Annotated in this window: 46 protein-coding genes (2 of these 46 only partly in view); 34 read left to right on the top strand and 12 right to left on the bottom strand. The window is 62.1% G+C overall.

Going from position 1 to position 57,671, the window contains the following annotated elements; genetic code table 11:
* From V1290_RS30530 to V1290_RS30565, 8 genes are all read left to right on the top strand, one after another.
* A protein-coding gene (locus tag V1290_RS30530; protein ID WP_334367804.1) for a malate/lactate/ureidoglycolate dehydrogenase crosses the window boundary here: on the top strand, nucleotides 1-209 show its 3' end. It extends 877 nt beyond the left edge of the window; the window shows 209 of its 1,086 coding nt (coding positions 878-1,086); its start codon lies beyond the left edge, outside the window; its stop codon occupies nucleotides 207-209.
* 52 nt (nucleotides 210-261) lie between these two features.
* Nucleotides 262-1,041 carry an HpcH/HpaI aldolase family protein gene (locus V1290_RS30535; RefSeq protein WP_334367805.1) on the top strand — a complete coding sequence of 260 codons (780 nt, stop codon included), beginning with the start codon at nucleotides 262-264 and terminating at the stop codon, nucleotides 1,039-1,041.
* A gap of 185 nt (nucleotides 1,042-1,226) precedes the next feature.
* Nucleotides 1,227-2,753, top strand: coding sequence for a UxaA family hydrolase (locus tag V1290_RS30540; RefSeq protein ID WP_334367806.1), 1,527 nt, complete (start codon nucleotides 1,227-1,229; stop codon nucleotides 2,751-2,753).
* 383 nt (nucleotides 2,754-3,136) lie between these two features.
* Nucleotides 3,137-6,415: a transglutaminase family protein gene (locus tag V1290_RS30545; protein ID WP_334367807.1), complete on the top strand. Its 3,279-nt coding sequence runs from the start codon at nucleotides 3,137-3,139 to the stop codon at nucleotides 6,413-6,415.
* Nucleotides 6,416-6,443: 28 nt separating this feature from the next.
* Nucleotides 6,444-8,954, top strand: coding sequence for a circularly permuted type 2 ATP-grasp protein (locus V1290_RS30550; RefSeq protein WP_334367808.1), 2,511 nt, complete (start codon nucleotides 6,444-6,446; stop codon nucleotides 8,952-8,954).
* Nucleotides 8,951-9,829, top strand: a complete 879-nt coding sequence (locus V1290_RS30555; RefSeq protein WP_334367809.1) for a transglutaminase family protein — start codon at nucleotides 8,951-8,953, stop codon at nucleotides 9,827-9,829. The genes V1290_RS30550 and V1290_RS30555 overlap by 4 nt, the downstream gene beginning before the upstream one ends.
* A gap of 226 nt (nucleotides 9,830-10,055) precedes the next feature.
* Nucleotides 10,056-10,478 carry a cache domain-containing protein gene (locus V1290_RS30560; protein ID WP_334369222.1) on the top strand — a complete coding sequence of 141 codons (423 nt, stop codon included), beginning with the start codon at nucleotides 10,056-10,058 and terminating at the stop codon, nucleotides 10,476-10,478.
* 54 nt (nucleotides 10,479-10,532) lie between these two features.
* Nucleotides 10,533-12,233, top strand: coding sequence for a methyl-accepting chemotaxis protein (locus V1290_RS30565; RefSeq protein WP_334367810.1), 1,701 nt, complete (start codon nucleotides 10,533-10,535; stop codon nucleotides 12,231-12,233).
* Nucleotides 12,234-12,326: 93 nt separating this feature from the next.
* Here V1290_RS30565 and V1290_RS30570 read toward each other — a convergent pair whose 3' ends face one another.
* Together V1290_RS30570 and V1290_RS30575 are read right to left on the bottom strand one after the other, a co-directional pair.
* Nucleotides 12,327-13,214 carry an alpha/beta fold hydrolase gene (locus V1290_RS30570; RefSeq protein WP_334367811.1) on the bottom strand — a complete coding sequence of 296 codons (888 nt, stop codon included), beginning with the start codon at nucleotides 13,212-13,214 and terminating at the stop codon, nucleotides 12,327-12,329.
* A gap of 129 nt (nucleotides 13,215-13,343) precedes the next feature.
* The gene (locus V1290_RS30575; protein WP_334367812.1) at nucleotides 13,344-15,050 is read right to left on the bottom strand and encodes a methyl-accepting chemotaxis protein; all 1,707 of its coding nucleotides are present in this window, start codon (nucleotides 15,048-15,050) and stop codon (nucleotides 13,344-13,346) included.
* 452 nt (nucleotides 15,051-15,502) lie between these two features.
* On the opposite strand from V1290_RS30575, the gene V1290_RS30580 reads away from it, so the two are divergent.
* The 6 genes from V1290_RS30580 to V1290_RS30605 all read left to right on the top strand — a co-directional run bounded on the left by V1290_RS30580 (nucleotide 15,503) and on the right by V1290_RS30605 (nucleotide 23,877).
* On the top strand, nucleotides 15,503-16,093 hold the full coding sequence (locus V1290_RS30580; protein ID WP_334367813.1) for a hypothetical protein: 591 nt from the start codon (nucleotides 15,503-15,505) through the stop codon (nucleotides 16,091-16,093).
* Between the two features lie 164 nt (nucleotides 16,094-16,257).
* A complete protein-coding gene (locus tag V1290_RS30585; RefSeq protein WP_334367814.1) occupies nucleotides 16,258-17,640 on the top strand; it encodes an ethanolamine ammonia-lyase subunit EutB in 1,383 nt (460 codons plus the stop codon).
* A gap of 132 nt (nucleotides 17,641-17,772) precedes the next feature.
* On the top strand, nucleotides 17,773-19,359 hold the full coding sequence (locus tag V1290_RS30590; protein ID WP_334367815.1) for a B12-binding domain-containing radical SAM protein: 1,587 nt from the start codon (nucleotides 17,773-17,775) through the stop codon (nucleotides 19,357-19,359).
* 5 nt (nucleotides 19,360-19,364) lie between these two features.
* Complete coding sequence (eutC, locus tag V1290_RS30595; RefSeq protein WP_334367816.1) at nucleotides 19,365-20,159, top strand: ethanolamine ammonia-lyase subunit EutC; 795 nt, start codon at nucleotides 19,365-19,367, stop codon at nucleotides 20,157-20,159.
* A 210-nt stretch (nucleotides 20,160-20,369) separates the two neighbouring features.
* Nucleotides 20,370-22,760: an efflux RND transporter permease subunit gene (locus V1290_RS30600; protein ID WP_334367817.1), complete on the top strand. Its 2,391-nt coding sequence runs from the start codon at nucleotides 20,370-20,372 to the stop codon at nucleotides 22,758-22,760.
* Nucleotides 22,761-22,818: 58 nt separating this feature from the next.
* Nucleotides 22,819-23,877 carry a hypothetical protein gene (locus V1290_RS30605; protein WP_334367818.1) on the top strand — a complete coding sequence of 353 codons (1,059 nt, stop codon included), beginning with the start codon at nucleotides 22,819-22,821 and terminating at the stop codon, nucleotides 23,875-23,877.
* Between the two features lie 68 nt (nucleotides 23,878-23,945).
* Here V1290_RS30605 and V1290_RS30610 read toward each other — a convergent pair whose 3' ends face one another.
* Nucleotides 23,946-24,449: a hypothetical protein gene (locus V1290_RS30610; RefSeq protein ID WP_334367819.1), complete on the bottom strand. Its 504-nt coding sequence runs from the start codon at nucleotides 24,447-24,449 to the stop codon at nucleotides 23,946-23,948.
* Between the two features lie 426 nt (nucleotides 24,450-24,875).
* On the opposite strand from V1290_RS30610, the gene V1290_RS30615 reads away from it, so the two are divergent.
* The 6 genes from V1290_RS30615 (at nucleotide 24,876) to V1290_RS30640 (ending at nucleotide 31,042) form a co-directional block, all read left to right on the top strand.
* Nucleotides 24,876-25,118, top strand: a complete 243-nt coding sequence (locus V1290_RS30615; protein WP_334367820.1) for a hypothetical protein — start codon at nucleotides 24,876-24,878, stop codon at nucleotides 25,116-25,118.
* A 186-nt stretch (nucleotides 25,119-25,304) separates the two neighbouring features.
* A complete protein-coding gene (gene hpnC / locus V1290_RS30620) occupies nucleotides 25,305-26,183 on the top strand; it encodes a squalene synthase HpnC (RefSeq protein WP_334367821.1) in 879 nt (292 codons plus the stop codon).
* Nucleotides 26,180-27,019 (top strand): presqualene diphosphate synthase HpnD, encoded by an 840-nt coding sequence (gene hpnD / locus V1290_RS30625; RefSeq protein ID WP_334367822.1) that lies wholly within the window; start codon nucleotides 26,180-26,182, stop codon nucleotides 27,017-27,019. Before hpnC ends, hpnD begins: the two co-directional genes overlap by 4 nt.
* Entirely contained in the window at nucleotides 27,019-28,272 is a 1,254-nt protein-coding gene (hpnE, locus tag V1290_RS30630) for a hydroxysqualene dehydroxylase HpnE (RefSeq protein WP_334367823.1), read from the top strand. The genes hpnD and hpnE overlap by 1 nt, the downstream gene beginning before the upstream one ends.
* A 65-nt stretch (nucleotides 28,273-28,337) precedes the next feature.
* Nucleotides 28,338-30,299 carry a squalene--hopene cyclase gene (gene shc, locus V1290_RS30635; RefSeq protein WP_334367824.1) on the top strand — a complete coding sequence of 654 codons (1,962 nt, stop codon included), beginning with the start codon at nucleotides 28,338-28,340 and terminating at the stop codon, nucleotides 30,297-30,299.
* 26 nt (nucleotides 30,300-30,325) lie between these two features.
* Nucleotides 30,326-31,042: a phosphorylase gene (locus V1290_RS30640; protein WP_334369224.1), complete on the top strand. Its 717-nt coding sequence runs from the start codon at nucleotides 30,326-30,328 to the stop codon at nucleotides 31,040-31,042.
* Nucleotides 31,043-31,133: 91 nt separating this feature from the next.
* Here V1290_RS30640 and hpnH read toward each other — a convergent pair whose 3' ends face one another.
* Nucleotides 31,134-32,294, bottom strand: a complete 1,161-nt coding sequence (hpnH, locus tag V1290_RS30645; protein WP_334367825.1) for an adenosyl-hopene transferase HpnH — start codon at nucleotides 32,292-32,294, stop codon at nucleotides 31,134-31,136.
* Between the two features lie 41 nt (nucleotides 32,295-32,335).
* Complete coding sequence (gene ispH, locus V1290_RS30650) at nucleotides 32,336-33,262, bottom strand: 4-hydroxy-3-methylbut-2-enyl diphosphate reductase (RefSeq protein WP_057848041.1); 927 nt, start codon at nucleotides 33,260-33,262, stop codon at nucleotides 32,336-32,338.
* A gap of 448 nt (nucleotides 33,263-33,710) precedes the next feature.
* Here ispH and V1290_RS30655 point away from each other — a divergent pair, with 448 nt between their 5' ends.
* Nucleotides 33,711-36,299 carry an MMPL family transporter gene (locus tag V1290_RS30655; RefSeq protein ID WP_334367826.1) on the top strand — a complete coding sequence of 863 codons (2,589 nt, stop codon included), beginning with the start codon at nucleotides 33,711-33,713 and terminating at the stop codon, nucleotides 36,297-36,299.
* Here the strand turns inward: V1290_RS30655 and V1290_RS30660 are convergent.
* Nucleotides 36,267-36,932 carry a DUF2147 domain-containing protein gene (locus V1290_RS30660; RefSeq protein ID WP_334367827.1) on the bottom strand — a complete coding sequence of 222 codons (666 nt, stop codon included), beginning with the start codon at nucleotides 36,930-36,932 and terminating at the stop codon, nucleotides 36,267-36,269. The two genes, V1290_RS30655 and V1290_RS30660, sit on opposite strands and share 33 nt — an antisense overlap.
* A 102-nt stretch (nucleotides 36,933-37,034) precedes the next feature.
* Here V1290_RS30660 and hpnO point away from each other — a divergent pair, with 102 nt between their 5' ends.
* The 4 genes from hpnO (at nucleotide 37,035) to V1290_RS30680 (ending at nucleotide 43,693) form a co-directional block, all read left to right on the top strand.
* Nucleotides 37,035-38,426: an aminobacteriohopanetriol synthase HpnO gene (gene hpnO, locus V1290_RS30665; RefSeq protein ID WP_334367828.1), complete on the top strand. Its 1,392-nt coding sequence runs from the start codon at nucleotides 37,035-37,037 to the stop codon at nucleotides 38,424-38,426.
* Between the two features lie 69 nt (nucleotides 38,427-38,495).
* On the top strand, nucleotides 38,496-38,903 hold the full coding sequence (locus V1290_RS30670) for a GFA family protein (protein WP_334367829.1): 408 nt from the start codon (nucleotides 38,496-38,498) through the stop codon (nucleotides 38,901-38,903).
* A 205-nt stretch (nucleotides 38,904-39,108) separates the two neighbouring features.
* Nucleotides 39,109-40,086, top strand: coding sequence for a Bug family tripartite tricarboxylate transporter substrate binding protein (locus tag V1290_RS30675; protein WP_442895087.1), 978 nt, complete (start codon nucleotides 39,109-39,111; stop codon nucleotides 40,084-40,086).
* 256 nt (nucleotides 40,087-40,342) lie between these two features.
* Entirely contained in the window at nucleotides 40,343-43,693 is a 3,351-nt protein-coding gene (locus tag V1290_RS30680; RefSeq protein ID WP_334367831.1) for an adenylate/guanylate cyclase domain-containing protein, read from the top strand.
* Nucleotides 43,694-43,749: 56 nt separating this feature from the next.
* Here V1290_RS30680 and V1290_RS30685 read toward each other — a convergent pair whose 3' ends face one another.
* From V1290_RS30685 to V1290_RS30705, 5 genes are all read right to left on the bottom strand, one after another.
* Entirely contained in the window at nucleotides 43,750-45,027 is a 1,278-nt protein-coding gene (locus V1290_RS30685; RefSeq protein ID WP_334367832.1) for a patatin-like phospholipase family protein, read from the bottom strand.
* 101 nt (nucleotides 45,028-45,128) lie between these two features.
* On the bottom strand, nucleotides 45,129-46,031 hold the full coding sequence (locus tag V1290_RS30690) for an encapsulin (RefSeq protein WP_334367833.1): 903 nt from the start codon (nucleotides 46,029-46,031) through the stop codon (nucleotides 45,129-45,131).
* 37 nt (nucleotides 46,032-46,068) lie between these two features.
* Nucleotides 46,069-46,323, bottom strand: coding sequence for a hypothetical protein (locus tag V1290_RS30695; RefSeq protein ID WP_334367834.1), 255 nt, complete (start codon nucleotides 46,321-46,323; stop codon nucleotides 46,069-46,071).
* 378 nt (nucleotides 46,324-46,701) lie between these two features.
* The gene (locus tag V1290_RS30700) at nucleotides 46,702-46,917 is read right to left on the bottom strand and encodes a patatin-like phospholipase family protein (protein WP_334367835.1); all 216 of its coding nucleotides are present in this window, start codon (nucleotides 46,915-46,917) and stop codon (nucleotides 46,702-46,704) included.
* A 383-nt stretch (nucleotides 46,918-47,300) separates the two neighbouring features.
* Entirely contained in the window at nucleotides 47,301-48,146 is an 846-nt protein-coding gene (locus V1290_RS30705) for a uroporphyrinogen-III synthase (protein ID WP_334367836.1), read from the bottom strand.
* 144 nt (nucleotides 48,147-48,290) lie between these two features.
* Here V1290_RS30705 and purU point away from each other — a divergent pair, with 144 nt between their 5' ends.
* Nucleotides 48,291-49,154, top strand: a complete 864-nt coding sequence (gene purU, locus V1290_RS30710) for a formyltetrahydrofolate deformylase (protein WP_334367837.1) — start codon at nucleotides 48,291-48,293, stop codon at nucleotides 49,152-49,154.
* On the opposite strand, the gene V1290_RS30715 is transcribed toward purU, so the two are convergent.
* A complete protein-coding gene (locus tag V1290_RS30715; RefSeq protein WP_334367838.1) occupies nucleotides 49,151-49,429 on the bottom strand; it encodes a hypothetical protein in 279 nt (92 codons plus the stop codon). The genes purU and V1290_RS30715 overlap by 4 nt on opposite strands.
* 352 nt (nucleotides 49,430-49,781) lie before the next feature.
* Here V1290_RS30715 and V1290_RS30720 point away from each other — a divergent pair, with 352 nt between their 5' ends.
* The 8 genes from V1290_RS30720 to metK form a co-directional block, all read left to right on the top strand.
* A complete protein-coding gene (locus V1290_RS30720) occupies nucleotides 49,782-50,954 on the top strand; it encodes an ABC transporter substrate-binding protein (RefSeq protein ID WP_334367839.1) in 1,173 nt (390 codons plus the stop codon).
* Between the two features lie 168 nt (nucleotides 50,955-51,122).
* Nucleotides 51,123-51,992 (top strand): branched-chain amino acid ABC transporter permease, encoded by an 870-nt coding sequence (locus V1290_RS30725; protein WP_213290901.1) that lies wholly within the window; start codon nucleotides 51,123-51,125, stop codon nucleotides 51,990-51,992.
* A 7-nt stretch (nucleotides 51,993-51,999) separates the two neighbouring features.
* Entirely contained in the window at nucleotides 52,000-53,031 is a 1,032-nt protein-coding gene (locus V1290_RS30730; protein WP_334367840.1) for a branched-chain amino acid ABC transporter permease, read from the top strand.
* A complete protein-coding gene (locus V1290_RS30735) occupies nucleotides 53,028-53,780 on the top strand; it encodes an ABC transporter ATP-binding protein (RefSeq protein WP_334367841.1) in 753 nt (250 codons plus the stop codon). The genes V1290_RS30730 and V1290_RS30735 overlap by 4 nt, the downstream gene beginning before the upstream one ends.
* On the top strand, nucleotides 53,773-54,489 hold the full coding sequence (locus V1290_RS30740) for an ABC transporter ATP-binding protein (RefSeq protein ID WP_334367842.1): 717 nt from the start codon (nucleotides 53,773-53,775) through the stop codon (nucleotides 54,487-54,489). The genes V1290_RS30735 and V1290_RS30740 overlap by 8 nt, the downstream gene beginning before the upstream one ends.
* Nucleotides 54,490-54,508: 19 nt before the next feature.
* A complete protein-coding gene (locus V1290_RS30745; protein ID WP_334367843.1) occupies nucleotides 54,509-55,630 on the top strand; it encodes a cobalamin-independent methionine synthase II family protein in 1,122 nt (373 codons plus the stop codon).
* 159 nt (nucleotides 55,631-55,789) lie between these two features.
* Nucleotides 55,790-57,142, top strand: a complete 1,353-nt coding sequence (locus V1290_RS30750) for a hypothetical protein (RefSeq protein ID WP_334369225.1) — start codon at nucleotides 55,790-55,792, stop codon at nucleotides 57,140-57,142.
* A 60-nt stretch (nucleotides 57,143-57,202) separates the two neighbouring features.
* Nucleotides 57,203-57,671 carry the beginning of a methionine adenosyltransferase gene (gene metK, locus V1290_RS30755; protein ID WP_334367844.1) on the top strand. The gene runs 725 nt beyond the window's last position, so 469 of the gene's 1,194 nt are visible here — the first part of the coding sequence; it begins with the start codon at nucleotides 57,203-57,205; the stop codon falls past the right edge of the window.

Genomic DNA, 57,671 nt, shown 5'->3' on the forward strand with positions numbered 1-57,671 from the left:
AAATCTCGCGCTATACCGACTTCATCCGGGAGACCAAGCCGATCGCCGGCGTCGAGTCCGTGCTGGTCCCGGGTGACCCCGAACGCAAGATGCGCGCCGAACGCACCAGGAACGGCGTGCCGCTGCCTGATGATACCTGGGCTGCAATCGTCAACACCGCCCGCGAGGTCGGCGTCAGCGAAGCGAGCATTCAGCGCGCGACCAGCTAATCAAATCTGCGAACTCCAACAAATTGTAACGATCACAAAGGGAAAGCGATCAATGGCAACCAACAACGTCAAGAAAGTATGGGCCTCGGGCAAGGCCGTGGTGAACGCATGGCTCGCGATCCCGTCCGGCTTCTCGGCCGAAGTGATCGCGCAGTGCGGCTTCGACAGCGTTACCGTCGACATGCAGCACGGCGTGCAGGACTATCTTTCGATGGTGCAATGCTTTCAGGCGATGAACGGTCATCCGGTGACGCCGATGGTCCGCGTGCCCTGGAACGAGCCCGGCATCATCGGCAAGGTGCTCGACGGCGGCGCCTATGGCGTGATCTGCCCGATGATCAACACCAAGGAGGAGGCGAAGAACCTCGTCCAGTATTCCAAGTATCCGCCGAAGGGCACGCGCTCGAACGGCCCGATCCGCTCCGGCATGTATGGCTCGGCCGGTTCTTACCAGCAGACGGCGAACGACGAGATTGTGCTGCTGCCGATGATGGAGACCAGGACGGCGGTCGAAAACATGGAGTCGATCCTCGACGTCGAAGGCATCGACGGCGTCTATATCGGCCCCTCCGACCTCGGTTTCTCCTATGGCCTGGTGCCGAAGCTCGACCGCGACGAACCTGAAATTCTCAAGATCTACGAGAAGATCGTCAAGGAATGCGGCAAGCGCGGGCTCAATCCCGGCATCCACTGCTCGGGCGCCGAGGGCGCGGTGCGCGCCATCAACATGGGCTTCAAGCTCGTGACGCTGTCGAACGAGAGCGGCCTGATGATGACCTACGCCAAGATGCAGGTGAATCAGACCCGCAAGGATAGCGGCGGGAAGGCGTAAAAGATCTCGTGTCCCGGACGCGGTGCAGCGCTTCTTAGCGCTGCACCGCAGAGCCGGGACCTAGTAGCAGCAGCGGTGCGTGGGCCCCGGATCAGCAGCGCATCGTAGGAGTCGCGCGAAGCGCGATCCCGAACGCGCTGCGCAGCATCCGGGGCACGATAGCTAGATACCGAGGAGACACTCCCATGACCACCCCGGCACCCGTGATCCGCCTGCACCCTGACGATGGCGTGCTGATCGCGCGCGCGAGCTTGCCGCCGGGGATGGTGGTGGCCGAGGGCGTCACCACAACCCAACGGATTCCTGCCGGCCATAAGGTCGCGATCAGGCCGATCGCCGCAGGCGAGCCGGTCCGCCGCTACGGCCAGATCATCGGCTTTGCCACCGCGCCAATCGCGCCGGGCCAGCACGTGCACACGCAAAACTGCGGCATGGGCGATTTTGCCAAGGACTATGCCTATGGCGTCGACGTCAAGCCGGTGCCGAATTTCGATCTGCCCGCCAGCTTCGACGGCATTCGCCGCGCCGACGGCCGTGTGGCGACGCGCAACTATATCGGGATCCTCACCTCGGTGAATTGCAGCGCCCATGTCGCCGGCATCGTCGCCGACATGTTCAAGAAGAATCCCTTCACCGGCGACAATCCGCTGGCCGACTATCCGAACGTCGATGGCGTGGTGGCGCTGACCCACAAGACCGGCTGCGGCATGACGCAGAACGAACCGCTGGCGCTGTTGCGGCGGACACTCGGCGGCTACGCGCGGCACGCAAATTTCTCCCATGTGGTCGTGCTGGGGCTTGGCTGCGAGGTCAACCAGATCGGCGGGCTGATGGAGGAGCAAAAGCTCGCCGGACGTTTGCGCGCGATGGACATCCAGGAAGTCGGCGGCACCCGCAAGACGGTGGAGGCCGGCATCGCCTTCGTGAAGGAGGCGCTGACCGACGCCAATAAAGTAAAGCGCGAGAAGGTCGCAGCCAGCGAATTGACGGTGGCGCTGCAATGCGGCGGCTCGGACGGTTACTCCGGCGTATCGGCCAATCCGGCACTGGGCGCGGCGAGCGATCTGCTGGTGCGCCACGGCGGCACCGTGATCCTCTCGGAGACGCCGGAGACCTATGGCGCCGAACATCTGCTGACGCGGCGCGCCGTCAGCCGCGAGGTCGGCGAAAAACTCGTCGGCCTGATGCGCTGGTGGGAAGAATACACCAGGCGCGAAGGCGCCGAGATGAATGCCAATCCAAGCCCCGGCAACAAAGCCGGCGGCCTCACCACCATCCTGGAAAAATCATTGGGCGCGATGGCGAAGGCCGGCAGCACCAATCTGGTCGACGTGCTCAACTATGCTGAGCCGATCACCAAGAAGGGTTTTGTCTTTATGGACACGCCCGGCTACGACCCGGTTGCGGCGACAGGCCAGGTCGCGGGCGGCGCCAACATGGTCTGCTTCACCACGGGCCGCGGCAGCGTGTTCGGCTGCAAGCCCGCGCCCTCGATCAAGCTCGCGACCAACACGCCGATGTACAAGCGCATGGAAGATGACATGGACGTCAATTGCGGCACCATCCTCGACGGCGAGGAGACCGTGCAGCAATGCGGCCAGCGCATTTTCGAATTGATGCTGAAAACGGCATCCGGCCAGCCGACCAAAAGCGAGAGTTTTGATTTCGGTAGTGCCGAGTTCGCGCCGTGGGTGCTTGGGGCGACGATGTAGTTCTTGCACAGCTCGTCGCCCCTGCGAACGCAGGGGCCCATAACCACCGCTCGAAGTCGTTGAAGCAAAGCTGTCACCCCGCGTGCCCCTTACGCTGGCCGCGGCGTATGGGTCCCTGCGCTCGCAGGGACGACGTAATAGAGGCGAGAACCCCTCAACTTGTCGCCCCTGCGAACGCAGGGCCCATAACCACAGCCGTTCGTTGTTTCAGCAGGTGTCAGCGATTCCGCTTCACTTCATAAATCACGCGGTATGGGTCCCCTGCGTTCGCAGGGACGACAGTGGGAGCCGCACGTCCCATAGGCACCTCATGCCCGTTGTTAATGCTTGATCCCGCTCGGAACCGGTGTTCTGCTTAAAAAAGCCGCTGGAGTCTCCGGTCCGTGTCGATCTACGTCGCACTACACCACGTCACGCACTACAAATATGACCGACCGATCGATCTCGGCCCTCAGACCGTTCGCCTGCGTCCGGCGCCGCATACGCGGACGCCGATCCTGAGCTATTCGCTCAAGGTGACGCCCGCCAATCATTTCGTGAACTGGCAGCAGGATCCGCAGGGCAATTGGCTGGCGCGCTTCGTCTTTCCGGAGAAGGCGTCGGAGCTCAGAATAGAAGTCGACTTCACCGCGCAGATGACGGTCGTCAATCCCTTCGATTTCTTCGTCGAGCCCTATGCCAATTCCTTTCCGTTTCAGTACACCGCCGATCTCAAGACCGAGCTCGCGCCCTATCTCGCAACCTCCGAGCAGGGGCCGTTGTTCGCGGCTTACTTAAAGGAGATTCCGCGCGAGGCCGACAGCACGGTCAATTTCCTGGTCGAGCTCAACGCTCAGCTTCAGAAGAAGATCAAGTATGTCATCCGGATGGAGCCGGGCATTCAGACGCCGGAGGAGACGCTGGCGCGGGGTTCCGGCTCGTGCCGCGATTCGGCGTGGCTGTTGATCCAGGCATTGCGGCATCTCGGTCTCGCCGCGCGCTTCGTCTCCGGCTACCTCATGCAGTTGCGTCCCGATATCGATCCTATCGAAGGCCCGCGCGAGGTCGAAAGCGATTTCACCGATCTGCACGCATGGGCGGAGGTCTACCTTCCCGGCGCCGGCTGGATAGGGTTCGACGTCACCTCGGGCATGCTGACGGGAGAGGGGCATATCCCCGTCGCTGCCACGCCGCATTATCGCTCCGCGGCGCCGGTCTCGGGCAGCGCCGGCTTCGCCAACGTCGAATTCGGTTTCGAGATGAGCGTCAGGCGCATCCGCGAGGCGCCGCGGATCACGCGGCCGTTCTCCGATGAATCCTGGACACGGCTCGATCGGCTCGGCGAGCAGGTCGATGCCGATCTCAGGCGCGACGACGTGCGGCTGACCATGGGCGGCGAGCCGACCTTTGTCTCGATCGACGATCTCGAATCGCCGGAATGGAACATCGCTGCCATCGGCCCGACCAAGCAGGCGCTGGCGGATGAGCTGATCCGAAAGCTGCGGGCGCGTTTCGCGCCGGGTGGGTTACTGCATTACGGGCAAGGTAAATGGTATCCGGGCGAAAGCCTGCCGCGCTGGGCGTTCGGACTCTATTGGCGCAAGGACGGCGTGCCGATCTGGAAGAATGCCGACCTGATCGCAAAGATTGAGAACCCGCACAAAGCCGATGTCGCAGACGCCCGGCAACTGATGGAAGGCATCGCGAAGCGGCTCGGCCTCGACGCCAGCTACGTGATGCCGGCGCACGAAGACCCCGTGCATTGGTTGCAAAAGGAAGCCGCACTTCCGGTCAATGTCGATCCCGGCGACTCCAAGTTGTCCGATCCCGAAGAACGATCACGCATGGCGCGGGTGTTCGATGAAGGGCTCGACAAGCCGAAAGGGTTCGTGCTGCCGGTCCAGCATGCGGACGCCGATGGTCCTCGCTGGATGAGCGAGCGCTGGCAATTCCGGCGCAGCCATTTGTTTCTGATCCCAGGCGATTCCCCGCTCGGGCTCCGGCTGCCGATGGCGTCGCTGCCGCATGTTCCGCCGGAAGAATATCCTTATGTCGTCGAGCAGGATCCGATGGAAGCGCGGCTGGAGCTTGCGGCCGAAGACAAGGAGCCTGAAGCAGGGGACACGCAACGGCGAGCGCAAGAGCCGAAAGCAAAGTGCAAACTCAGGCCGGTGCGCACGGCAACCTCGGTCGAAATCCGCGACGGCGTGTTGTGCGCCTTCATGCCGCCGGTCGAGAAGCTCGAACACTATCTTCATCTGATCGCGGCGGTCGAGGCGACTGCCGAAGAGTTGCAGATACCGGTTTATGTCGAGGGCTACGGGCCGCCTTACGATCCGCGCGTCGAGGTCATCAAGGTGACGCCCGATCCCGGCGTGATCGAAATCAACGTACAGCCGGCGCAAAGCTGGCGCGAGGCGGTCGACATCACCTTCGGCCTGTATGAAGACGCCGCCAAGATCCGGCTCGGCGCCAACCGCTTCCTTGTCGATGGCCGCCACACCGGCACCGGCGGTGGAAATCATGTCGTTGTCGGCGGCTCTACACCGCAGGATTCGCCGTTCCTGCGCCGTCCGGATTTGCTGAAGAGCCTGGTGCTGTACTGGCAGCGCCATCCGTCGCTGTCCTATTTGTTCTCCGGCATGTTCATCGGCCCGACCAGCCAGGCGCCGCGTATCGACGAGGCACGGCACGACGGGCTCTATGAACTCGAAATCGCGCTCTCGCATGTGCCGCCGCCCGATATCGAAGCCCCGCTATGGCTGGTCGACCGGCTGTTCCGACATATCCTCGTCGACATAACCGGTAATACCCATCGCGCCGAAATCTGCATCGACAAGCTCTATTCGCCCGATGGCCCGACCGGCCGTCTCGGGCTGGTCGAATTCCGCGCGCTCGAAATGCCGCCCGACCCGCGGATGTCGCTGGCGCAGCAATTGTTGATCCGCGCGCTGATCGCAAAGCTCTGGCGCGAGCCGCAGCAGGGCAAGTTCGTACGCTGGGGAACCGCGCTGCATGATCGTTTCATGCTGCCGCATTTCCTCTGGGAGGATTTTCTCGGCGTGCTCGATGAGCTCAGGCAATCCGGCTATGAGTTTTCGCCGGAATGGTATTCGGCACAGCTCGAATTCCGTTTTCCCGTGTTCGGCCGTGTCCATCACGGCGGCGTCGCGCTGGAATTGCGTCAGGCGCTGGAGCCCTGGCATGTGCTGGGCGAGGAGGGCTCGGCCGGCGGTACCGTGCGCTATGTCGATTCTTCCGTGGAGCGCCTGCAGGTCAAGGCAACCGGCTTTGTCGAGGGACGCCACGTCGTGACCTGCAACGGCAGGCGGATGCCGATGACATCAACGGGACGCTCCGGCGAAGCCGTGGCCGCCGTCCGCTTCAAGGCCTGGCAGCCGGCCTCGGGGCTGCATCCGACCATCCCGGTCCACGCGCCCCTGACATTTGACTTGATCGATAGCTGGAACGGCCGTTCGCTCGGCGGCTGCGTCTACCACGTCGCCCATCCCGGCGGCCGCAATTACGATACCAAGCCGGTCAATTCCTATGAGGCGGAGGCGCGGCGGCTGGCCCGGTTTCAGGATCACGGCCACACCCCGGGGCGAATCGAGCCGCCGCCCGAGGAACGCACAATTGAATTCCCTTTGACGCTCGACTTGAGGACGCCGCTCCTGATCTAATCGGAAGCGACGGTCTCGGGGAATCGGAATGTCAGGCCTAGGCAGCAATCAGGAGAGCAAGGCCCGTCCGGGTCAGCGCCGGATGGCGCAATGGACGCGCGACTATGCGCGGCTGCCCGGCACTCCCGACGAATATATCGGGCCTGATGGCGCGCCGCGCGCGGCCTGGACCCGCTTTTTCGATGCCTTTTCAGCACTTTCGCCGCCAGATATCGAACGCCGCTTCGCCTCCGCGGACCGGCATCTGCGCGAGGCCGGCGTCACCTATCGCGCGCCTGGCGAAACCGCCGACCGGCTGTGGCCGCTCAGCCATCTGCCGCTGATCATCGACGAGGCCGATTGGCAGCAACTGACCACGGGTATCGCGCAGCGCGCCCAATTGTTTGAAATGATTCTGCGCGATCTCTATGGTGAGGCTCGGCTGGTCAGCGATGGTGCGGTGCCCGCGGCCGCGATTGCCGGCAGCAATGAATATCTCCGCGCCGTCTGCGGCGTCAAACCACCGGGCGGGCGTCATCTTCATTTCTATGCCGCCGATGTCGGCCGCGGCCCCGACGGGCGCTGGTGGGTGCTGAACGACCGCACCCAGGCGCCGTCGGGTGCCGGCTATGCGCTGGAAAACCGCTTGGTGCTGTCGCGCGCCTTTTCCAGTCTCTACAAGTCGATGAACGTCGAGCGCGTGGCGCCGTTCTTCGAGGCGTTCCGCGATTCGCTCCGCGCCAGCGCCGACCGGGACGAGCCGCGCATCGGCCTGTTGACGCCGGGCGCTTTCAGCGAAACCTATTTCGAACACGCCACGCTGGCGCGCTATCTCGGCTTTCTCCTGGTCGAGGGCGACGATCTCGCCGTTAGCGGCGACCGCATCCATATCCGCACCGTCGCGGGCCTGAAGCGGCTCGACGTGTTGTTGCGCAGAGTCGATTCCAATTTCCTCGATCCGCTGGAGCTCGATGCCTCGTCGCATCTCGGCGTGCCCGGCCTGATCGATGTGCTGCGCAAGGACGGCGTCGTCGTCGCCAACATGCCGGGCTCGGGCGTATTGGAGGCGAGGGCGCTGCTCGGATTCCTGCCTAGTCTGTGCCGCCGCCTACTTGGCGAGACTTTGGTCATGCCGCACATCGCGACGTGGTGGTGCGGCCAGAAATCGGCGCGTGAGGAAGTGCTGTCGCGGCTGGAGGATTTCGTCATCGAGGGCGCCTATGGCCGGGCCGTTCCCGGCTTTTCCAGCCATGCGCCCGTGCTTGCCGGCGAGTTGCCGCCAGCCGAGCGCGACCGGCTCCGGCAGGCGATCACCGAGCGCGGTATCGACTATGTCGGCCAGGAACTGGTGCGCCTGTCGACCACGCCGGTGTGGGAGCAAGGTCGGATCGCGCCGCGGCCGTTCGTGCTGAGGGTATTTGCCGCCGCTACCCCGCAAGGCTGGACCATCCTGCCCGGCGGCTTCTGCCGGATCGCCGAACAGGCGGATGCGCGTGCAGTATCGATGGGTGACGGGGCGCGGTCGGCGGATGTCTGGGTGGTGTCCGACAAGGCCGTATCGTCGGCGACGCTGTTGCCCGGCGCCGACACGGTGCGGATCAGGCGGATCGCCGGCGTGGTGCCGAGCCGTGCCGCGGATAATCTGTTCTGGCTCGGCCGCTATCTCGAACGCGCCGAGGCGACGCTGCGGCTGATCCGTGCGCTTGGCACCTCGACGCGCGACCCTGCCAAGGGAGCGTCAACCGCGTTGCATTCGGTCGAGCGTATCCAGCGGATTCTCGTGACCTGGGGCGCTACCTCGCAGGCGACGCGGACCAATCCGGCGCGGGTCATCGCGGAAGCGCTGCAGAGCGAGGAGAAGTTCGGTTCTGCACTTTCGCTGGTGCGATCCGTGCAGCGAACTGCGAGTTCGCTGCGCGAGCGGCTTTCGCCCGATGCCTGGCAGATCATCACCGAGATGGTGGAGCGCCTTGCGCTGCAGGTCGACGACGACGACAGCATCGTCAGCGCCGCTGAATTGACGCTGCAGGAGCTGGCGAGCCTTGCCGGCCTGGCGCAGGAGAACATGAACCGCGCCGCCGGATGGCGCTTCCTCGACATGGGCCGCCGCGCCGAGCGCGCCATCAACACCGCGCGGTTCGCGCGGCAGTTCGCCTATGACGAAGCGGGCGAAGATGACCTCGACGCGCTGTTGACGCTGGTGGATTGCCAGATCACCTACCGCTCGCGCTATCTGGTCGGGCCGGCGCTGGCGCCGGTTCGCGACCTCGCCGTGCTCGACCCTTATAATCCGCGCTCGGTCGCCTTTCAGGTCGCAGCGCTCAACGACCACATCGCGGCGCTGCCAAGCCTGAAGGAACATGGTTTGATCGAGCGGCCACAGCGGCTGGCGGTGGCGTTGCAGGCAACGCTGACGACGGCGGAGGCCGCGACGCTGGATGTGAAAACGCTGTTTGCGCTCGAACAGGATCTGCTCAATCTGGCCGACGCCATCGGCCTGCATTACTTCCCGCACGGGCCCAATGCGAGCCGGCCGGAGAAGCTCACGGGCCTCGCGTGATCTACGACATCCGTCACGTCACGACCTACGCTTACGAGAGCCCGGTGAGTTTTGCGCGCTGCTCGCTGCGGCTGGAGCCGCGAACCGGCGACGGGCAGCAATTGATCTCGCACGCGGTCGAGATCCGGCCGCGGCCGGCCGAACGCACGGTGCGACGGGACTTTTTCGGAACGCATACCGAGAGCGTGCTGATCGAGACCGCGCATCGCAATTTGCGGATCGATTCCCGCTCACGGGTTTCGGTCGCGCGTCTGGCGCCTGGTCGCGCGGCACCCAGCCCGCCCTGGGAGCGGATCCGCGACGTGGCCTTTGAGGCTACCAGCCTCGGTCCCGCTTCGCCGGTCGGATATGTCTTTGCGAGCTCACTGGTGCCGGTGCTGGCGCCGCTCACTGCCTATGCCGCGCCAAGCTTCGCGCCGGGCGGCGGCATCCTCACGGGCGCCGTCGACCTGATGCGCCGCATCCGCAGCGATTTCAGATACGACTCCAAGGCCACCGTGATTTCGACGCCGCTTAAGGAAGTGTTCGAGAAGCGCCACGGCGTCTGCCAGGACTTTGCCCATGTGATGATTGCGGGCCTGCGCGGGCTCGGCCTGCCGGCGGCCTATGTCAGCGGCTATCTGCGCACCGTTCCGCCCGCCGGCCAGCCGCGGCTGCAGGGCGCCGACGCCAGCCACGCCTGGGTCTCGGTCTGGTGCGGCGCCGAGCTCGGCTGGGTCGGCTTCGATCCGACCAACGACCTCCTGGTCGAGAACGATCATATCGTCCTGTCGATCGGCAGGGACTTCTCCGACGTCTCGCCGGTCGACGGCATCATCGTCGGATCGCCCAAGCAGAAGCTCAACGTCGCCGTGGACGTGCTGCTGGTGGAATGAGGCTGGAATGCCTCGATGCCGGACTTCTTAAGAATTGGTTGTCCTGCCGCAGCGGTTAAGCCGCGCTAATCTCCGCTGCACTACGGATAGGCACCTTAACGGAAGGTTTGCACTTTTGTTGCCAGCATGACGTGCGCGGAACCGCGCCTGCAAGTTGCGTCCACCTAGCCAGGAGATAATCGTGAACAATTGGTCGACAAAGCCTTTCGTTTCCGCCGTGGCAGCCATGCTTGTTTTCGGCGGTAGCGCCAGCGCGGGCGGCGGCGCAACCAAGGATGAAGCCGTTGCCATGGTCAAGCAGGCCGTTACCTTCATCAAGGAGCAGGGACCCGAAAAGGCGTATCCCGAGCTCACCAACAAGGCCAGCAAGTTCCGCGACCGCGATCTCTATGTCGTGGTCTACCAGCTCGACGGCAAAGTGCTGGCTCACGGCTCGAACGAGAAATTCGTCGGCAAGGATCTGATCGACGCCCAGGATGTCGACGGCAAGCTCTACGTCAAGGAGCGCGTCGAACTCGCCGCCAAGCAGGCCTCGTTCTGGCAGGATTACAAGTTCGTCAATCCGGTGAGCAAGAAGGTCGAGCCGAAGGAAATGTACTGCGAGAAGCTGGACAACACGGCCGTCTGCGCAGGCGTCTACAAGCTCTGACCCCGATCAAGCGTTTGCGTTGTTGTGCGGCGATCGCCGCACTGAAGGGGTGACATGCTCGGCTGGATCAAGAACATTGGCCTTTCATGGAAAGTCCAGCTCGCTCCCGCGTTCCTGATCGCCGTCCTGATCGGGCTCGGCGCCTACGCGTTGCAAACGTTGCGGTCGAATCAGGCCGCCGTTGACGCGTTGGTGTCCGGTCCGGTCCGGCAATCGGAGCTGGCCAACGATCTCACCACAACGGTGTGGACGGCGCACGCCAAGCTCTATCGTCTTGCTGCCACGGCAGCCAACGAAAAGGACGAGAAGAAAGTAGCTGCGGTCGCCAAGGAGGCTTCGGCTGCGGCCGGCAAGATTTCCGAGGCGATGAAGGCGGTCGAAGGCATCAAGGGCGGGCTCGGCCCGGAGACTTTCGACAAGCTGAAAGCTGCGGTCGCGGGCTATCTCAAGCAATCGAAAAACGCGATCGAGATGGCCGACGGCGACGCCGGTTCGGCGCTGATATTCATCAAGGGTGCAGAGCGCAATTTTGCCGTCATTGAAAAGCTGGTCGACGACCTGATCGCCCATAGCAGCGATAGCAAGGATCGCGAGATTACCCGTGCCGGGATCAAGCTCGAGCAACAACAGATGACGCTGACGGCCGCCCTTCTGGTGGTTGCACTTGCCGGTATCCTGGTTTCGTTTTTGATCGGTCGAAGTACGTCCCGTCCCGTCGTGGCGATGTCGAGGGCGATGCGCGAACTTGCCGCCGGGCATTTCGAGGTCCAACTGCCCGGCCTTGAGCGCCGCGATGAAGTCGGCCAGATGGCGCACGCGATCCAGGAATTCAAGGTGCAGGCGATCGCCAAGGCCGAACGCGAGACGGCGGAGCGCGAGGAAAAGAACCGCGAGCTGGCATCGGCCCGCCGTGCCGAGCTTCATAACCTGGCGGAGAGTTTCGAGATCGCGGTCGGCAATATCGTCGAGAACGTTGGCTCAGCCTCGGCCGAATTGGAAAATTCCGCCGCGATCCTGACCAACAGCAGCGTGGCCACCCAGGAGCTCTCCACCGTGGTCGCCGCGGCTTCCGAGGAGACTTCCAGCAACGTGCAGTCGGTGGCGTCCGCCACCGAGGAAATGGCCAGCTCCGTCAATGAAATCGGCAGGCAGGTTGCGAATTCCAACCGGATCGCCAACGAGGCCGTCGTTCAGGCGCAAAAGACCGACGCCCGGATCATCGAATTGTCGGAAGCGGCAAACCGCATCGGCGACGTAACCAGGTTGATCACCACGATCGCCGAGCAGACCAATCTACTGGCACTCAACGCAACCATCGAAGCCGCCCGCGCCGGTGACGCCGGCCGCGGCTTTGCGGTGGTTGCCCAGGAGGTCAAGGCGCTCGCCACCCAGACCGCCAAGGCAACCAGCGAAATCTCGACCCAGATCGCCGAGATGCAATCGGCGACGCAGGAATCGGTGCACGCCATCAAGGAAATCAGCGGCACCATCGGCCGGGTTTCCGAAATCGCCGCGGCGATCGCTGCTGCCATCGAGGAGCAGGGCGCTGCCACCCAGGAAATTGCGCGCAACGTGCAGCAGGCGGCAGTGGGCTCGACCCAGGTCGCGACCAGCATCGCCGACGTCAACCGTGGCGCCGGCGAAATCGGCACGGCATCGTCACAGGTGCTGGCCAACGCGCAACTGCTCTCCAACGAAAACAAGCGCCTCAAGGCCGAGGTGGGCAAGTTTCTCGCAACCGTGCGGTCGGCTTAAGCCGTAGGGCCCACGTTCGCGCCTTGCAGGAGCGGCCATCAGCGGATCATCGATCGAGTGATTGTTGCGAATCCTCGACGTCACAAGGAACAATTAGTGCCTACTGAAAAATGCCAGCACGGCTTGGTCGAACGCATCCGGTTTCTCGGAGGGCACGGTATGCGAACTGCCGGCGATAGTTGTCCGCTCCTGGTTAGGCAGGCAGCTCGCGAGCTGATCGATAATCCTGTGAAAGAACTTCGGGCTCGACTCACCATTTGACAGCAACGTCGGCGCATTGATGGTCTTGGCCATATCGCAGGTGAAGACGGGTCTCGGGCGTTTCGTCATCGCGTCAGCCCGGTAGGTCGCAAAATTATCCAAATTCATTTGCTTATCGACATCGGAACGGCGCTCATAGGCCCCGGCGCCACCTACTCCATTTACGAAAAGCGGAATACCAATTTCGGCATTCCCAGCCCTAATGGCTTCTCTCGCCGCGGCCAGTTTGCCGCCGAACTCTTTAAGTACATCAGCTCCATCGGAGGTACCAGCCAACATGCCTGCCGCGGGCGGTTCGTTTAGAGCGAGACTGGTTACCATTTCCGGGTGCGACGCGGCAAAAAAAAGAGCCGCGTGCGCCCCAGAAGAATGCGCCACCACCCGAACCTTTGACAGTCCGAGCGCGCGCACCAAGGCTGCGAGGTCTTCGCCGTGGGCATCGGCGGCTCCGTCTGGCATCCCTTCCGGGCTGCTCTCGTTCGGGAAATTGTTGCGGCGACTGTACGCGATGGCGCGATAGCGGTCGGCGAATTTCGGAAGATGACCGGCCCACATTCGGTGGTCTTGCAGGCCACCATGAACAAATATGACCGGATCGCCTCGCCCCAATTCGACATAGGCAAGCTCAGTACCGTTTACTGAAATTCGCTTCACATCTTGAGCGGTGGCTGTTGCCGCTAGAAATATCGATGTTGCAGCCCCCAAGACGCCTCGGAACATGCTCGTCTCCATCTGTGTATCTGGAGGTTTGCCCTTCGACGAATGGGAGGATTATGATCCGAAAACGGTCATCTGTCTGTTGTATGCTTCACACGCCACCACTATTGCCCAGCCTCAGATGCCGCCGGCTTACGTGCCGGTCTTGCGCGCCGGCTCTGACGAATCCGCACGCAGGTTGCGGAAGAATTTTTCGACCTCGCGCGACAGCGTTTCGGCCGTGGCCGTCAGTTCGCTGGATGCCGTAAGGACCGAAGTCGCCGCCGTGCTCGTCGTGCCGATGGCGTCGCTGAGCGATCCGATATTGACGACCAGCGTTCCATTGCCCTGCGCCGCCAATTGCGCGTTCGCCGAGATTTCACGGGTCGCCGCATCCTGCTGCTCGATCGCGCTGGCAATGATGGAAGTCACCTCGTTGATGTCGCGCACGGCGGCGCCGATCTCGCGGACCGCTTCGACGGAGGTTTTGGTCGACGTCTGGATCAGGCCGACGTTCTGGCCGATTTCGGCGGTCGCCTTGGCGGTCTGCTCGGCCAGCGCCTTGACCTCGTGGGCGACCACGGCGAAGCCGCGGCCGGCGTCGCCGGCGCGCGCGGCTTCGATCGTTGCGTTGAGCGCGAGAAGGTTGGTTTGCTCGGCGATCGCCTGGATCAGGTTGAGCACGCCGTCGATGCGCTGGGTCGCAGCCGCAAGCCCCTCGATTTCGGAGACCGATTTCTCGGTGCGCTGGCCCGCCTGCTCGACGGCGTTGGCCGACTGGCGCACCTGGCGGCCGATTTCCTCGACGGAAGCGGAAAGCTCTTCGGCAGCGCTCGCGACCGCGGAGACGTTGCTGGAGGCCTGTTCGGTCGCACCGTTGGCGGCCACCGCGCGTCCGCTTGCTTCCGATGAGACGCTGGCGATGGTCTGGGCGGTACCGCGCATCGCGGTCGCATTGTCGGTGACCGCGCGCAGTACCCCGCCGATCGCTTCCCGGAACGCATCGACCGAGGCTTCGATGTGGCGGGTGCGCTCGTCACGAGCCCTGGAATCCTCCAGCACCTGCGAATTGAGGTTGCGGTTGCGATCCATCGCTTCCTGGAAGATCTTGATGGCACGGGCGAGCGCTCCGATTTCGTCGGCGCGTTCAGCATGCGGAACCTCGACGCCTTCGGCGCCGTCGGCAACCTGCTTGATGGTGGCGGTGATCACCGAGAGCGGGCGCGCGATCGAACGGGAAATGATCAGCACGCCGAGGACGACTACCACCAGCGCCAACAAGCCGAGGCAAGTCAGGATAAATGCCATCGTATGGTTGGTGTCGGTCTGTTGGGCCAGCCTCCTGCTGCGTTCGGCATAGACTTTGGAGAGCGCCTCGAGATCCTTATTCAGCGCGGTGCGCACTTGGCGGTTGGCGTCGTTGTCGCCCCATTCACGCCCCGCAGCCCCGTTGATCTCGACGCCGCGGCGAACCAGCTCCTTGCGGAAGTCGACGAACTGTTCGATGCGCTTCTTGAAGGTGGCGAACTGCTGGGCGTCGTCGGCCTGGACCAGCGTTTCCCAGTTCTTGACCACATCGAGAATACGCTCGTTGAACTTGAGCAGCCCGTCGCCGTACTTCTTCACCACGGCGGGTTCCGTCGACATGTAGATGCCGCGGGATTCCATCACGACCGCATAGACCAGCGAATTGATGCGCTCGACGTTGAGCGCGGCGCGGCTCGCGATCGAGACCTCTTCGGTAAGGGCCGCATTCTGACGGGTGTTGTAATCGGATAAGGCCGTGATGGCTGCGACGAGCAACGCGAACAGCGCGAAGATCGAATACAATTTGGCTGCAAGCGAAAATCGGGATGCCATGGCGCCACCAAAATAAGTAGGGGAAATTCAGCCGTATCGGCACGCCGGATGAGATCCAGTGAATGCCGTCAGCGTAGGCAATGTGCTGAATTTTGGTGGAGAATGTCTTAACGCGCGAAGTTCGCAGAACCGCAACTAACGGCAAATCATCGAGTAACTTCAAACGATTACTTGGATGTCGCGGGATGCCTCGCCGGGAAAATTCGGCATGTCGGTGCGACTGCAACGGGCCTTGGTATATCCGCGCAATTGGAGGTGGCTGGCGCGGCGGAAGAAGCCCGGGTCCCACGACTGCCCGACAAGACGGTACCGCCATGACGGCGCAGCGCGCCTAATCCTCCGAAGGACGGTTCGCATTGGCAAGCAGCCGTGGCGCGAATCAAGCTAGTTAGACAGCGAGCGCGGCGAAGGTGGCGCCGCGCTGCTCCGATTATGCGTGAGAATTGGGACTCATGACTCAAAGTGCCGCCTTGCCGGGCAATCTCGATCTCTATCTCCACGTGCGCGTGCTGATCGCCCTGATCCTCGGGCTCAGCGTCACGCGTCTGGTCAGTGGTATCGCGGCATTGGTCCAGCACCCCGGTCGCTACCCGATTTGGCCTGTACATCTTGGCTGGGTCGCCTGGACGCTCCTGAACGTAGTCGCGTTCTGGTGGTGGGAGTTTCGGCTGAGCCACATCCAGCACTGGACGTACGGCCTTTACTTCTTCGTTTGCGTGTACGCATCGATGTACTATTTCCTGAGCGTTCTGCTTTTCCCGCAGGATCTCGATGAATATAAGGGCTACGAGGATTACTTTCTCTCCCGCCGCCGCTGGTTCTTTGGTTTCACGGAAGCCCTCGATGTGGTCGATACCTGGATAAAGGGCGAAGCGCATCTGCGATCGCTGGGACTGGAATATCTCGTCGCCACCAGCGCATTCATATTGCTGTCCGTGGTAGCCGCGAGAACGCGCAACCCAAAATTTCACATGTTGTTTGCGCTCAGCGCGGTGGCTTATCAAATAAGCTTTTCGATCCGCCACTTTGGTACGCTGGATTAGTCACAGGCGGGGACCCTGATGGCTGGTCCCGTCCACCGCGCGGCCTCGAGCGGATTGAAGCCCGGATGAAGCCGACACTCCGCTGATTGCGGCCTGTAGCCTTGGCTGGTCGCCCGGCATAGACTAGCCAGGCAACGGAGCGGGTACGGCGCAGGAAAGTCAGCATGGTCTATCGGCAGATCATCGGTGCCACCACCTATGCGTTCGACGGTTTGCGCGAGCTGCTCGCCAAAGCGACACCGCTGCGATCCGGCGACCGTCTTGCCGGCGTCGCGGCCGATAGCGCGGAACAGATGATCGCAGCGCGAATGGCGCTCGCCGACGTGCCGCTGAAGCAGTTCCTCAACGAGGCCGTCATTCCCTATGAGGATGACGAGGTCACCCGGCTGATCATCGACAGCCACGATGCCCCGGGCTTTGCCGCCATATCGTCGCTGACCGTCGGTGGCTTCCGCGACTGGCTGCTCTCCGACGCCGCAACAAGCGAGTCTTTGGCGAAGGTCTCGCGCGGGATCACGCCGGAAATGGCCGCCGGCGTCTCAAAACTGATGCGCAACCAGGATCTGATCCTGGTCGCCAAGAAATGCGCGGTAACCTCGGCCTTTCGCAACACCATCGGCCTGAAGGGGCGGATGAGCGTGCGGCTGCAGCCCAACCATCCCTTCGATGACGCCAAGGGCATTACCGCTTCGATCCTCGACGGCGTCCTCCTGGGATCGGGCGATGCCTGCATCGGTATCAATCCGGCCAGCGATGATCCCGCCGTGATCGGCGAGTTGCTGCGGCTGCTCGACGGCATCATCTCGCGGCTGCAGATCCCGACGCAGGGCTGCGTGCTCACGCATGTCACCACGACGCTTGGATTGATCGGGCAGGGTGCGCCGGTCGATCTGGTGTTTCAGTCGATCGCCGGAACGGAGGCTGCCAATCGCAGTTTTGGTGTCGATCTCGCGCTGCTGCGCGAGGCGCGTGAGGCGGGGCTGTCGCTGCGCCGCGGCACGGTCGGCGAAAATTTGATGTATTTCGAGACGGGGCAGGGTTCGGCGCTGTCGGCCAACGCCCATCACAATGTCGACCAGCAGACATGCGAGGCGCGGGCCTACGCGGTGGCGCGCGCGTTCGATCCGCTGCTGGTTAACAGCGTGGTCGGTTTCATCGGTCCGGAATATCTTTACGACGGCAAGGAAATCATCCGCGCCGGCCTGGAGGACCATTTCTGCGGCAAGCTGCTCGGCCTGCCGCTCGGGGTCGACGTCTGCTACACCAACCATGCCGAAGCCGATCAGGACGACATGGACAATTTGCTGACGCTATTGGCCGCCGCCGGCGTCACCTTCATCATGGGCGTGCCGGGCGCCGACGACGTCATGCTGAACTATCAGTCGACCTCGTTCCACGACGCGCTCTACGTCCGGGACCTCTTCGGCTTGAAGCGAGCGCCCGAGTTCGACGATTGGCTGGTCCGATCAGGCCTCGCGGACGGCAATTTCCGGCTTGCCGGCAACGCCGGCCTGCTGCCCGAATTTGCCTCGCGGCTGATCGCCTGAACTCCGGCCTGCAGATTTTCGTGCAACCAATTGAACCCAAAGCGAGTTAGAAGTCACAGTCACAATATTGAAGAATTTCTGGCCCAACTTTCAATGTCGTGCTTAAATTCATGTCAGCCTTGAGGAAATTTGATGAGAGCTGAAGGCATTGGAACGGTACGGCGTATCCTGTGCGTCTTCCCGCGCTATACGTCTTCTTTCGGCACGTTCGAATACGCCTATCCCCTGACCGCTGGCGTGAAGGCTTTCATGCCGCCACAGGGCCTCCTCCTGATCGCGGCCTATCTCCCGGCAAACTGGCAGGTGCGTTTCATCGACGAGAACATTCGCCCCGCCAGCAAGGAAGACTTCGAATGGGCGGAAGCGGTCTTCGTCAGCGGCATGCACATCCAGCGCCAGCAGATGAACGACATCTGTCGCCGCGCCCATGCCTTCGATCTTGCGGTCGCGATCGGCGGCCCGTCGGTGAGCGCGTGCCCGGATTACTATCCCTCGTTCGACTATCTCCATGTCGGCGAACTCGGCGACGCCACCAATGAACTGATCGCGCGGCTGGCGCGCGACCCTTCGCGTCCCGAGCAGCAGGTGGTGCTGACGACCAGTGAACGCCTGTCGATGACGGAGTTTCCGATTCCGGCCTACGAGCTGGCGGAAGTGAAGAAGTATCTCCTCGGCAGCATCCAGTATTCGAGCGGCTGCCCCTATCAGTGCGAGTTCTGCGACATCCCCGGGCTCTATGGCCGCAACCCGCGCCTGAAGACGCCGCAGCAGATCGTTGCCGAACTGGACAGGATGCGCGAATGCGGCATCACCGATACGGTCTATTTCGTCGACGACAATTTCATCGGCAACCGCAAGGCCACGCTGGATTTGCTGCCGCATCTGATCGAATGGCAGAAGAGGACAGGCTACGTCGTGCGGCTGGCCTGCGAGGCGACGCTGAACATCGCCAAGCGGCCCGAGATCCTGGAGAAGATGCGCGAGGCGAGGTTCGTCACCGTGTTCTGTGGCATCGAGACGCCCGATCCCGACGCGCTGCACGCAATGCACAAGGACCACAACATGATGGTCCCGATCCACGAAGGCATCCACACCATCAATTCCTACGGTATGGAGGTCGTCTCCGGCATCATCATGGGTCTCGACACCGACAAGCCGGGCACGGCGGACGCACTGCTCAACTTCGTCGATGAATCGCGGATTCCGCTGCTGACGATCAATCTGCTGCAGGCGCTGCCGAAGACGCCGCTGTGGGACAGGCTGGAGCGCGAAGGCCGGCTCAACGATGACGAGAGCCGCGATTCCAACGTCGAATTCCTGATGCCCTACGACCAGGTCATCAATTCCTGGAAGCGATGCATGGAGGTCGCCTTCCAGCCCGAGAAGCTCTATGCGCGCTACCAGTATCAATGCGACTACACCTACGCCAACCGGATCAAGGTGCCGGTCGCGCCTGAAATGAAGACCTGGCCCAACATCAGGCGCGCGCTGATCATGCTGCGCAACATCTTCTGGCAGGTCGGTGTGCTCAGCGATTACAGGCGCGTGTTCTGGAAATTCGCGATCGGGCGCCTCAGGCGCGGCGATCTCGAAGGGCTGATCGGTTCGGCCACGATCGCGCATCATCTGATCAAGTTCGCGCGCGCGGCGTCCGGCGGCCAGCAGAATGCATCGAACTATTCGATCCGGCTGCGCGAGGCCTCCGTGCTTGCCGAGTAAGGCTCATGAAAACGCCGACACCGCCGACCCGCTCGCTCGAAGCCCTGCGGGAGCTGACGTCGGCGCGCGTCGGACTCGGCCGCTCCGGCGCGAGCATGCCGACCGACGCGCTGCTTGCCTTCACCCTCGACCACGCACGCGCGCGCGATGCCGTGCATGCCGCATTCGATGTGGAGCATCTGGTTGCCGGATTGGCCGGCCTCGGCCTGGAGGTCAGTGAGGTTTCCAGTCAGGCGGGCAACCGGCGCGACTATCTGCGCCGCCCCGATCTCGGACGCGTGCTCGACCCGGATTCGCGGCGCGCGCTGGAAATGCAAGGCGGCGGTGCGAACCAGGTTGTGATCGTGATCGGCGACGGGCTGTCGCCGGCAGCCGTCAATGTCCACGCGGTCGAGCTGGTCCGCCATCTTGCTCCGCGCCTGACGGAGGCCGGGATCCGGTGCGGCCATGTCGTGGTCGCCGCTGGTGCACGCGTGGCGCTGGGCGACGAGATCGGTGCCGTGCTCGGCGCGCAGATGGTGGTGATGCTGATCGGCGAGCGGCCCGGCCTGTCGGCCCCCGACAGTCTCGGCGCCTATCTGACCTTTGCGCCGCGCGGCGGCCTCACCGACGAGAAGCGCAATTGCGTGTCCAATATCCACGGCGCAGGCCTGAGCTACGATGAGGCCGCCTTCAAGATCGCGTGGTTGGTGCGTGAAGGCATCGCGCGCCGGGTTACCGGCGTGGCGCTGAAGGACGAAAGCGGAACCGCGCTGATCGCCGCCAGTGGCGCTGGCAGGTGTGGCAAATCAGAGACTTAACGCGCATTTTCGACATTTGCGTCCCGATTTGCCCTGCCGCGCGCGCTTGCCGGATCAGGTTCGGGCCTGTAAAACGGCGCCGGTTAATTTACCGCGTGATTTCAAGGGCTAGTGCCGATCGGATAGGGGCTGGCAAAGCCGTATTCGCGCCACCAAGCTGCACAAAAAACCAAGCTACACAAACAGGCCGACGTGAGAACTGGACAGGGTATGCTCGACAAGAACTCGGAAAGTCGCGTCCACGTCGCAGCCATAGAGGAGCCGCCGCAGGGCAAGAGCATCGCCTTCGGGCTCGAGCGCATGGGGCTGATCGCGATCAAGGCGCCGATCCTGTCCATGGTCATTCTCGCGGTGCTGATCGTGGCGGCGATCTTCGGCATCCAGCGCATCAAGATCGACGACTCGCTGAGCCAGTTGTTCCGTTCCGATTCCAAGGACTTCAAGCAATATGAGGCCGTGACCAAGCGCTTTCCGGCGACCGAATTCGACGTGCTGGTCGTGGTCGAGGGCAAGACGCTGCTGGCCCGCGAGAACCTCGAAAAGATCCGCGACATGGTCACCGACCTGCAACTGGTCGAGGGTGTGCGCGGCCTGGTCTCGCTGTTTTCGGCGCGTCAGGCGCCGGAGCCCGGCAAGTTGCCGGCCGCGCTGTTCCCGCCCGAACTGCCGCAGGGCGCCGCCTACGACAAGTTCGCCGAGACCGTCAAATCCAACGAGATCATTCGCGGCAAGCTGTTGTCCGAGGACGGTACGCTGGCGCTGATCGTGTTGTCGCTGGAGCCGAAGGTCGTTTCCTCGAACGATCTCGGCACGGTGGTCGGCGAAATGCGGAAGATCATGGCCGAGGATCTTTCCGGCAGCGGGCTCAACGCCCAGCTTTCCGGCGTTCCCGTCATGCAGCTCGAGATCCGCAACGCGGTCAAGCGCGACGGGCTGACCTACAACATTCTCGGTATCCTGGCCGGCTGCATCATCGCGATCGTTTTCTTCCGCAAGATATCGTTCATGGTGGTTGCGGCCTTCCCGCCGATCATCGCGATCCTGCTCGCGCTCGGTGGCCTCGGGTGGGCCGGTTTCAATCTCAACATGTTCCTGAACGTGATGACGCCGCTCATCATGGTGATCAGCTTCTCGGACTCCATGCAGTTGACGTTCGCGGCGCGCGACCGCCTCATTGCCGGCCAGGACAAGCTGAAGGCCTTCACCAACGCCGTGCTGGTAGTCGGCCCGGCCTGCGTGCTGACCCATGGCACCGCCGGCATTTCCTTCATCGCGCTGCAATTCTCCGATTCCGAACTGATCCGCAAATTCGGCGAGGCCGGTCTTGCCGCCACCATCATCGCGCTGGTGGCCGTGCTGTCGCTGGTGCCCGTATTCGGCGTGCTGTTCGTCCGCAACGAGAAGATTTTTGCGGTGAAGTTCCAGAGCGCCGACGCCGGCGTGCAGGCGCTGCGCAATTTCTGTTACTGGATTGCGGTCCGCATGGTCAGCCGCCCCGGCATGTTCAGCCTGATCGCGCTGATCTTCGTCGGTGCGCTGGGCTACATCTACGCCACGCTGGAGCCGCGCTACCGGCTCGCCGACCAGGTGCCGGACAAGCGGCAGGCGGTGGCGGCATCGGGCCGGCTCGACGCCAAGCTCACCGGCGCCAACCCGATCGACGTGCTGATCGAATTCCCCAAGGGCGCCTCGCTCTACGCGCCGGAAACCTTGAAGACGATCGCCGACGTCCACTCGATGGTCGAGAAGTCGGCCGGCGTCGGCAACGTCTGGTCGCTGGAAACGCTGCGCCGCTGGCTCGCCGAAAAGGCCGGCAGCAACGACGTCGCGACGCTGAAGGAATATGTCAGCGTCATCCCGGAACATCTGGTCCGTCGCTTCATCTCGGCCGAACAAGATGCGGTGGTGGTCTCAGGACGTGTGCCCGATCTCGATTCGAGCGAAATCCTTCCCGTGGTCGACAAGCTCGACAAGGCGCTGGACAAGGTGCGCGCCGAGCATCCAGGTTATGAGATTGCGGTCACCGGCCTGTCGGCGATTGCCGCCCGCAACAGCGCCAACATGATTTCGAAGCTGAATGCCGGCCTCACGGTCGAGTTCCTGCTGGTCGCGATCTTCATTGGCCTCGCATTCCGCTCGGTCGTGGTGATGTTCTCCTGCATCCTGCCCGGCATTTTTCCGGTCGTAGCATCGGGCACGGTGCTCTGGATAATGGGTGAGGGGCTGCAATTCGCCAGCGTCGTCGCGCTGACGGTATCGTTCGGCCTCGGCTTGAGCGCCACCATCCACTTCCTCAACCGCTTGCGGCTGGAGAGCAAGCCGGGCGTGACTGCGGGACTGGCGGTTGAGCGCGCCACCGTGCTGGTCGGTCCGGCGCTGATTCTGACCACGGTGGTGCTGGCCTGCGGCCTCGGCGTCACCGTGTTCTCCGACCTGCCGTCGCTACGCTTGTTCGGCTGGCTCAGCGCGTTCTCGATGATCGCAGCGCTGGTCGCTGACCTCTTCATCCTGCGGCCGACCTCGATGTTCCTGATCAGCCTGTCGGAAAAGATTCGCGGCGTCAGTCACGTCAAGCCAGCGGAGAACAAGGCTGCCGAATAACGAACGCTGCTGAACAATAGGGGTCGCCGGCCAACGGCAGCCGCAGAGGGGATGAGGAATGACGTCTGCAGGATTAGCCGCTCGCCCTGCGGCCGACGCCGCCGCCTACCGCGCGGTCGAACACATCTATCATTCCTATCTCACCGGGCTGATCCTGATGCTGGCGTCGCGGGTCGGCGCGCCGCGCGCGGCCGAGGTGGTATTTCGCACCTTCCGGCGCCAGCAACTGGCGCGCTTCCTTCCCGGATTGAAGAAGCTCGGCCTCGACCAGCTTCCGCATGCGGTCGCGTGCGCCCAATATCACTATCTGTCAAACCAGGTCGGCGGCGTGAAGGTCGAATATGTCTACGAGAGCGACACCAAGGCCTGGGTGCGCTATCCACCGCCGCGCTGGATCTGGTCCGGCACGGCCATTTGCGGAATCCCCTCGGAAGTCTCGCGGGCGATGTTGCGCGGATGGCATGCCAACAACGGCGTCGTGCTCGGCAATCCCAGGCTCGGCTTTGTCTGCACGGGCCAGACCGTTGACGGTCAGCCGGGGCTCGAAGGTTACTACAAGGAATGGGATCACGATCTCGCGCCTGAGGAGCGACTGCAGTTTTCGCCGGGCGAACGCTGTCCGCCGTTCCGTGCCGAAGTCGCGCCGCGCCTGCCGGAGAATACATGGCCGGAGGAACGGCTGCAGAAGGTGCTTCGCAATTATGCGATGGAGTACATCATCTCGGTCGTTCCGGAGACGATTGCCGTGCTCGGACCGGAGGAGGGCGGCCATCTCGCCGGCGCCGCGGCGCGGCTCGTCGGGATGCACACCTTCGACGACGTCGCTGCGCTGTTGGGTGGCGTGGAGGCGGGGGCGGTGGGTTTCGCCAAGGCCTTCGCCCGACTTGCGCGGGGGCAGGACGATGATGCGGAACTGCAAGTCGAAGGCTCGGGCGCAACCGTGCGCCAGACTTCGTGGCGCCTGATGACGGGACGTGAAGCGCTGTCGCCTCAAGTGTTCGATGCCTGGAACGAATTGTGGGTGGGGGCCGCGCTCGCGCATGATCGCTTCATGCGTCTCGAGGTGACGGAACGCCGCGACCGCGGCGAAGCGCATTGGGCGTGGCAATTCCGCTGAGCTGCCGAAAATAAAAATGGCGGCACCCGGGGAAGCCGCCCTTGGCGCTACTGCTTCCAAGAACCGTATCAGGTCCTGGTCATCGTGATCTTGACGCCGCGGATCTCGCCCTTGGAGTCGATCTGCACGCTCTGCTTGTTGCCGGTGGTGCGCAGATTCAGGTTGGCTGCAAATCCCGATGCTTCGACAAACACGTCGATCTGGCCACCACCGGCGGTGCCCTGCAGATTGCCGAAGATGTTTCGGCTCTTTTCGCTCCAGTTGCCCGAAATGCGTTCTCCCTGGCTGGTGACATCGCTCGAGAGATCGAACTTGTAGCTGTCGCTGGCGCAGTGCAGGTTTTGCTTCAGGCCAAGCCCGTTGGCGTTGACCTTGTAGTCGGCCTTGCAGCGGATGTTCTCGGTGGTGCCGTTGGAGAGCGCGACCGTGCCTGTGCCGCTCCAGTTTCCATCAAAGCCGGCAAACGGGCCGCCCGCCTGCGCATGGCTTTGAGCGATCGACAACATCAGCGCGGCGCCGACGCCGGCCGTTGCAAGAGCCTGACAGAGCAAGCTGGAACCAAACAGTTTCATCGTGAGTCATCCCCTCAAATAGACGTTCTTCGTAAAGATAGGTCTCGCCGCATCGAAGATTTAGTGTTCCCGCAGTATGTTAGGTTCAAATGACCGGGATGCTGTTTCCGGCGGTCGCGGCAGGAAGAAACGCCGCAAGCGACCGAAGGGAATCAAGGCGTTGCATCAGCTCCGTCGGCGCAGCATCTAGCTTCGCGCTAGATCGTCTGCAAGAACCAATTTCCAAGAAAGTGTGGCAGAAATACACTTTAGATATCAGCCGGTTATTTATCGCGCTGAGATCGCCGTAAATTTAGCCGCATTTGCCATGCTTGTCCTGTACACGTTGCTGCGTTACGCGGCACCTGCCATCCAAACAAATCCGCCCGGCGAAGCCGAAACGCAAATCGGGAACGGGATTTCATGCTGCCGAAATGAAGGAATACGATGCGTAAATCTCTCCTGGCCCTCACCTTGTTGTCGATCTCGATTTCTACGAGCGTCTTCGCCCAGCAGCCGCAGCAGCGCAGCGGAACGGCGGAGGAGCAGAAGGCCTGCACCCGTGACGTGCAGAAGCACTGCCGTCCGGTCATCGACCAGGGCGACCTCACGATCCTGGCCTGTCTCAAGGAGAATCGCTCCAAGATCAGCGCGGCCTGCAACACGGTTCTCAAGAACAACGGCCAATAAGGCGCTACGCCCGTCAATCCTCGCGGAAAAAGCCATGTTCGGCTCTATGACGCGCGTCACGGGCGGGGTTAATAAGCCCATATAGCATTGGTTTTGGTAGCGTATTCCCCTATATGGGGCTCGCGATCTCGCATGCGCCGAGCGTCGGCGCATGCCGCCAATCCCGATTGATGTAGCCAGTTTTTGATGACCACCGCGAGCGACCTGCGATCCGGAAAGACCGACCGCGACGAGAATTTTCCTGTCGCGTCGTGGATCATTCATCCGCGTCACCGGGCGCTGATCCTCGCATTCTACAATTTCGTCAGGACTGCCGACGACATCGCCGACCACGCGACCCTTAGCGCGGAAGAAAAGCTGCGCTATCTCGACCTGCTCGAGGCCGAACTGCTCGGCAAGGGCGACACGCAAGCGGAGGCCGTCAATCTGCGCCGTGCCTTGGCCGAGCGCGCGATGGCGCCGCGCCATGCGCTCGACGTGCTGGTCGCGTTCCGGATGGACGTTACCAAGCTGCGCTACGAAAACTGGGACGACGTCATTCATTATTGCCGCTATTCGGCCATGCCGGTCGGTCGTTTCATGCTCGACGTTCATGGCGAGAGCACCTCGACCTGGGCCGCTTCCGACGCGCTGTGCGCGGGCCTACAGATCAACAACCATTTGCAGGACTGCGGCAAGGACTACAAAAACCTCAACCGCGTCTACCTGCCGCGCGATGCGTTGGCAGCAAGCGGGGCCACCGTCGAGATGCTGGGCGAGGGGAAATCGCAGCCGGCGCTGTTGCAATGTCTCCATGCGCTCGCGGTGCGGACTGAAACCCTCCTCAATGGAAGCAGGTCGTTGAGTGTCGCGGTAAAGGATTTTCGGCTCGGACTCGATATTGCAGTGATCCAGGCATTTGCCGACAAGATCGTCGGCATGCTGAAAGTGCGCGATCCGCTCAGCGAGCGCGTGCATTTGAGCAAGCTGGAGTTGCTCGGCCATACCATCGGCGGCATCGCCGGCGAGGTCACCCGCCGCGCGATTGGACGCCGTCCCCAGGCAAACCCGGCGGCCGACGCATGACGTTGCATCCGGCGGCGGCCAACGCAGATTACGGTGCCACCGCGTCCGGCAGCTCGTTCTACGCCGCGATGCGCATCCTGCCGCGCGACCAGCGCGAGGCGATGTTCCAGATCTACAGCTTCTGCCGTCAGGTCGACGACATCGCCGATTCCGACGGCCCGCGACCCGAGCGGCTGGCCGCGCTCCAGCAATGGCGCGACGATATCGATGCGCTGTATCAGGGGCACCCACCGCCGCGTCTGCAAGACTATGCCGCGTCGGTCAAAACCTTCGGTCTCAAGCGCGAGGATTTTCTCGCCGTCGTCGACGGCATGGAGATGGACGTGCCGCAAGACATCCGGGCGCCGGATCTTGCGACCCTCGATCTCTATTGCGACCGCGTCGCCAGCGCCGTCGGGCGACTGTCGGTGCGCGTGTTCGGCCTGCCCGAGGAAGACGGCATACTGCTCGCCCACCACCTCGGGCGCGCGCTGCAGTTGACCAATATCCTGCGCGACATCGATGAAGACGCCGGCCTCGGTCGCCTCTATCTGCCTCGCGAAGGCCTGCTGCTTGCCGGCATCACGACCGACGATCCGCAGCGGGTGATCGTCGATCGCGCATTGCCGAAAGTATGCCTGCCGCTGGCCGAGCGCGCGAAAAAGCATTTCGAGAAAGCCGACGAAATCATGAAACGCAATTCGCGGCGCGTGGTGCGCGCGCCGCGGATCATGTCGAAATATTACCGCGCGATCCTGGACTTGCTGCTGGCCCGGGGCTTTGCCGCCCCGCGCGAGCCGGTCCGCGTCCACAAATGGGCGAAAATCGCCATCCTTCTCCGATACGCGATCATCTGATGCAGAAAAACGTTCATATCATCGGCGCCGGCATTTCCGGCCTTTCAGCGGCCGTGCGGCTCGCCAACGCCAATTACCGGGTGCATGTCCACGAGGCCACCCAGCAGGCCGGCGGCCGTTGCCGGTCCTATTTCGATGGAGCCACCAACCTCACGATCGACAACGGCAATCATTTGCTGTTGTCCGGCAACCGTCATGCGCTGGCCTACGCCAAATCGATCGGCACCGAGACGGGGCTGGTCGGGCCAAAGCTTGCGCAGTTTCCCTTTGTCGACATCTCAACCGGCCAGCGCTGGCAACTCGACCTTGGCGACGGCAAGTTGCCGTTGTGGGTGTTCGACCAGGCGCGCCGCGTCCCCGATACGAAGCTGTTCGATTACCTCGCATTGATGCCGCTGATCTGGGCAGGTACCGACAAACTGGTCGGCAATGCGATCCCCTGCAAGGGCACGCTGTACCAGCGGCTGGTGCAGCCGCTGCTGTTGGCCGCGCTCAATGTCGATCCGCCGGAGGGTTCGGCGGGCCTAGCCGGCGCGATTGTGCGGGAAACGCTGCTGGCGGGTGGGCATGCCTGCCGGCCGCTGATCGCGCGCGATGGCCTCAGCGCCGTGCTGGTCGAGCCGGCGATCAAGCGTTTGCAGGACAAGGGCGCCTCGATCCAACTCGGCCATGAGCTGCGCGAACTCGTGATGAAGGGGAGCCATATCGGCGAGCTGAAATTCGTTGGCGACAGCATCGCGCTCGGCCCCGACGACGTCGTGGTACTCGCAGTGCCGCCGCGCCCTGCAGCGGCGCTGCTGCCGGGATTGAAGACGCCGTCGAAATTCCGCGCCATCGTCAACGCGCATTTCCGCTTCGATCCGCCCAAGGATGCGCCGCCGATTCTAGGCGTCGTTGGCGGGCTGGTGGAGTGGCTGTTCGCATTCCCGCAGCGGCTGTCGGTCACCATCAGCAATGGCGACCGGCTCGTCGACATGCCGCGCGAAGAACTCGCGCTGGCGATTTGGCGGGATGTCTGCAAAGCCGCCGGCCTGCCGGGCGAAACTCCATTGCCGCCCTGGCAGATCGTGCGCGAGCGCCGCGCGACCTTCGAGGCGACGCCGGAGCAGAACGCACTGCGGCCGGGGGCGGTGACGTCCTTCAAAAACCTGTTTCTCGCCGGCGACTGGACTGATACCGGATTGCCGGCAACCATCGAGGGATCGGTACGGTCGGGCGATCGCGCCGCCGATCTGGTCCTGGCGAGGCGTTAGGCCTGAGGACGAGTTGCGTGACCGGCTTCACAGAGCCCGTCGCGAACATAGGGATGTATAGCGAAATGCTTGCCATCGACAAAGCAAACACCGTCGACCCCGTTGCCCTGGAAAAGAGCATCTCTTCCGCGACCGAGGCGCTGTTCGGTTACCGCCAATCCGACGGACACTGGGTATTCGAGCTGGAAGCCGACAGCACCATCCCTGCCGAATACATCCTGCTGCGCCACTATCTCGCCGAGCCCATCGACAGTGAGCTCGAAGCCAAGATCGCGAACTATCTACGTCGCACCCAAGGCAATCATGGCGGGTGGCCGCTGGTGCAGGATGGCCCGTTCGACATGAGCGCCAGCGTCAAATCCTATTTCGCGCTGAAGATGATTGGCGATTCCGTCGATGCGCCGCATATGGTGCGCGCGCGCGAGGCGATCCGCTCCCGCGGCGGTGCTGCCCGCGTCAACGTTTTCACGCGGTTTCTGCTGGCGTTCTACAGTGTATTGACTTGGCGCGCGGTGCCGGTGCTGCCGGTCGAGATCATGCTGTTGCCGATGTGGTCGCCGTTCCATCTCAACAAGATCTCCTATTGGGCGCGCACCACGATCGTGCCGCTGATGGTGATGGCGGCGTTGAAGCCGCTGGCGAAGAATCCCAAGGGGGTCGGCATCGACGAGTTGTTCCTGCAGGATCCCAAATCGGTCGGGATGAACGCGAAGGCGCCGCATCAAAGCTGGGGCTGGTTCACGCTGTTCAGCGCGCTGGACAAGATCCTGCGCGTGGTCGAACCATTGTTTCCGAAGAAGCTGCGCCAGCGCGCGATCGACGCCGCGCTCGCGTTCACCGAGGAGCGGCTCAACGGCGAAGACGGCATGGGTGCAATCTATCCGCCGATGGCCAACATCGTGATGATGTACGACGCGCTCGGCAAGGGACCGGATTATCCGCCGCGTGCGGTCACCCGCAAGGGCATCGACAATCTGCTCGTGATCGGCGAGCACGAAGCCTATTGCCAGCCCTGCGTCTCCCCGGTGTGGGACACGGCGCTGACCTGCCATGCGCTTGCCGAGGCCGGCGGCGAGGACACGCTCAAGAAGATGAAGCAGGGTCTCGACTGGCTGAAGCCGCGGCAGGTGCTCGAGCTCAAGGGCGACTGGGCGGCGAAGGCGCCCAACGTTCGTCCGGGCGGCTGGGCGTTCCAGTACAACAACGACTATTATCCCGATCTCGACGACACCGCCGTGGTCGTGATGGCAATGGACCGGGCGCGCCGGCAGACCGGCAGCAAGGAATACGATCAGGCGATTGCGCGCGGCCGCGAGTGGATCGAGGGGCTGCAGAGCCGTGATGGCGGCTGGGCTGCCTTCGACGTCAACAACCTTGAATATTACCTCAACAACATCCCGTTCTCCGATCACGGCGCGCTGCTCGATCCGCCGACCGAGGACGTCACCGCGCGCTGCATCTCGATGCTGGCTCAGCTCGGCAAGACCGCGCAAACCAGCAAGGCGGTCGCGGACGGCATTGCCTATTTGCGCCGCACCCAGCTCACGGAGGGCTCCTGGTACGGCCGCTGGGGACTGAACTACATCTACGGAACCTGGTCGGTGCTGTGTGCGCTCAATGCCGCCGGCGTGGACCACCAGGACCCCATGATTCGGAAGGCGGCGGACTGGCTGGTTTCGATCCAGAACCGGGATGGCGGCTGGGGCGAGGATGCGGTCAGTTACCGACTCGATTACAAGGGATATGAGCAGGCGCCGTCGACCTCCTCGCAAACGGCATGGGCTTTGCTTGGATTGATGGCGGCCGGTGAGGTGGAACATCCGGCCGTCGTGCGGGGCGTGGAGTACCTAAAAGCCACACAGACGGAGAAAGGACTGTGGGATGAGGCGCGCCACACGGCTACAGGCTTTCCGCGGGTGTTTTACTTGCGGTATCATGGCTACTCGAAGTTCTTTCCGCTCTGGGCGCTGGCGCGGTATCGGAATTTGAGAAGCACCAACAGCAGGGTGGTAGGGGTCGGGATGTGACTTTGGAGGCGGGGGCCGCCGCGATCGTGGACAATTCGGTTGATCGCAATTCGAATGATCCGCGACCGGTTTTGATCGTTACAGGATTGGTGCAGGAAGCCCGCATTGCGGCCGGGCCCGGCATGATCGTCATCTGCAGTTCCAGCGACCCGCAACAATTGCGCGCACTGCTGGCAACGCTGGATTCTACCACTTTCAGGGGTGTGATCTCGTTCGGCGTCGCCGGCGGGCTCGATCCGTCGCTGAAATCGGGCGATGTGGTGGTGGCGACCGAGGTTCTGGCCGGCGATACCCGGTTTCTGGCAGGCCTGGCGCTGAACGAGGAAATGATTACCCGCGCGGCGCTGCGCCGCCGGCGCGTGGTCCGTGGCATTCTTTCGGGTGTGGAACAGGTGATCGCGGCGACCGCCTGCAAGGCCGCGCTGCATTCGGAGACCGGGGCGGCGGCGGTCGATATGGAAAGCCACATCGCGGCGGCCTATGCGGCCGAGGCCGGGCTTCCGTTCGCGGCGCTGCGGGTCATCTCCGATCCGGCCACCAGGGCGCTTCCGGCGCTCGCCAAGAGCGCCATCAAGCCGAATGGCGACATCGACCTCGGCAAGGTGCTGCGCGGGGTGGCGCGCAATCCCGCCACGCTGCGTGCGCTGGTCTCCACGGGCCTTGATTTCAACCGCGCGCTGCGCTCGCTGCGCGGCTGCCGTGGTTTCCTGCACGGCGAGAGCTTTGCCATGGCGGAGGCCTGAGGCAGGCTTCAGGGTTTTCGAAGGCTCAAAAAACAAAAGGGCCCCGGTTCGCTCAAGAACCGGGGCCCTTTAAACTTGTTTCCGTGCTCGCTCAGGCGGCGGTGGAGGCCTTCGCCTGCTGTTTGGCGGCGGCAGCAGCCGCCTCGTCGCGGCGGATTTCCGACAGCTTCTTCTGAACCTGTTCGGAGAAGATGTACTGCGCCGGGCGCTGGTTGGAGAGGTCGATCTCGGGCGCCATCGGACCCGAGGTGCGGACGCCCCGCAGCGCGACCCACATCGCCTTGAAGGGACTGGTCAGCGCGGCGTTGGCAGCGGTCGGCTCATAGCCGCAATGCGCCATGCAGTCGGCGCACTTCTCGTAACGGCCGGTGCCGTAGGAATCCCAGTCCGTGGTCTCCATCAGCTCCTTGAAGGTCTTGGTATAGCCCTCGCCGAGCAGGTAGCAGGGCTTCTGCCAGCCGAAGATGTTGCGCGCCGGCATGCCCCAAGGCGTGCATTCGTAGGACTGGTTACCGGCCAGGAAGTCGAGGAACAGGCCTGAATGCATGAAATTCCACTTCTTGCCCTTGCCGAGCGCAAAGACGTCGCGGAACAGTTTTTTAGTCTTGGTGCGGTTGAGGAAGTGCTCTTGGTCCGGAGCGCGCTCATAGGCGTAGCCCGGCGACATCGAGACGCCGACACCGAGTTCGGTGGTGAAATCCAGGAACTTCGCGATGTCTTCGGCGGCGTGACCGTCGAAGATGGTCGCATTGACGTTGACGGTGAAGCCGCGCGCTTTTGCGGCCTTGATGGCGGAAACCGCGCGATCGAACACGCCCTTCTGCGACACCGCCTTGTCGTGGTGGTCCTTGAGGCCGTCGAGATGCACCGAGAAGAACAAGTACGGCGAGGGCTCGAACAGATCGAGCTTCTTTTCGAGAAGCAGCGCGTTGGTGCAGAGCGAGACGAACTTCTTGCGCGCCACGAGGCCGCGCACGATCTCGCCGATCTCCTTGTGGATCAGCGGCTCGCCGCCGGGGATTGCCACCATCGGCGCCCCGCATTCGTCGGCCGCATCCCAGCATTCCTGCGCGGTCATGCGGCGGTTGAGGATCGCATCGGGGTAGTCGATCTTGCCGCAGCCTACGCAGGCGAGGTTGCAGCGGAACAACGGCTCCAGCATCAGCACGAGCGGGTAGCGCTTCCGGCCGAGCAGCTTCTGCTTCATCAGATAGCCGCCGATACGCATTTCCTTGAAGAACGGTATTGCCATTTTGGAGATTTTCTTTCTGGACCTGTAAATCTTGAAGTGGATCAACCCGCAGTCAGTTCGGCCGGAAGCCGGAACTCGATATTTTCCTCCCGGCCGGGCAGCACCGAGACCGTGACGGGTCCGATACGCCTCAAAGCCTCGATCACGTCGTCGACCAAAACTTCGGGCGCCGATGCGCCCGCCGTAATGCCGACAGCCTTTGCATCCTTCAGCCAATCAGGGTTCAGCTCGCTCCCGTCGGCAATGAGATAACTCGCGACGCCGACCTCGGTGCCGATTTCACGAAGCCTGTTTGAGTTGGAACTATTGGCAGCCCCCACCACCAAGATGACGTCCACCAGCTTACTCAGGTCCCTTACCGCAGATTGGCGGTTCTGTGTCGCATAGCAGATATCCCGGATGTCGGGGCCTTGAATATCTGTAAATTTGGCCTGAAGGGCGGCGATTATGTCTTTTGTGTCGTCCACGCTGAGGGTGGTCTGGGTGATATAGGCCACCGGGGCATCGGTCGGCAGCGGCAGGGCCGCCACGTCATCGACGTTCTGGACCAGGAGAACCGGGCCCGGAACCTGGCCCATGGTACCCTCGACCTCGGGATGGCCGGCATGGCCGATCAGGACCAGGGTCCGGCCCTTGGACATATACCGTTTACCCTGATTATGGACCTTGGTGACCAGCGGGCAGGTGGCATTGAGGACCGGCAGGCCGCGGGCCGCGGCCTCTTCCTCGACGCTTCGGGCCACGCCATGGGCGCTGAACACGGTTACCGCAAGCGGCGGCACCTCCGACAGGTCCTCGACGAAGATCGCGCCCTTGGCCTTCAGGCTCTCGACCACGTATTTGTTGTGCACGATCTCGTGCCGGACATAGACCGGCGGGCCGTATTTCTCAAGCGCACGCTCAACGATTTCGATGGCACGCACGACGCCCGCACAAAATCCGCGAGGCTGCGCTAGATACACTTCCATTGGATGTCCATTACGCAAGTTGCACCAAATACCGAATTCGCAAATTCACCCGAAGGCCTCCGTGCAGCCGATCACACTCCGGATATTTGCAATATCCGCACCATGGCTGGTTCCCGCAGGTAATCCCCATACTAGGCACATGGAAGCGCAGGACTATGTGTCAAAAATTGTGCGGATAGAAAAGGTGGATCGCGCAATGGTTACCGGACGTTGGGTATTTAGATACCGATAAATGCGCTGCCCGGACGGTTGTTCCTACCGGTTCGTCACTTTATCGCCCACCCGGACCGGCTATACCGGCGCCCGAACGCCCGTTCCGGTCTGTTGTGGCGACTTCGCTTGAACCCTCGGCGAAGTAACCAAAACAACATTAGATCGGCTGCGGGAACTCCGCTAGACAGCGGGGCGTTTTCGCCGAGCTCTCCTTTTAGATTTAGAAAGAAACGAAGTGCTGACCAGTGTTGTTGTCGCCGTTGTCAGAACCTGTACGCGGTTTGCCACTCTCGTCGTCATCGTCTCCCTGCTTCTGGCGGTCGGGGGGGCCTACTATGCCGCCCGGCATTTCGCCATCAACACCGACATCAATACGCTGATTTCGCCCGACCTCGACTGGCGCAAGCGCGATAATCAGTTCGAGCAGGCCTTTGACCGTGAAAAGCTGATTCTGGCTGTCGTCGAGGCGCCGAGCCCCGAGTTCGCCAGTGCGGCTTCCAAGGCGCTGGCCACGAAGCTGTCCGGCGACACCAAACATTTCGAATCGGTGCAGCCGCTCGGCTCCGGCGAGTTCTTCGAGAAGAACGGGCTGCTGTTCCTGCCGGTGGAAGAAGTCGGCAAGGTCGCCGGCCAGCTCGAAGCCGCAGCGCCCCTGATCGAGATCATGGCCGGCGATCCTTCGATTCGCGGCCTGACCGGCGCGTTGGAAACCGGGCTTGCCGGTGTCAAGCGCGGGCAGGTCAAGCTCGACAATACCGAGCGCCCGTTCAACCTGATCAGCCAGACGGTCGAGGATATCCTGAGCAAGGGGATGGCGACGTTCTCCTGGCGCGAGCTCGTCAGCGACAAGCCTTTGACTGATGCCGACCGCCGCGCCTTCATCGAATTCAAGCCGAAGCTCGATTACAATGCGCTCGAACCCGGCAAGGACGCGACCGACGCGATCCGACGGGCCGCGACCGACCTCGATTTCGCGGGCCAGTACAGCGCCCGCGTCCGGCTGACCGGCCCGGTTCCGATCGCCAACGAGGAATATTCGACCGTGCAGGACGGCGCGATCGTCAACGGCGTCGCAACGGTGCTTATTGTCCTCGTCATTCTCTGGATGGCGCTGCACTCAGCGAAGATCATTTTCGCGGTGTTCGTGAACCTGTTCATCGGCCTGGCGCTGACGACTGCGGTCGGCCTGATGATGGTGGGATCGCTGAACCTGCTGTCGATCGCCTTTGCCGTGCTGTTCGTCGGCCTCGGCGTCGATTTCGGCATTCAATTCAGCGTCCGCTACCGTTCCGAGCGTTTCAAGAACGAAGATCTGGCTCTGGCGCTGGAGAGCGCGGCCCGACGTTCGTCGGTGCCGCTGTCGCTTGCCGCGATGGCGACCGCTGCCGGCTTTCTTTGTTTCCTGCCCACCGACTACAAGGGCATTTCCGAACTCGGCAAGATTGCCGGCGCCGGTATGCTGATCGCGTTCATCTCGAGCATCACGGTGCTGCCAGCCATGCTGAAGCTGCTTCACCCGCCCGGAGAAAGCGAGCCTGTCGGTTACGCGTTTCTGGCGCCGGTCGACGAGTTCCTCGAACGGCACCGCGTCATCATCGTCGCCGGAACGCTGCTGCTCGTGGTGGCGGGCCTGCCGCTGCTCTACTTCATGAAGTTCGACTTCAACCCGATCAACCTGCGCAATCCGAAGGCCGAATCGATCGCGACCTTCCTCGACCTGCGCAAGGATCCCAACACCGGCGCCAACGCCATCAACGTGCTGACCAATTCCGAAGCCGAAGCGAAGAAGATCGAGGCGCGGCTGGAGAAGTTGCCGGAAGTCCTTCGCGTGATGTCGATCGACAGCTTCGTGCCCGAAGACCAGCCAGCCAAGCTCCAGTTGATCGGAAAGGCAGCGAAGGTCGTCGGTCCCGCGCTCAATCCCGACTCGGTCGACGCGGCGCCCACCGATGAGGAGAATGTGGAGGCGCTGAAGAGTTCGGTCGACAGCTTGCGCAGGGCCGCGGGCGACGGCAAGGGGCCGGGCGCGGTTGCCTCGCGAAGGCTGGCCGATGCATTGTCGAAGCTTGCCGGAAGCGACCAGGCGACGCGCGACAAGGCCCAGGACATCTTCGTCGCCCCGCTCAAGATCGTGTTCGACCAGCTCAGGAACACGATGCAAGCCGGGCCGGTGACGCTGAAGACGCTGCCGCCGGAACTGTTGAATAGCTGGAAGTCCAAGGACGGGCTGATCCGCGTCGAGGCGCTACCGAAAGGCGATCCCAACGACAACGACAATTTGCGCCGCTTTGCCGATGCGGTGCTGGCTGCCGAGCCGAACGCGATCGGCGGACCGGTGTCGATCCTCAAATCCGGCGACACCATCGTGAAGGCGTTCATTCACGCCGGCATCTGGGCGCTGGTGGTGATCAGCCTGTTGTTGTGGCTGACGCTGCGGCGCGTCACCGACGTGCTGATGACGATGGTGCCGCTATTGGTGGCCGGCGCGGTGACGCTGGAGCTCTGCGTGCTGATCGAACTGCCACTCAACTTCGCCAACATCGTAGCATTGCCGCTGCTGCTCGGCGTCGGCGTCGCCTTCAAGATCTATTACGTCGTGGCCTGGCGCGAGGGCAGAAATAACCTGCTGCAGTCGAGCCTGACGCGCGCGATCTTTTTCTCTGCGCTGACGACTGCGACCGCTTTCGGAAGCTTGTGGCTATCCAGTCATCCCGGCACCGCCAGCATGGGAAAACTGCTGGCGCTGTCGTTTGTCATCACGCTTGCTGCGGTTTTGCTGTTCCAGCCGGCACTAATGGGCAAACCGCGCGATGTCGGGCAATAAGCAGATGTCGCCGATATCGCCGGACTGGGCGGCCGCCTGTTTCTGACCGGGCGCGGCCTTCGGCGCGGGCGCAGGATTTACCGCACCCGTGGTCTTCGGCGGCGCCGGCGGGGCGGCTGGCGCTGCGGTCTTGGGCGCTGCGCCGGATGCACCCTTCGGTGCGCCCTTGGCCATGCTGTTGGTGGGGCTTAAGGGGATCGGCGGACCGACACGGGTCCAGGTTTCGCCGCCGCAGAGGAAGCCGAGCACGCAGCCTTGAATCTCGAGCTGGTCGGTCCCGACCGGCTTGATGGTCGCGCTGTAGTTTTGTCCGTCCTTGGCGTTATAGACCTCACCCTCCCACGCATCGACGCCGGACTTCTTCTTCATGTCGATCAGGATTGGCATGCCCAAAGTCGGCCGGCTCTGCTTAGAGGCATCCGGATTGTTCTTGTCCTTGCCGCCCGGCATCTTTTCCCAGGCAACGACGCCCCACATGTTGCCGTTGCATTGGGCAACGCGAATGTTGGCAACACCGTCGGCCACTTTCCAGTCACCGGTGGGATCGGCGGCCAGCGCCGCATTAAGACCTGTGGCTAAAATGATTCCCGAATAAACTATTGTGCGCGCGACAGTTCTTAGGCAGTGCAACATGGTTCGAACCTGTGTTTAAGTAGATGATCCGAGCGAGAGGTCAAAACGCCGCATTGAGCGTTTTCAGTTGACGAAACAGCCATCAACCGACGTATGTAGCCGATGCCAGATTCATATCTAGACGTTTCCGGGCTGATTGTAGAGCGGCAGGCGCAGCGCAGTTCCATGCATGCGCGCCATCTGAACGAGCAGCTCGTCCGAGTGCTGAAGACCATCGGCTACGATGTGGGCTTTCAGAAGGGTCAAGGACAATACCTGTTCGATCGTGACGGGGCCCGCTATCTCGATCTACTCAGCGGATTTGGCGTTTTTGCGATTGGCCGCAATCATCCGGCGCTGCGTCTGGCGCTGAAAAGCGTGCTCGACAGCGATTTTCCCAATCTGGTGCAACTCGACGTCTCGACGCTCGCGGGCGTGCTGGCGGAGCGCCTGCTCGAACATGTTCCATATCTGGACAAGGTGTTCTTTGCCAATTCCGGCGCCGAGACCGTCGAAGCCGCAATCAAGTTCGCGCGCGGTGCGACCGGCCGTCCCGGCATCGTCTCCTGCTCGCATTCCTTCCACGGCCTGTCCTACGGCGCGCTGTCGCTGATGGACGATGCGAACTTCAGAGGCGGCTTCGAGCCGCTGCTGCCGGGATGCACGCAGATACCTTTCAACGATCTCGCCGCGCTCGAGCAGGCATTGTCCTCGCGCCAGGTCGCAGCCTTCATTGTCGAGCCGATCCAGGGCAAGGGCGTCAACATGCCCTCGGATGAATTTTTGCCGGGCGCTGCCGCGCTGTGCAAAAAATACGGCACGATCTTCATTGCCGACGAAATCCAGACCGGTATCGGCCGCACCGGAAAATTCCTCGCGGTCGAGCACTGGAATGTCGAGCCCGACATGGTGCTCTTGGCAAAGGCGCTGTCGGGCGGTCACGTGCCAGTCGGCGCGCTGCTGACCCGCAAGTCCATCTTCGACAAGATCTTCAACCAGATGGATCGCGCGGTCGTGCACGGCTCGACTTTTTCGAAGAACGATATGGCGATGGCCGCCGGTATCGCCACTCTCGATGTGATCAAGCAGGAGAAACTTGTCGAGCAGGCCGCCAAGCGCGGCGCCGAGCTTCGCCTTGCACTGACCCGCATGGTGCCCGGCTATGAACTGCTGAAGGAAGTGCGCGGCAAGGGATTGATGATCGGCATCGAGTTCGGTCCGCCGAAATCGCTGAAGCTGAAGGCTTCCTGGAATCTGCTGGAGACCGCAAATAAAGGCCTGTTCTGCCAGCTCATCACCGTACCGCTGTTCAAGGATCACAAGATCCTGACGCAGGTCTCCGGCCACGGCAGCCACACCATCAAGCTGCTGCCGCCGCTGGTGATCACGGAAGAAGATTGCACCTGGATCGAAAAATCGTTCGACGACGTCATTGCCGCGAGCCACAAGGTCCCCGGCGCGATCTGGTCGCTCGGCAAGACGCTGGTCGACAACGCCGTCAGGAAGTCGGCGTAGTCGCGCAAGCTCTCGTAGCTGCGTAGCCCCGTTGGCTTCATCCGGGCCACGATCTTATCGGAGGTGATCATGGTCAACGTCACCGGCGGCTGTCATTGCGGCGCGATTCGCTACGAGATCGCGGGCGACCCCATCGTTCATGCATTGTGTCACTGCACCGATTGCCGCCGCCACGCCGGCGCGCCAATGGTCGGATGGTCGATGTACCCGGAGAATGCGCTCAAGGTGACGAAGGGCACGCCGAAACTCTATGAGTCCTCCGAACATGGCCGGCGGCAATTCTGCGCGGACTGCGGCACGGGATTGTTCTACACCAATGCGAATATCATGCCCGGCATCGTCGACATCCAGAGCGCGACCTATGACGATCCCGACGCCGTGCCGGCGATGATGCACATCCAGACCGCAGAGCGCATTCACTGGATGGAGCGAGCACACGAACTGCCCACCTTCGAGCGCTATCCGCCGCCGCCATAGCGGCCGCTGCAAGGATAGTCTTACTGTGTTTGAGAAGCGGTGAGCGTCTGGCGCGCCGAACGAAAGCCCTGTCAGTCGCGCTAACGCGAAAGCATTTCGCCTCTCCCTGACGAAAATCGGTATCCAATTTTCCCGATCATGCTCTAGGATGCGCGCGCCGAGCGGTCGCAAAGAGCCGCCGGCGCGTGTTGTCGGAGGAAGCATGATGGAATATCAGCGTCGCCAGTTCTTGCAGCTCGTCGCCGGTGCGGCTGCGCTCCCCGTTACGTCAAGCATCGCAAGTGCGCAGGCCTATCCATCGCGGCCGGTTCGCCTCGTGATCGGCTATACGCCCGGCGGCTCGGCGGACCTCACCTCGCGGCTGATGGGGCAATGGCTGTCGGAAAAGCTCGGGCAATCCTTCGTGATCGAGAACCGGCCGGGCGGCGGCACCAATATCGCAACCGAGCAGGTGCTGCGTGCCACGCCCGACGGCTACACGCTGCTGCTGGTGGCGCCGGCGAATGCGATCAACACTACGCTCTACGACAGGCTGCCGTTCGATTTCATGAAGGAGATGGAGCCGATCGCCGGCATCATTCGCTTTCCCAACGTCGTGGTGGTGCACCCCTCGCTGCCGATCAAGTCGATTCCCGAGCTGATCGCCTATGCCAAGGCCAATCCGGGCAAGCTCAACATGGCATCGTCAGGCAACGGCTCCACGATCCACATGTCGGGCGAACTGTTCAAGATGCTGACTGGGATCAACATGCAGCATGTGCCGTACCGCGGCGGCGCGCCGGCGCTCACCGACATGCTTTCCGGTCAGATGCACGTCATGTTCGACAACCTTCCGACCTGCGCCGAGCACGTCAAATCCGGCAAGCTGCGCGGGCTTGCGGTCACCAGCACGACGCGCTCGGACGTGCTGCCGGATTTGCCGCTGGTCGCGGATTACCTGCCGGGCTACGAGGCAAGCGCCTGGTACGGCCTCGCCGCGCCAAAGGGCACACCGCCGGAAATCGTCGACAGGCTCAACAAGGCGGTCAACGAAATCCTCGCCGACCCCAAGGCAAAGGCCCGCTTTGCCGAGATCGGCGCCATCCTGCTGCCGGGCTCGCCCGCCGATTTCGGCAAGCTGGTAGCGGATGAGACCGAGAAATGGGGCAAGGTGGTCAAGTTCGCCGGCGCGAAGGTGGACTAGGGCAGGTATTCATCAGACTGGCGGCGAGGTACCTGCAATGCCGGCTTTCGGGGGTAAAGCATACGCGGATCAGCCGCGCCGTGATGTCCGCAAGTTGACCCCCTGACAGACATCGCGCTTGGCAGCGTCCACTTTTCGCCGGGGGCCACGGTGTTACATTGGGCGAGAAGTCCAACGATCGGCGCTTCCGTCGACAGATGTGCCTTCGCAACGCTCTCCGATGTGCTATTCTCGTTGTATAAGCCATAGGTATACCATGACCGGTATTGCAGAGTGGCTGGCATCGATCGGTTTGGGCGAGTACGCCGAGCGATTCCGCGAGAACGCCATCGACCTCTCGGTTGTTCGAGATCTCACGGAGCAGGACCTAAAGGACTTGGGCGTCCTGCTTGGGCATCGCCGCAAAATGCTGCGCGCAATCGTAGAACTTCAGGGAGAGGTTACGCGAACACCTCGAACGGGCACCAAGCCGACGTCGGCGGACAACGCCGGGCGGCGTCAACTTACAGTCATGTTTTGCGATTTGGTCGGCTCGTCGGCACTTTCGGCCCGCCTTGATCTGGAGGACTTGCGGGCCGTAATGGGCACCTATCACCGCTGCATCGCAGAGGTTATCGCCCAGAATGAGGGCGTTATCGCGCGGTACATGGGAGATGGCGTGCTCGCCTATTTCGGCTATCCCCAGGCGCACGAGGATGATGCTGAACAGGCGACACGCGCCGGGCTGGCGCTGGTCGATGCCGTGGCCAAGCTCCGGACAGACCCCGCCACCGAGCTACAGGTTCGCGTTGGCATCGCTACCGGTATGGTGGTCGTGGGCGATTTGACCGGCGAAGGCTCGGCTCAAGAGCAGACGGTCATTGGCGAGACGCCGAACCTGGCTGCGCGGCTACAGACGTTCGCCAATCCCGGTACCGTGCTGATTTCCGAGAGTACGCACCGGCTCACTGATGGGCATTTCGAATTCCGGAATCTCGGCCCTGTCGCGCTCAAAGGATGGCCGGAGCCAATACCAGCCTGGCAGGTCCTGGGAACGACCGAAGTCGAAAGCCGTTTCGAGGCACAGCACAAAACCCGATTGGCGCCGCCAATTGGGCGTGACGAGGAAATCGAGATGCTGTTGCGTCGCTGGCAGCATGCCAGGCGTGGCGAAGGTTGCGCCGTGATGCTCACCGGAGAGCCCGGTATCGGCAAGTCGCACATTGCCCAGGCGCTTGACGAGCGGCTCCAAGCCGAACCGCACATCACGGTGCGTCAGTTCTGCTCGGCGCACCACACTAACAGTGCGCTGTATCCATTCATCCGCCAGCTCGAACGCGCTGCCCGGTTCGAGCGGAGCGACCCGCCGGCAGAGAAGTTCGCGAAGCTTGAAGCGCTGCTCGTACGGGCTGATGCCGACCGCGTACTGCTGCCTCTGGCCAGCCTTCTGTCGCTACCACCCAGTGACCGCTACCGCATGCCGGAGCTGAGCCCGCAGAAGCGCAAGGAGATGACATTGGCGGCATTTTTGACTCAGCTCAATGGCTTGGCGGCGCGACAGCCAGTGTTCATCATTGTTGAGGATGTCCATTGGGCGGATCCGACGTCGCTGGAGCTGCTCACGATGACCTTGGAACAGGTGTCGCGGCTTCGGGTGCTGCTGCTCATCACCGCGAGGCCAGAGTTCACGCCGCCCTGGCCAGGTCATGCGCATGTGACGACGATCTCGCTCACGCGCCTGAACCGACGCAACGGGGCGGCGTTAATCGAACGCGTCACCGCCGGCAAGACGCTGCCGGAAGAGGTAATGGACCAGATCCTCGCCCGCACCGATGGCGTGCCCCTGTTCGTGGAGGAACTGACCAAGACGGTGCTCGAAACCGGGCTGCTGCATGAGCAGGACGATCACTATGTCCTCAACCGTCCTCTGCCCTCGATGGCGATCCCGACGACATTGCACGCATCACTGATGGCGAGGCTCGATCGATTGGCTCCGGTCAGGGAGGTGGCTCAGATCGGCGCTGTGGTGGGTCGCGAGTTCTCCTACGAACTGCTGAGCACCGTAGCTGGGTTGCCAAAAGAGAGACTTGAGGAGGCGCTTGCCCAGTTGGTTCGGTCGGAGTTGATATTCTGCCGGGGCGAGATACCGCAGGCGGTCTATTCCTTCAAGCACGCGCTTGTGCGGGACGCTGCCTATTCGGGACTCCTGAAGAGCCGACGCGCAGCGCTGCATGCCACGATCGCAGACGCCTTCGAGCAACGGTTCCCGGAAATTGTGGAGACTCAACCCGAAACTCTCGCGCACCATCTGACGGAGGCCGGGCTGTTCCAAAAGGCGGAGGCATATTGGCTGCACGCCGGCAAGAAGGCGGCCATGCGCTCGGCCAACCTTGAGGCCATCGCGCACTTGCAACGAGGTATCGAGGCCTCGGGCCATCTGCCGGACAGCGCGCGAAAGGACAGGTTGGAACTTGACTTCCAGTTCGCTCTCGGGCCCTGCCTGATCGCTACCCAAGGGCCAGCCTCGAACAAGGCGATGGCAACCTTTGCCCGAGCGCGTGAGCTGTGCGAGCGCCTGGGAGACCCTCCCGAGCAACTCCAGGTGATGTTCTGGTTGACCACCGCGAGCGTAATGCGCGGTGAGTTGCCGCTGGCCGAGGAAACGATCGTGGCCCTGCTCCAACTCGCCGAAGCGCGCGACGATCGACCGGCGTTGCTCAACGCGATGCGCGGGCAGGGGATGATCCGCCTCTTCATGGGGCACCTCACCGCCGCCCATGAAGTGATCGAACGCGCCTACGAAGCGTTCGAGGCGAGCAGCGAGGAGGATAGGCTGGCGGCGCGTGTGGCGGGCCAGGATGCCGGCGTGGCCGACCTGGCGCTGATGTCGTGGGCTCTCTGGCTGCTCGGCCACGCCGATACGGCAATTATGCGAATGGACGCTGCCATTCACCGCGCCGACGCCATCGGTCATCCGCACTCGCAGGCGTATGCTTGTTACTATGCATGCATTCTTCACGCCCTTCGTGGCGAGTTCCTGACTGCGCAAGGCCATGCCGAACGCTGTATCGCCCTGTCGGAGGAGCATGGATTCCGGCAATGGCGCTTGGCGCGCGCCATTCGGGGCATATGCGTGGCGTCGCTCGATCCTTCACCGAGCGCACTCGGGGAGATCCGTTCCGCGTTGGACGAATATCGTAGCGCAGGTTATCAGCTGGCCATCACCGCGCTCTACGTGCTTTTGTGTCCGCCATTGTTGATTGGTCACGACTACGAAGCCGCGCTGAAATTGATCGAGCACGGCCTCGCTACAACCAGCCGCAACAGCGAACGAATTTTGGAGGCCGAACTGTATCGGCTGAAGGCACGGGTGCTAGTCGTCCGCGGCGGACCAGGCGTCGAAGTCGAGGCGCAGGCACTGCTCGACCAGGCATTAAACACGGCAAGAAGCCAACACGCCAAGACGCTTGAACTTCGAGCCGCGATAGACCAAGCCGCGCTGTGGATCGATCAGGGCAGACGCGAGGAAGTGCTCGATTTCTTCGCGCCGATCTGCGCCTCGTTCAGCGAGGGTTTTGACACGCAAGACCTAAAGCAGGCAAAGGCTTTGCTCGACCAGCTGCGGTGACCGAGACTACAGATGTCCAATCCGGCATCTGCCTGGCGAGCCAATCAAGGCCTCCCTCATCCTGCCGTTGCGCGCCGTTCAGCGGCTTGCTTTAGATCTTTGTGATAATCGAGCAGCCTTCGCCATCCCATCTCGTCTTTCTCTGAAGGAGCCTCGTTTATAAAATGTGGCTTGTTGTGCGGCTTTTCTTTTATCTCTCTGCCATACACTGCAATTGCTTGATCCGCAGCGGCTTTCCCCAGCTTTCGCCCGTTATCCAGATTGCTGTGATTCCATTTGAAATTGATGTGCCCCGGCACGTGAATCTCGACGACTGTGCCGTTCCATTCCTTCCCTGTTCCCGGATTGTCATACCGGACATGGTATTTGAACAGCTTGACGTCATCTTCGCCAACGGTTGCTGCGAACAATTGGCAAAGATTTGCCAAGGCATCATGAAGATTTTCCGGTTTTCGGATTTGCTTCGAATCGACGATCCTGCTCACCCATATTTCGTCTAGATTGGGGTGTTCCTCGAGTAAGTTCCAGAAGTTGACCGTGTCGACCAAAGCTCCTTCGCAGTATGTAACTCCGTCGATCTCTACGGTTCCCTCGACGAAGGGAAGGGCCGAACACGCACATAGAGAGCGTGCATCGATAGGACCCTTGTACTCTTTTGTATTTTTCATTTCACAATTGGAAAACAATGCGAGCTTCTGTTCGTCGAGATTCCACGCGTTGTGAAAGATGGCTGGCTTTCCTTGCTTTTCCAGCTCCTCGAAATTTATACTCTTCATAAACTCGCTATCGGGATAGTTGATCCTGGACAGGCCGTTGACATTGGACAAGTACATCATCGATGTGAGATAACGGACGAAGGGATTGGTCGCCATCGCTTGGTTGAGAATCCATCTATTGAAGTCTCCTTCATCCAATCTTTTAAACTTTTTCTTTTTACCGGGCAGCTGATTGGACACGAGCTCCATGGAGTCCTGGAAGACATCCATCACCTTGTACGGGTCCCATAGGAAGTCTTTATAATTGCTGGGGTCGGTGACGAAGTTATTCAGAGCTTGTATGTTGCTTCGCCAATCCGGTCCGAAGACGGTGTTTATAGGAAAGCGCTTATAGCTTTCGTCATCTCGAAAAACGCCATTCTTGAAGAATTGATAAGTCTTTTCGACCTTATCTTCGTTGTCACCCCACTGATTGTAAACGATCCCAACCCAAGCGCCGATGCAGGATAGTGCCCACACATCAAACGTTATACCGTTGGCGACAAGAGCTTCCAGAACCCCGATGTGCAGCCCTGCTGCCGGTCCACCACCACCAAGCGCAATTGCTCTCTTCACCATTGATTCCTCCATTTAATCTGTTGCGTGGTTCAATTTGAACATTCTCCGATCGAGCTTTTGAATTACACGAAGAGTTGTTGCTTGCACTGCGGTGGGTGGCGCTATGGCGGGAACAACAGCTGCACCGCAGCTTCCGGCTCCTTGCGACGCATCGCGAGCACGCCGTAGACTCGGAAGCGGTACTGATCCTGCGCGGTCGTTTCGATGAAGCGCAGCGTTGGTTCTACAGCAACGACTCGGTCTGCGGGCTCGCCTCCGACCGAAACAAGCACTCCTTCTTCCGCATCAAGCGCCGGGGAACGTCGAATGGGCGATGCTAAAAGAGGCTCTATCTGGTCCTTTGGAAGCACCAGCGCGGGTGCGTTCGGTGTGAGGGCGGCGATGAAAGCATCGCGTCCGAGAATCAGGTGATATGGCCCCATGTGTCCGGCTGCTTCCAAAATGACAATCGCTTCGGCTACGGCCGAAACGATGCGGGGGCCGTAACCGAATCCGCCCCCCGTAGCATTCACTAGCTGATGCGGCCGGCGGCGCGGGCCGTAGGCGACATTGCGAGCACCACCAGCCAAGCCATCATAGTTCGCGCGGTCCTGCCCGCGTTGAATATCCGCGCGCCTCGGCAGGGCGCGACCATCTGGCCGATAGCCGTTAGCAACGACTGCTAGGCCGCGAAGAAGTACCTCATCCTCGATGCGAGCAAAGTCGCTCGCGGCGCGTCGAGCCAATGAAAGTGCGCGCGTGAGCTCGGGTTGCTGTACCTGCTGCTTATCCAAGAAGAACTGGACCGAGATTTCGGGTAGCGGGATCGTCGTCACGTCATCGATGGTGCGCGTCAGAGCGTCGATCCGATCAATGGCGACTGTCTTGTCGTTTGCACCGACTTTCATCGTCGGAATCACTTGTTCCACGACCCGAACGCGTTTCACTTCCGATGCGACTGCCGCGTCGATGGCCCCCCACTGCTGCTGTGTCCAATCAACTCCCAATCGTTGAGCGTCACCCATTGTGTGCTCCTTCCTGGTCCATCCGGGGCTATGGCTTTCACTTCCTGCCCTTCGCTTCGCCTCTCTTCTGATCAGCCAATTTCGCGCGTTCTTCCTCGAGCTTCGTTTTCGCTGCTTCTTCATCGTCACAGGAATGCACGATCGTCCAGGTCCGGGGGACCCATCGCTCCCTGAAGGCCGTTTCGTCGGCTTCAAGCTCGTTCTCCGGCTCATTATCTGGCGGTTTGCTGCCGTAAAAAATCAGGAGCTCACGTGTGTCCGTGCTCACAACGTAATATTTAAAGTTTGGCATGATACTTGCTCCTACTCAGACGTAACGTTGACCTACAGCTCCAGGTAGCGCAGAACCTCGAAATGCTTTCGAGGATCCTCGCTCTGTCGATCAGGACGGCGGATGCTGTCCGCGTGATCAGCTCGATACGTTGTAGCCCTCCGACCTAAGCCTGTTCAGGGACATCGTTGGGTCTTCTTGCTTAGTCGGGAATGTACGGATTCCCAGAGGAAGCCTTTGTCGTTGTCGCGGTCGGTGACGAAGTTATTCAGAGCCTTTATGTTGCTTGCGCCAATCCGGTATGTTGCTTGCGCCAATCCGGTCCGAAGATGGTGTTTGTCGGAAAGCGCGCATAGCTTTAGTCCTCCCGAAAAACTCCATCCTTGAAGAATGGATAGGTCAGGTCGGCCCCGTCTTTGTGTTCAACTTTTTGTTTTCAATTTTATCGCCGGATTGATTGTAAACAATGCCAACCCAGGCGCCGATGCAGGACAATGCCCACACATCAAACGTTATCTTCGGCTTTATGTCGGCAGCGGCAATAGCTTCCAGAACCCCGATGTGCAGGCCGGCTGCGGGACCACCGCCGCCGAGCGTAATCGCTCTCTTCACCATAGGTTCCTCCATCTAATTTATCGTGCGGCTTATTCTCCGATCAAGTTTCTGAATTGCGTGAAGAGGATGAGATTAATCGTTTTTGGGATCATTGGAAAGCGCGGTGGACGTCGATGTTCGACGCTTTCTCGGACCTGCTGATCGCACTAGCGCACATCCGCTAAGAGCCCGGGCTCGCGTATCGTGCGCGGTTACGTTTGGCCCTCTCGTGCATTTGTGAACCAGTTCACGTGAGATATTAATCGCTGACGATGGAGTAGCTGTAGTCCATTCGTGACTTCCGTTAGCCCCTCGTTGACATGCGAAGATCAGCGCGTAATGTCCACTTTAGCGGTAAAGCGGACGTTGGGCCGGTCACAAGCATCTGGCGTGTGGATGAACTGTCAGCTTCCGGCAGCCGCGCGCGGCGGATGCTTGCCAAGCTCCGCCGCCATCGCCGAGATCAGCGGCCGCATGAAGAATGCGTCCTCCGCCGGATAGATGTCGGTGCGCAGGCCGTGGGACTTCAATTCATGTGACACCGCCGGTCCGACGGATGCGATCGGGGTGCGATCGAGCCCTTCGCGTAACCGGTCCTCGCAGCCGCGCGCACGCGCGACTTCGATCAGGCGACGAATCTGGCCGAGATTGGTGAGCGCGATCGCGTCGATGCGGCCGGCCGCCATCTCGTCGATCGCATTGATGATGTTAGTGTCGGCGGCCTGTGCGTCGTAGACGTAAGGCAGCACGGTATCGACCTCGGCCCCTTGCGCCTTGATCGCGCCGATCAGGACGCTGTGGTCCTTGTCCGGATAGAGCTGCAAGCCGAGGCGATGGCCGCTGAGGTCGAGGCGTGACAGCATCTCGGCGACGCCTTCGGAGGTTGGCTTCTCCGTCGTCATCTGTGGTTCCAGCCCGATTTCGCGCAGCGCCTTGCCCGGCTTGGGACCACGGGCGAATTTGCGTGCGTTGCCGAGGGCGGCAATGAATTCCTGCTCGACGCCGATGCGCCGGACCACCTTCATCAGCCGGCGCAGGCCTTCGCCCGTCATCAGCACCAAATCGTCGAAGGGCTTTTCGATCGACCGCCTGATCCAGGCTTCGACCGGCGCCGGGTCCGGCGCATCGTGGATGGTGAACATCGGGCATTGCAGCACGTCGGCGCCCTGCTCGGTGAGCAGGCGGGAGAACTGCGCTTCCTCGCGCGTTTCCAGGATCAGGATGCGGTAACCGTTCAATCTGTCAGCCATGATCTCGCTCCAACGCTTTTGCTTCGCGCTTTGTTCATCCTGACCCCGGTTTCCGGATTGGCGCAAGCGCGTCTGCGGTGATAGAGCAGGGCCGCAAATCCGAGGTTTTCACCCTTCTGCCTGAATTGTAGTCAAGTCAGCGCCATGCCCGATCACCAATTCGTCCTGACCCTGTCCTGCCCGGATCGCCCCGGCATCGTTTCCGCGGTGTCGACCTTTCTGGCCCATAACGGTCAGAACATTTTGGATGCCCAGCAGTTCGACGACGTCGAGACCATGAAATTCTTCATGCGGGTGGTGTTCACCGCCGCCGATCTCGCCGTCGAATTGCAGGCGCTGCAGACCGGCTTTGCCGCGATCGCCGAGCGCTTCAACATGGACTGGCAGATGCGCGACCGCGCCAATCGCCGCCGGGTGATGCTGCTGGTTTCCAAGTCGGATCATTGCCTGGTCGACATCCTCTATCGCTGGCGCACCGGCGAACTCGAGATGATACCGACCGCGATCGTTTCCAACCATCCGCGCGAGACCTACAGCTCGCTCGATTTCGGCGAGATCCCGTTCCACTATTTGCCGGTGACGAAGGAAACCAAGCGCGAGCAGGAAGAGGCGGTCTGGAAACTGGTTCAGGACACAAAGACCGATCTCGTCGTGCTGGCGCGCTACATGCAGATCCTGTCGGACGAAATGTCGGCAAAACTGTCCGGGCGCTGCATCAACATCCACCATTCGTTCCTGCCGGGCTTCAAGGGCGCGCGTCCCTATCACCAGGCCCATGAGCGCGGCGTCAAGCTGATCGGCGCCACCGCGCACTACGTCACCCGCGACCTCGACGAAGGCCCGATCATCGACCAGGACGTCGAGCGCATCAGCCATCGCGATACGCCTGAAGATCTCTCGCGCAAGGGCCGCGACATTGAACGCCGCGTGCTGGCGCGTGCCATGCGCCATCATCTCGAGGACCGCGTCATCCTCAACGGCCGCAAGACCGTGGTGTTTATGGATTAGCGCGCCGCATCCTTGGATGCGGGAGCCGGGTTGGTCTCCTTGTCGCGCTCGGAAGCCGGCATCAGGCGCTTTCGCTCGCGCTCCCGCATGTACTCGTCATACTTCGCCGTTCCCGGACGCGGCGGCGCGTCGGCGGGCAGGCCGCCGGCCCAGGCCGGAATGGCATCGCTGACGCCGGCTGAGACTTTCTCGTTGATGGTCCCACAGCCGCTCAAGCCGCAGCCCGCGAGGGCAACGGTGACGATCGTGACAATGTGGCGCGCGCTGGTCGGCATCGGCAGAAGACTACAACCTTAACCGTTTAAGGATGATGGATTTAGGGCGCTGCTCTGGGAACCGGCGAGAGCGGTTCTTTGTTGACAGGACCATTTCATTTGTACAATCGTACAAATGAGGCGGCAATCGCGGGAGGTTCGGGCAAGCGATATCGGATCGTATTGTACCATCCGTCACATCTTTTGCGGCTATGCGGCTTCTTCGCTGCGACCCGCCAATGGTCCGATTGACAAAAGGGCGGCCAAGGACGCCATGTTGCCGCGCTGCCCGGCGGAAAATTCTGGGTTATGGTGAGATCAAGGGCCGGGGACTCGGTTCGAGACACAAGGCCGATCAGGGGGAGAGATGCTCATGTCTATTCGCAGTCAAATATTGCTGGCCGCAGGCTCGGTCGCCGCGATGCTGGCGCTTGCGCCGGCCCACGCCCAACACGCCGTCAAGATCGGCCTGATCCTGCCGATGACCGGCGGCCAGGCCTCGACCGGCAAGCAGATCGACAACGCGGTCAAGCTCTACATGCAGCAGAACGGCGATACCGTCGCCGGCAAGAAGATCGAAGTCATCCTGAAGGACGACGGTGCGGTTCCCGACAACACCAAGCGCCTCGCGCAGGAACTGATCGTCAACGACAAGGTCAATTTCATCGCAGGTTTTGGCGTGACGCCCGCTGCGCTCGCGGCGGCGCCGCTGGCGACGCAGGCCAAGGTTCCCGAAATCGTGATGGCGGCGGGCACGTCGATCATCACGGAGCGCTCGCCCTATATCGTCCGCACCTCCTTCACGCTGGCGCAGTCGTGCACCATCATCGGTGATTGGGCCGCGAAGAACGGCATCAAGAAGGTCGCGACGCTGACCTCCGACTACGCGCCCGGCAACGACGCGCTGAACTTCTTCAAGCAGAACTTCACCGCCGGCGGCGGGGAGATCGTCGAAGAGGTGAAGGTGCCGCTGCAAAACCCTGATTTTGCTCCGTTCTTGCAGCGCATGAAGGATTCCAAGCCCGACGCCGTGTTCGTGTTCGTGCCGGCAGGCCAAGGCGGCAACTTCATGAAGCAGTATGCCGAGCGCGGCCTCGACAAGGCGGGCATCAAGGTGATCGGCCCCGGCGACGTGATGGACGACGACCTGCTCAACGGCATGGGCGACGCGGCGCTCGGCACGGTGACGGCCCATCTCTATTCGGCCGCGCATCCCTCGGCCGCGAACAAGGAATTCGTCGCCGCCTACAAGAAGGCGTTCGGCCAGCGCCCGGGCTTCATGGCGGTCGGCGGCTATGACGGCATCCGGTTGATCTACGAGGCGCTGAAGAAGACCGGCGGCAAGACCGACGGCGACGCGCTGATCGCGGCGATGAAGGGCGCAAAGTGGGAAAGCCCCCGCGGCCCGATCATGATCGATCCGGAAACCCGCGACATCGTGCAGAACATCTACATCCGCAAGGTCGAGAAGGTCGACGGCGAACTCTACAACGTCGAGTTCGCGACCTTCGAGGCGGTGAAGGATTCGGGCAAGACGAAGAAGTGACCGAAGGTCATTCCGGGGCGCATCTCCCGCTCTCTCCACGTCATGCCCGGGCTTGACCCGGGCATCCACGCCCCTCAACGGGAAGTCGTGGATGGCGGGGACAAGCCCGGCCATGACGATGCCGTTGATTTCGTGTCCCTCGCTAGCATTGTTAGACTTCGCTGACCAATGACCACGCTATTCACCATCCTGTTCGACGGTGTCGCCTACGGCATGCTGCTGTTCGTGCTCGCCTGCGGGCTGGCGGTGACACTCGGGTTGATGAATTTTGTCAATCTGGCTCATGGCGCCTTCGCCATGACCGGCGGCTATATCTGCGCGGTGCTGGTCAACAACCAGGGTTGGCCGTTCTTTTCCGCGCTGCCGCTGGCCTTTGTTACGGCTGCGCTGGTTGGCGTGGCGCTGGAGCGCACGCTCTATCGCCACCTCTACACCCGCAGCCATCTCGACCAGGTGCTGTTCACGATCGGCCTCACCTTCATGTCGGTGGCGGCAGTCGATTACATCATGGGATCGTCGCGGATTTTCATCAAACTGCCGGCGGCGCTGGAGGGACAGTTCGACTTCTTCGGCGTCGGCATCGGCCGCTACCGGCTGATGATCATCGTGATCTGCGGCCTGCTCACGGTGGCGCTGCAATTGATTTTGGCGAAAACCCGTTTCGGCAGCCGCCTGCGCGCAGCGGTGGACGATCCGCGCGCCGCTAGCGGCCTCGGCATCAACGTGCCGCAGGTGTTTGCGTTCACCTTCGCCTTTGGCTGCGGCCTTGCCGGCCTCGGCGGTGCGCTGAGCGCCGAGATCCTCGGGCTTGATCCGTATTTTCCGCTAAAATTCATGATCTACTTTTTGATCGTGGTCACCGTAGGCGGCTCCTCCAGTATCACCGGGCCGTTCCTGGCATCGCTGCTGCTCGGCATCGGCGACGTCGCCGGCAAATATTACGTGCCGAAGATGGGACCGTTCGTCATCTACACCATCATGATCGTTATCCTGATCTGGCGTCCGAACGGTCTGTTCGGCCGCGCCGCCGCGCGATGAGTCCGCGATGACCGCAGCCTCCGACGTCTCATCCCATGCCATCGCCCGCGCCCGCTGGCGCCCGGCCGAGATCGCGTTCTGGATTCTCGCGCTGTCCTGCGCGTTCCTGTTTCCGTCCCGCTATCTGATCATGACCGATATCTTGCGGCTGGCGTTGTTCACGCTGTCGCTCGATCTGATCCTCGGCTACGCCGGCATTGTCTCGCTGGGGCACGCCGCGTTCTTTGGCGTCGGCGCCTATTCGGCCGGGCTGCTGGCGCTGCATGGCATCATCAACGAGCCGGTAATCGCGCTGGTCGTCGCCGGCCTCGTCGCCATGGTGCTCGGTTTCCTCACCAGTTTCCTCGTCATCCGCGGCGTCGACCTCACACGGCTGATGGTGACGCTCGGCATTGCGCTGCTGCTCGAAGCGCTGGCGGAACGGTTCTCCAATATCACCGGCGGCACCGACGGGCTGCAGGGCATCGAGATGCAGCCGATCCTCGGCCTGTTTGCGTTCGACATGTTCGGCAAGACCGGATTCTTCTATTCGCTGATCGTGCTGTTCCTGCTGTTTCTGCTGGCGCGGCGGATCGTGAATTCGCCGTTCGGCCTGTCGCTGCGCGCGATCAAGAATAATCCGCTGCGGGCGTCGGCCATCGGCGTGCCCGTCAACCGACGCCTGATCGCGATCTATACGATCGCCGCGTTCTACGCCGGCATTGCCGGGGCGCTGTTCACCCAGACCACGGCGCTGGCCTCGCTCGACGTGTTCGCGTTCGAGCGCTCGGCCGATCTGATGCTGGTGCTCGTGATCGGCGGCACCGGCTATCTCTATGGCGGGCTGATCGGCGCCGTCGTGTTCAAGATGCTGCAGGAGCTGTTTCAGACCATCACGCCGCAATACTGGCTGTTCTGGATCGGTCTCGTGCTGGTCGTGATGGTGTTGATCGGCCGCGAACGCATCCATCGCTGGGTGCTTTGGGGGCCGAACCTCGTCATCCGTCAGGTCTTCGGACGCAAGGCCGTCGTGGCCGTTCCCGAAAGTGATGCGCCATGACGATCGCGCTCGAAACCAGGGGGCTGGAAAAATCCTTCGGCGGCTTGCGGGTCACGCGCGAGCTGTCGCTGAAGGTGGAGCAGGGCGCTCGCCATGCCCTGATCGGGCCCAACGGCGCCGGCAAGACCACCGTCATCAATTTGCTGACCGGCGTGCTCAAGCCCAATGCGGGACGGATCCTGCTCGAGGGCAACGACATCACCGATTTGCCGGTGCACAAGCGAGTGCTGCGTGGGCTGTCGCGCACCTTCCAGATCAATCAGCTCTATGCCGACCTGACCCCGCTCGAAACGGTCGGGCTCGCCGTCTCGGAACGTCTCGGCCGCGGCGGAGACTGGTGGCGGCGGATGGGCACGCGCGACGAGGTCAATCAGGAGGTCGCGGAAACGCTGGGACGTTTTCATTTGCTTGACGTAATGAACGAGCGCACCGCGACGCTGCCTTACGGCAAACAGCGCCTGCTCGAGATCGCTGTCGCCATTGCAACCCGGCCCCGCGTGCTGCTGCTCGACGAGCCCGCTGCCGGTGTGCCCGAGAGCGAGCGTCACGATATTCTGGCGGCGGTCGCTGCCCTGCCGCGCGACGTCACGGTGCTGCTGATCGAGCACGACATGGATCTGGTGTTCTCCTTCGCCGACCGTATCTCGGTGCTGGTCAACGGCGCCATGCTGGTGGAAGGCCCGCCGGACGAAGTGGCGCGCGATCCGCAAGTGAAGGCGGTCTATCTCGGCGAGGCGGCCCATGCCTGAGCTTCTCGCCATCGATGCCTTGCGCGCCGGCTACGGCGAAGCCGTGGTGTTGCCTTCGATGTCGCTGTCGCTGGGCGAGGGTCAGGTGCTGGCGCTGCTGGGGCGCAACGGCACCGGCAAGACCACGCTGATCAATTCGATCGTCGGCATCACCCGCCGTTTCGGCGGCACGATTGCGCTCGGCGGGCTCGACATCACCGCGATGCGCCCGGACCAGCGGGCGCGGGCCGGGATCGGCTGGGTACCGCAGGAACGCAACATCTTTCGCTCGCTGACGGTCGAGGAGAACATGACCGCGGTGGCCCAGCCCGGACTATGGACCGTGGAGAAAGTCTACGAGATGTTTCCGCGGCTGAAGGAGCGCCGCAACAATTTTGGCAACCAGCTTTCCGGCGGCGAGCAGCAGATGCTGGCGATCGGCCGCGCACTGACCCTCAATCCCAAGGTGTTGCTGCTGGACGAGCCGACCGAGGGACTGGCGCCGATCATCGTTGAAGAATTATTAAGGGCGCTCGGCACCATCACCCGGGCAGGCGGCATCTGTTCGATCATTGTCGAGCAGAATGCGCAAAAGATTTTGGGGCTGGCCGATCGGGTTGTGATATTGGAACGCGGCGCAATCGTGCATGATGCGGCAAGCCACGCGTTGAAGGCCGATCCCGCCGTGCTCGAACGCTATCTCGGCGTCGCCGGCGCGGCCGCCCACTAGATTTATGGGAGTTGAGACCATGCAGAGAACAAAGCCCCCGTTCCGCGCCGACGAGGTCGGCAGTCTGTTGCGTCCGCCGCGCATCAAGGAAGCGCGCGCCAAGCTGGAGAAGGGTGAGATCACGGCGGAGGAGCTGCGCAAGGCCGAAGACCTCGAGATCGAAAAGGTCGTGCACAAGCAGGCCTCGATCGGCCTGAAGCTCGCGACCGATGGCGAGTTCCGCCGCTCCTGGTGGCATTTCGACTTTCTTAGCCATCTCACCGGCTGTGAGCTGTTCCACCCCGAAACGGGCATCCAGTTCGCCGGCGTGGAAACGAGGCACGACGCCGTCCGCGTGATCGGCAAGCTCGACTTCCCCGACAATCATCCGATGCTGGATCACTTCCGCTTCCTGAAGAAGCATGCTGATACAGCTCACGTCACGCCGAAGATGACGATCCCGTCGCCCGCTGTGCTGCATTTCCGCGGCGGCCGCAAGTCGATCTCGAAGGAGGTCTATCCCGATCTCGAGGAGTTCTTCCTCGACCTCGGCAAGACCTATCGCAAGGCGGTGAAGGCGTTTTATGACGCCGGCTGCCGTTACCTGCAATTCGACGACACCGTATGGGCCTATCTCTGCTCGCAGGACGAACTGCAGAAGGCGCGCGATCGCGGCGACAACCCCGACGGCCTGCAGGAAATCTATGCGCGCGTCATCAACTATGCACTTGCGGAGCGCCCGGCCGACATGGTGATCACGACGCACGTCTGTCGCGGCAATTTCCGCTCCACCTGGATTTCGTCCGGCGGCTACGAGCCGGTGGCCGAGACCATGCTGGCCGGCACCAACTACGACGGCTATTTCCTGGAATATGATTCCGACCGCGCCGGCGGCTTCGAGCCGCTGCGCTACCTGCCGAAGGGTAACAAGGTGGTCGTGGTCGGCGTCATCACCTCGAAGTTCGGCGAGCTCGAGAAGAAGGACGACATCAAGCGCCGCCTCGATGAGGCCGCCAAGTTCGCCCCGCTCGACCAGCTCGCAGTATCGCCGCAATGCGGCTTTGCCTCGACCGAGGAAGGCAACATCCTCTCCGAGGAAGAGCAGTGGGCCAAGCTCAGCCTCGCGGTCGAAGTGGCCAACGAGGTTTGGGGGAAGTCGTAGGCTCTCGGCCGTCATTACGCGGAGCGTGAGCGGCGGGCGTTCGCCTCGCAATGACAGCGCTTGGGCCGGGCAGGGATTCATTTCCCCCAGTGGGCAGATGGTGGTAGGACAACCTGGCCAACTACCGCTGCCCACCACGACTTCCCAAGCCCCGGCCCGATGAAAAACGACCAGATCCTCAGCCAGATCACCGAGTTCTGCCGCCAGGCCGACATGGCGGAGACGACGTTCGGACGCAGGGCGGTCAACGACGGCAAGCTGGTGCAGCGGCTGCGCGAGGGCAAGCGCATCACTATCGATACGCTGGACCGCATCCAGGCCTATATCGCGGCGTCCACCGGCGCGCTGCCGCCGCCGCGCGGCCTTGAAGTGCCGCCCGAAAAGCGCGATCCCCGGGGCAATTTCCGCTTCTTCGAGAACCGGCAGAAATACCTGCTGTTCGTGCATACCTGCAGCGAAAAGCGGGTGATTGCCGAGCGGGTGGCGCTGGAATTGTCCAGCCTGCATCCGCGGCCGCCGGCGCTCAGGGTATTCGACGCGGGAGTCGGCGACGGCACGGTGCTCGCGCGGGTGATGCGCTCGATGCACGGCCGTTTCCCCCATATGCCGTTCTATATCGCCGGCAAGGAGTTGAGCCTGGAGGACGTACGCCTGACGCTCGACAAGGTGCCGGACCGGCTGTTCGAGCACCCGGCGACCGTCATCGTCCTGACCAACATGCACTATGCGGAGGCGCCCTGGCTGACGCCGGCCTCGCCTGCGGCAGCCGCGGGCATGATCTGGCACGAAGTGGCCCTGCGGGGGGCCTCGTCGGGGGAATTCGAGGCCCAGATCGCCGAATTGGGGCCGTTTCTGGAACAGAACTGGCGCGCCAATATCAGCCCCAAATCGGGCATGCCGATCTATGAGCGGCCGGTGGCGCTGGTGCTGTACCGGGAGGACCACCGGTTCCTGCTTGATTCGATCATCCCACGGGCCGGTCGGACCGAGGCCAATTTCGACCTTGTGATCGCTTCCCAGCCCTATCGGGCAAAATCCTCTGTGAATTTCCGCGCCAAGCGGATCATTGCACCGCTGGCCCGGTCGCTTCGGGCAGGGGGCCGATTGATTGGAATTCACTCCCACGGGCAGGATCCAGGCCTGGAAATCATCCAGTCAGTCTGGCCGGGAGAAAATCCTTTCGCCGTGAGCCGTCATGAGCTATTGCGCGCGGTGAAATACGAGCTGGGGTCGGCCGGGCGGGACCTTAATTTTAATGCCTACGCCGATAACCGTTCCATCTTCCGTTATGATATGGAAGCGCTGCCCAACGAGGTCACCGGCTCGATCGGAACCTCAACGGCCTTTGCAGCGTGGAATGCGGCGGTGTATGTCGCCCAGATCGAAGACGACCGGTTGACCGAAATGACTGAAAACAGCCGGACGCTCGATGCCACCAGAGAGGTTCTGCGCAAGCATAACGGGCTTTGGTTTTACGACGAATCCTACGTCATTTCGCGGCGTCGCGACTGACATTCCAGGATACACAACACAGACAGCCGCCGGGGTCCGGCGGGAACAAGGGGTTTGTTGATGCGCGCCTCCTATCTCTTCACCAGCGAGTCGGTTTCCGAGGGTCATCCGGACAAGGTTTGCGATCGAATCTCGGACGAGATCGTCGACCTGTTCTACCGGGAAGGCCCGAAGGCGGGCATCGACCCCTGGCAGATCCGCGCGGCCTGCGAAACGCTTGCCACCACCAACAAGGTCGTCATCGCTGGCGAAACGCGCGGCCCGGAATCGGTCACCAATGAACAGATCGAAAACACCGTGCGCGAGGCGATCAAGGACATCGGCTACGAGCAGGAGGGTTTCCACTGGAAGACCGCCGACATTGAAATCCTGCTGCATCCGCAGTCCGCTGACATCGCGCAGGGCGTCGACGCCAAGCAGCCCAGCAACCAGGAGGAGGGCGCGGGCGACCAGGGCATCATGTTCGGCTACGCCACCAACGAGACGCCTGACCTGATGCCGGCGCCGATCTTCTACGCCCACAAGATCC

Source organism: Bradyrhizobium sp. AZCC 1578, assembly GCF_036924675.1.
Taxonomy (GTDB): domain Bacteria; phylum Pseudomonadota; class Alphaproteobacteria; order Rhizobiales; family Xanthobacteraceae; genus Bradyrhizobium.

Bases quoted from the DNA above. Each gene is read 5' to 3' on its own strand.
- V1290_RS30535 (WP_334367805.1), top strand. From the start codon at position 262: ATGGCAACCAACAACGTCAAGAAAGTATGGGCCTCGGGCAAGGCCGTG.
- V1290_RS30540 (WP_334367806.1), top strand. From the start codon at position 1,227: ATGACCACCCCGGCACCCGTGATCCGCCTGCACCCTGACGATGGCGTG.
- V1290_RS30550 (WP_334367808.1), top strand. From the start codon at position 6,444: ATGTCAGGCCTAGGCAGCAATCAGGAGAGCAAGGCCCGTCCGGGTCAG.
- V1290_RS30560 (WP_334369222.1), top strand. From the start codon at position 10,056: ATGCTTGTTTTCGGCGGTAGCGCCAGCGCGGGCGGCGGCGCAACCAAG.
- V1290_RS30565 (WP_334367810.1), top strand. From the start codon at position 10,533: ATGCTCGGCTGGATCAAGAACATTGGCCTTTCATGGAAAGTCCAGCTC.
- V1290_RS30570 (WP_334367811.1), bottom strand. From the start codon at position 13,214: ATGTTCCGAGGCGTCTTGGGGGCTGCAACATCGATATTTCTAGCGGCA.
- V1290_RS30575 (WP_334367812.1), bottom strand. From the start codon at position 15,050: ATGGCATCCCGATTTTCGCTTGCAGCCAAATTGTATTCGATCTTCGCG.
- V1290_RS30580 (WP_334367813.1), top strand. From the start codon at position 15,503: ATGACTCAAAGTGCCGCCTTGCCGGGCAATCTCGATCTCTATCTCCAC.
- V1290_RS30585 (WP_334367814.1), top strand. From the start codon at position 16,258: ATGGTCTATCGGCAGATCATCGGTGCCACCACCTATGCGTTCGACGGT.
- V1290_RS30590 (WP_334367815.1), top strand. From the start codon at position 17,773: ATGAGAGCTGAAGGCATTGGAACGGTACGGCGTATCCTGTGCGTCTTC.
- eutC (WP_334367816.1), top strand. From the start codon at position 19,365: ATGAAAACGCCGACACCGCCGACCCGCTCGCTCGAAGCCCTGCGGGAG.
- V1290_RS30600 (WP_334367817.1), top strand. From the start codon at position 20,370: ATGCTCGACAAGAACTCGGAAAGTCGCGTCCACGTCGCAGCCATAGAG.
- V1290_RS30605 (WP_334367818.1), top strand. From the start codon at position 22,819: ATGACGTCTGCAGGATTAGCCGCTCGCCCTGCGGCCGACGCCGCCGCC.
- V1290_RS30610 (WP_334367819.1), bottom strand. From the start codon at position 24,449: ATGAAACTGTTTGGTTCCAGCTTGCTCTGTCAGGCTCTTGCAACGGCC.
- V1290_RS30615 (WP_334367820.1), top strand. From the start codon at position 24,876: ATGCGTAAATCTCTCCTGGCCCTCACCTTGTTGTCGATCTCGATTTCT.
- hpnC (WP_334367821.1), top strand. From the start codon at position 25,305: ATGACCACCGCGAGCGACCTGCGATCCGGAAAGACCGACCGCGACGAG.
- hpnD (WP_334367822.1), top strand. From the start codon at position 26,180: ATGACGTTGCATCCGGCGGCGGCCAACGCAGATTACGGTGCCACCGCG.
- hpnE (WP_334367823.1), top strand. From the start codon at position 27,019: ATGCAGAAAAACGTTCATATCATCGGCGCCGGCATTTCCGGCCTTTCA.
- shc (WP_334367824.1), top strand. From the start codon at position 28,338: ATGCTTGCCATCGACAAAGCAAACACCGTCGACCCCGTTGCCCTGGAA.
- hpnH (WP_334367825.1), bottom strand. From the start codon at position 32,294: ATGGCAATACCGTTCTTCAAGGAAATGCGTATCGGCGGCTATCTGATG.
- ispH (WP_057848041.1), bottom strand. From the start codon at position 33,262: ATGGAAGTGTATCTAGCGCAGCCTCGCGGATTTTGTGCGGGCGTCGTG.
- V1290_RS30660 (WP_334367827.1), bottom strand. From the start codon at position 36,932: ATGTTGCACTGCCTAAGAACTGTCGCGCGCACAATAGTTTATTCGGGA.
- hpnO (WP_334367828.1), top strand. From the start codon at position 37,035: ATGCCAGATTCATATCTAGACGTTTCCGGGCTGATTGTAGAGCGGCAG.
- V1290_RS30670 (WP_334367829.1), top strand. From the start codon at position 38,496: ATGGTCAACGTCACCGGCGGCTGTCATTGCGGCGCGATTCGCTACGAG.
- V1290_RS30675 (WP_442895087.1), top strand. From the start codon at position 39,109: ATGGAATATCAGCGTCGCCAGTTCTTGCAGCTCGTCGCCGGTGCGGCT.
- V1290_RS30680 (WP_334367831.1), top strand. From the start codon at position 40,343: ATGACCGGTATTGCAGAGTGGCTGGCATCGATCGGTTTGGGCGAGTAC.
- V1290_RS30685 (WP_334367832.1), bottom strand. From the start codon at position 45,027: ATGGTGAAGAGAGCAATTGCGCTTGGTGGTGGTGGACCGGCAGCAGGG.
- V1290_RS30690 (WP_334367833.1), bottom strand. From the start codon at position 46,031: ATGGGTGACGCTCAACGATTGGGAGTTGATTGGACACAGCAGCAGTGG.
- V1290_RS30695 (WP_334367834.1), bottom strand. From the start codon at position 46,323: ATGCCAAACTTTAAATATTACGTTGTGAGCACGGACACACGTGAGCTC.
- V1290_RS30700 (WP_334367835.1), bottom strand. From the start codon at position 46,917: ATGGTGAAGAGAGCGATTACGCTCGGCGGCGGTGGTCCCGCAGCCGGC.
- V1290_RS30705 (WP_334367836.1), bottom strand. From the start codon at position 48,146: ATGGCTGACAGATTGAACGGTTACCGCATCCTGATCCTGGAAACGCGC.
- purU (WP_334367837.1), top strand. From the start codon at position 48,291: ATGCCCGATCACCAATTCGTCCTGACCCTGTCCTGCCCGGATCGCCCC.
- V1290_RS30715 (WP_334367838.1), bottom strand. From the start codon at position 49,429: ATGCCGACCAGCGCGCGCCACATTGTCACGATCGTCACCGTTGCCCTC.
- V1290_RS30720 (WP_334367839.1), top strand. From the start codon at position 49,782: ATGTCTATTCGCAGTCAAATATTGCTGGCCGCAGGCTCGGTCGCCGCG.
- V1290_RS30725 (WP_213290901.1), top strand. From the start codon at position 51,123: ATGACCACGCTATTCACCATCCTGTTCGACGGTGTCGCCTACGGCATG.
- V1290_RS30730 (WP_334367840.1), top strand. From the start codon at position 52,000: ATGACCGCAGCCTCCGACGTCTCATCCCATGCCATCGCCCGCGCCCGC.
- V1290_RS30735 (WP_334367841.1), top strand. From the start codon at position 53,028: ATGACGATCGCGCTCGAAACCAGGGGGCTGGAAAAATCCTTCGGCGGC.
- V1290_RS30740 (WP_334367842.1), top strand. From the start codon at position 53,773: ATGCCTGAGCTTCTCGCCATCGATGCCTTGCGCGCCGGCTACGGCGAA.
- V1290_RS30745 (WP_334367843.1), top strand. From the start codon at position 54,509: ATGCAGAGAACAAAGCCCCCGTTCCGCGCCGACGAGGTCGGCAGTCTG.
- V1290_RS30750 (WP_334369225.1), top strand. From the start codon at position 55,790: ATGAAAAACGACCAGATCCTCAGCCAGATCACCGAGTTCTGCCGCCAG.